Here is a 57,671-nt window from a genome sequence, read left to right as displayed (position 1 = left end):
GTTTTTTGTCTATGCCAATGAAACCATTACGAAAGTGTTAGGAACGAGCTTCCGGATCACCGCTTTTGACGATGAGAAAAAGGTGACGGTGAACGTTCGGACCGGCCGGGTATCTGTCTATAAGCAGAGCCGGATCCAGACTGCCGATCCGGAAACAATGGGATTGGTATTATTGCCCAATCAGAAGGTCACCTTTGACCGGGAGAGTGAGAGTCTTGTAAAAAACCTCATTGAAATACCTGTTCCGATTGTCACGGTACCAGCTAATGAAAAGAAAACTTTTGACGAGGTACCTGTCTCCGAAATTTTCACACAGCTTGAAAAACGCTATGGGATCAGGATCATCTACGACCAGGAGCAGATATCAAAATGCATTGTCTCCATGGCACTGCAAAATGAATCGCTGTACGATAATCTGGATGTGATCTGTAAAACAATCGGGGGAAGCTATAAAGAGGTGGATGCCCAGATTGTCATAGAATCCCAGGGCTGTCAATAGCAAACACCGGCCTGTCGACGGCAACAATTGGAAAGTGGCAGCTTCCGACGGTGATGCAATTGGATAAATCATAAACAAACAAAAAATATTTTAAAACCGAAGGTTAGTTTTAAATAGGGCTCGTACCTATATAATTATCACGCTGACATCGAAATAGCCAATGAAATGCAGTAGGTGCCATCACGCCACATCCCAGCCGGTGCGGACATTGAAGAAGACTGCCCACATCTTTTAATCAAATCAAAACATTAGGATTATGGCTATTTTTATTCTCAGTAAAGTTTTAAAAGCAACGACGATGATGGCAAAACAACTCCTGTTTGCTGTGCTACTGACGGGTTTGAGTTATGCATCACCTACATTGTCACAAGAGCTGCTTAAAGAACGTATATCTATATCCGTTAAGAACGGCACGTTGAAATCCATTTTACGGGATATCGAAAAACAAGTCGATGTATCCTTTTCATATCAGAAAAATGTAATTGCTTCGGAGGAAAAAATTTCAATTGAGGTCAAAAATGAATCGCTGGACGATCTGCTGAACCGAGTGCTTATCCCGAGAAATATTAATTACCAGGTGGTCAAAACAAATCAGGTTGTATTGACGAAAATAGTGGTTAACTCAAAGGACCCCACCGGTGCGCTAAACCTGATGAGCACGCCAGAAATATTGGAAAAGCAAATAGCGGGAAAGGTGACAGATGAAAAAGGAGAAGGGCTGCCCGGGGTAAGCATTGTGGTAAAAGGATCGCAAAAAGGAACTACCACGGAGAGCAACGGTACTTACCGCCTTGCCATTCCGGACGAACAGTCTGTGCTGATATTCTCTTTTGTCGGTTACCTGTCCGAGGAAAAAGTAGTGGGCGACCAGTCCATCATGAATGTGGTTTTGAAAGTGGACAACAAAGCACTGGATGAAGTAGTAGTAACTGCTTTTGGCCAAAAACAGCGTAAAGAAGCAGTGGTAGGAGCAGTGACCACGATACGTCCGTCGGATCTGAAAATACCTGCCAGCAACCTCACCACGGCGATCGCCGGAAGGCTTTCGGGGGTAATAGGCTACCAGCGCAGCGGGGAACCGGGTGTTGACAATGCCACTTTTTTCATTCGGGGCATTACCACTTTTGGTACCAATAATTCGCCGCTGATCCTGGTGGACAATGTGGAACTTACCGTGACGGACCTGGCCCGTTTGCAGCCAGATGACATTGAGAGTTTTTCCATACTCAAAGATGCGAGTGCTACCGCGTTGTACGGTGCCCGAGGTGCCAACGGGGTGGTTTATGTGACCACCAAGCAAGGAAAAGCAGGAAAGGCGAAAATCAATTTCCGTATCGAGAATTCAGTTTCAATGCCGACGCAGAATGTGGAACTGGCGGATCCGATCACGTATATGAAACTGTATAATGAGGCGCAGCTGACGCGTGATCCGCTGGCGCCGATCAAATATTCTCAGAACCAGATCGATAATACGCTCACCGGCGGCAATCCTTACGTTTATCCCGCAACGGATTGGCGGAAGGCGCTTTTTAAAAGATACACCCAGAACAGACGGGGCAACCTGAGCGTGTCGGGTGGGGGAGAAGTTGCGCAGTACTATGTGGCCACTTCATTCAGCAATGACAATGGGATCATGAAGGTGGATAAAATGAATAACTTCAATAACAATGTGAGGCTTAACAATTACTCGGTCCGCTCGAATGTGAATATCAATCTGAGCCCGTCCACTCAGCTGATTGTCAGGTTGTACGGGAATTTCGATGATTATAATGGGCCAATCGACGGGGGTTCCGGGATATACCAGAAGGCACTGAAAACTAGTCCGACTTCTTATCCTGCTTTTTATGCACCTGATAAGGACAATGAGGCAACGGATCACATTCTGTTCGGGAATTTTGACCAGGGACAGTACCTGAACCCTTATGCGGATATGGTCAAAGGCTACAAACAATATTCCCGCTCAAAAATGCTGACACAGCTGGAACTGACCCAAAAGCTGGATTTTCTGACCAAAGGACTTAGCGTGAGGGGACTGGCGAACATTAACCGATATTCCTATTTTGATGTTACCCGGGCTTACAATCCTTATTTTTATCGCGCAGGTTCCTATGACAAGCAAACGGACACATATAGGCTGAACTGGCTCAACCAGCAGACGGGCCAGTTCTTTTCCGAGCCAGCCACTGAGTACCTCAACTATAAGCCAGGCAGTAAAGATCTGGAAACATTTCTCTATCTGCAGGGAACAGCCGATTACACGCGGGTTTTCAAGGAAGTACATTCCCTGAACGCCACCATTGTTACCACTTTACAGCAGAGCCTGAAAAACAATTCCAGCCAGCCAACGCTGCAGCTTTCGCTTCCCAGCCGCAACACCGGTATTTCAGGAAGGCTTTCCTATTCATTTGACAACCGATATTTCGCGGAGTTCAACTTTGGCTATAATGGCTCTGAACGCTTTTATAAGACCAAGCAATTCGGGTTTTTTCCGACCATCGGCGGGGCATGGGTTATTTCCAATGAAAGTTTCTGGAAACCACTCGAAAACGTAGTGAACAAGCTGAAAGTAAGAGGTTCCTTCGGGCTAGTGGGCAATGACGCGATCGGCAGCGCTTCTGATCGGTTCTTTTTCCTTTCCGAGGTTAATCTCAATGACAGTGATCGTGGCTCCTACTTTGGCTTTAATTCCAACATCTACCGCGACGGGGTTTCAATCCGCAGATATGAAAATAAGGAAATCACCTGGGAAACGTCGCATCAAACCAACCTGGGGCTGGAATTCTCTATCATGCAAAAGCTGAACGTGATAGCCGAGATCTACAAGCAAAGACGCTCGAATATCCTGATGACACGGGCGTCCATTCCTACTACCACCGGCCTTTCCGTAACCCCCCAGGCCAATGTGGGGGAGGCCAAATCGAAAGGATTTGACCTGGCCGTAGACTTTAATCAAAATTTCAGCAACGGTGCATGGCTGATCGCCAGAGGTAACCTTACGATGGCACGGGGAATCTACTCGGTTTATGAAGAGCCGGACTATAAAGACCGCTACTTGTCCAATGTGGGACAATCCATTACACAGCCAAGAGGGCTGATAGCCGAGCGGCTTTTTATCGATGAAAATGATGTTAAAAATTCTCCCCGCCAGAATTTCGGCCTCTATGGTGCAGGGGACCTGAAATACAGGGATATCAATCGCGACGGGCAGATCACCAATGCTGACTATGTACCTATCGGACATCCCGAAACACCGGAAATTACCTATGGTTTTGGTCTGTCGGCGGGCCGCAACCAGTTTGATTTCTCCGTGTTTTTTCAGGGTTTGGGAAGGGAATCGTTTTTTATCAACCCGGTGGCAACGGCGCCGTTTGTCAACTACCCGTATGACAACAATGGGAGTACAGCTTTGTATCCTACGAATTTAATCGGTGAAAACGCACTTTTGAAGGCTTTTGCGGATAGCCACTGGTCGGAAGAAAACCAGGATATATATGCTGTCTGGCCTCGTTTATCAACCACGGTCAACAATAACAATTCTCAGAGAAGTACCTGGTACATGCGGGATGGCTCTTTTTTGAGGCTAAAAACACTGGAAGTAGGTTATACCATAAAAGGGAAATTACTCGAAACCCTCAAAATCACCAACCTGCGCGTGTATTTCAGCGGTACCAACCTGCTTACTTTCAGCAAGTTTAAATTATGGGACCCTGAAATGGGTGGAAACGGCCTTGGCTATCCCGTCCAGAAAGTTTTTAACATTGGTTTGAACATGAATTTCTAAGCCTCACAAAATGAAACTAGTATACGCAAAATATTACGTGCCGGCATTATTGCTGATCCTTCTGGCAGGCTGCAAAAAATACCTGGATATTGTTCCGGACAATGTAGCTACCATCGACAATGCGTTCAAGATGAGGGTAGATGCAGAAAAGTATCTTTTCACCTGCTATAACAATTTACCCCTTTTTGGTGCGGAAGCTGCCGATCCGGGCTTTCTGACCGGTGATGAATTCGCCACTGTTTATCCGCCGCAAGGTGACATCAATACTGCTTTTTACCGCATAGCCCGGGGTGAACAGAATATTGTGGCGCCGATTGGCAATTACTGGGACTATAAATTCTTTCAGGCCATCAGGGAATGCAATATTTTCCTGGAAAATGTGGACAAGGTCAGGGATCTGAATGTTCTGGAAAAGAAGCGCTGGGTGGCAGAAGTGAAGTTTCTGAAAGCCTACTACCATTATTACCTGCTGCGCATGTACGGGCCTATTCCCATCATTAAAACAAACCTGCCCATTTCGGCTTCCATTGAAGAGGTGAAAGTCTCCCGCCAGCACGTGGATTCGGTCTTCAATTATACGGTAAGCCTAATAGATGAGGCCATTGTGGATTTGCCGGATGTGCTCCCTATTGAGTTTGCCGAACTCGGCAGGATCACGAAGAGTATCGCGATGTCTGTCAAAGCCGAGGTGCTGGTGACCGCTGCCAGTCCGCTCTATAATGGCAACCCGAACTATGCAAACTTCAAAAACAAGAATGGAGATGCCCTTTTCAGTACCAGCGCCAGTCCCGAGAAATGGCAAAAAGCCAAAGATGCCTGTAAAGCGGCGGTCGATGCCTGTACTGCCAATGGCAATAAATTATATGAATTTGTACCCAGGTCGGTGTCCACAAGGGTTTCGGATTCAACACAACGTTTAATGAGTATCCGCGCCGCGGTGACCGACAAATGGAACTCAGAGTTAATCTGGGGCGCATCCAATTCTACCGGAGGCGGCAGCCGGGGATTTCAGTCCTTGTCCCAGGCCAGGCTCAGTCCCTTCACCGGTACTATTCCTAATGAGAGCATTGGTTCCATGTTGGCCCCGCCTATTCACATTGCCGAAATGTTTTACAGCAACAACGGCGTACCTATCGAAGAGGATAAAAATTACCCTTATGCCAGACGTTTTACGGCTTTACGACAGGCCGTTGCGAGCGAACGTTACTATATCAAAGAGGGCTACACCACTGTACAACTCAATTTCGACAGGGAGCCGCGCTTTTACGCAGATCTGGGTTTTGATGGGGGAATCTGGTTTGGTCAGGGGAAAAATGATGATAATAATACCTGGGTACTCGAAGGAAAACTGGGGCAGACCGGCGGAAGGCAGGGTGCATCGCTGTACTCCGTGACCGGATACTGGCCCAAAAAACTGGCCAACTACAACAATGCCATTAACGATCCGGCACAGCAGTACAGTGTGGAGAATTATCCATTTCCAATCATGAGACTGGCCGACCTGTATTTGTTGTATGCCGAAGCATTGAACGAAACCACCGGACCAGATGCGGAGGTGTACCGCTGGCTGGACATGGTCAGGAAACGGGCAGGGTTGAAAGGAGTCGTCGAATCGTGGACCAAGTATTCCAGCAGGCCATCCAAGGTTGCAACCAAAGAAGGGCTCAGGGAAATTATTCAGCGCGAAAGGCTCATCGAGCTGGTTTTTGAAAGCAAGCGTTTCTGGGACCTGAGAAGATGGAAGGTGGCCGAAAATTATCTCCAGCGGTCTATCAATGGTTGGGATATCACCCAACGGGAAGCCGTCAACTATTACAGGGTGAGGCCCATATTTAGCAGTAGTTTCAGTTTAAAGGATTACTTCTGGCCCATTTCAGAAAACTCTTTGATCGTTAATCCCAATTTGGTCCAAAATCCTGGCTGGTAAACATATACACCAATATGAAAAAGATAAAAATAATATTTACCCTTTTGTGGTTGGTAGGGCTTACGACATTGTTTTCCTGTGCGGACATGGATGATATCCGCAAGCCTTTGGGAACGGATGCCGAAAAGCCGGGCGTAGTGAGCAATATTTCGGTCGTCAATTTTCCGGGAGGCGCTACCATTACCTATTCGCTGCCGAAAGACGAGGACCTGGAATATGTATTGGCGAGTTATGCGATCGACAAGGGCAGCGCGAAATTGAGTGAGGCCAAGGCTTCTCATTTTACCAATAAAATTACGGTTGAAGGATTTTCCGATGCCGGGGATTTCGAGGTTACATTATATGCCATAGACCGCAGCTCCAACAAGTCGGAACCGGTAATCGTGAAAGTCGCTCCGCAGTCGCCCCCCTTGCGGACTGTTTATAAATCATTGCAATTGGGTGTCGATTTTGGCGGGCTCAATGTCGTTTTCAACAATCCTACGGAGGCAAAACTGGCTATCGTGGTCATTACAAAAGACAACAATGGCGACTTTATCCCGGTGGAAACCCTTTACACCCAGGTCAAAAGCGGTTCGTTTGCGGCCCGGGGCTTCGATACGCTGAGCAGGACTTTCGGCGTATACATCCGTGACCGTTGGAACAATTATTCCGATACAACATTTAAGGAGGTGGCGCCACTGTTTGAAAAGGAACTGGACAAGACCAGGTTCCAGGAATACCGGCTGCCAACCGACGAAGAGAGCGGATATGGGTGGAATATGCCTTACATCTGGGATGAAAAACACACTGAGCCGGGTTTCCATACGATTCCGCTTTCTGATAGGGAAATGCCTATTCATTTCACATTTGACCTGGGCGTGACTGCCAAGCTGAGCCGCTTTAAACTCTGGCAAAGAGAGGGTGACTGGTTTTATAAACATGGCAATCCGCGCAAGTGGGCTATGTATGGAAGCGAAAAAGCACCGAATGCGGACGGCAGTTTTACCGGCTGGACCAAGCTTATGGACTGTGAGTCAGTCAAACCTTCCGGCAGTCCTTATGGGGTCAATACGGGTGACGATATCGCCTATATGTCAGCTGGGGAAGAGTTTGTTTTTCCGCTTTCCGCGCCAAGGGTACGCTATATCCGGATGCAGATTTTCCAGAACTGGTCGGATACCAAGTTTGTCCATTTTACAGAAATTTCCTTTTGGGGGGACACTAAATAATTCAAAAACTGAACCATTATGAGCATTAGATATAGACTGGCGGGGTGTTTGTTTTTTTTCGCCGCTTTCGTGGCCTGCACGGATTGGGACGATTTTAAAAAATACCAGGCAGGGGGGGAAATCGTTTATCCGGGAAAGGGGGATACGGTTTTGATCGCATCGGGAAGAGACCGTATGCAGCTGTTATGGGTACTGAGTGCCGACCCGCGTGTTACGAAATATAAATTGTACTGGAACAACAGGGCCGATTCCCTGGAAGCGCCTGTGCCTGCCGATGTGATCGGGGATACCATGAAAGTGATGATAGAGCCGCTTCCTGAGGGTTCCTATAACTTTGAAATGTTTTCTATGGACGCGCTGGGTAACATATCTGTTCCTTTACGGTTCAATGGCAGAACATTTGGGACAAATTATGAAATGGGGCTGCTTAACAGAAGTATTGGTGCCACCTCCTACGACGATAGTCTTAAAATACTGGAAGTACAGTGGAACGAGCCGGATACCGTCAACGTCAGCACGGAGCTGAAATACATCGGGATAGACTCAAAAACAAAGTCCGTTATGGTTGGCCCGGCAGCATCTGCCAGCCATGTGAAAGATTGGAAACCGGGGACAATTCTCAGCTACCGGTCATCATTCAAACCGGACCGAAAAGCAATCGACGTGTTTATCACTACAAAATACGATACGCTTTCGGTTAACCTGAAATAGTTTCGGCACGGGTGCCTCATTTGAAGCCATTTTGCCATTATACTTCAATAAAGTCTCTTAAATAATTGGCTTTCTTGGTGCTGCCGAAGTAAGCTTTCCTTCCAGGGCCAGTTTTTCAAAGGTCTGAAGGTGTTCTACCGACTTTTCAAAACGGATTTATAAAGATTTTCCGTTTATGGCTCATCAGAAGTCTTCAAGGGGAAATTAGCTATGTTCGCGAAAGATTCAATCTAAGGTGGCTAGCCATGATCCAGTGTTTTAAATAGCAGATCGGACAAAAAACCGGCAGTAAAGGTCTTCTGGTCGCCTCCGTTACTGTCGGTAAGCCCTAGGAGATAGTTGCAGAAAAACTGCTGATAATGCGATGTTTCGATTAGCGTACCGCTCAGTGATCTTGGAAATTGGTACGCGGGGTTATATTCGCTGACCACCTCCGTGATTTTTCCACATAGGTCTTTGGGTTCAAGTTTGAAATTGCAATGAGACTATCCGCCGGGCGTGGGGAATATAAGAAGACCAAGCTCAAAATTGAAGAGTCGAAACTGGCCCGGATGCAAAAGCGGGTCGACCTGCAAATGAAGGTAAGGCAATATCATAATCATTTGATTACTCTGAGAGAAAAGGCTTGATAGGTGGATTCAAAGCAAAGACCAGTTGTGGCGTCTATAAGGTAAGTCGGCACGCCCAACGGCGGTTGTTTCTACTGACATTTGAAGTGTGAAATTCTTAAACGGCGCCACAAAGATGTCGGATTTGCATTGACATTTATATATTGGTATATTTGGATATTGTAATATACTAATACGTTAAAATAATGGTAAATGAATAGTCCTTTGCATCTCTATAAAGCTGAATTTTTTAAGACGCTGGGGCATCCGCTTCGGCTGGCCATCCTTGATTCCCTGCGGGACGGACCTTTATCAGTGACAGAATTACAAGCAATGGTTCAAGTTGACCAATCGATCCTTTCACAGCATCTGGCCAAATTAAGGTCGTTTAAGTTTGTGACGGCCAGAAGAGAGAAGACAACAATATTTTATCATGTACACGATACGGATGTGTATATCTTTTTAGACCTGGCAAAAGGCATTTATAGCAGGCAACTGCAGCTCTCGCAAGACATATTAAACCAGCTTAATATCACTGAACCTGCCTGACCAGTTTTAAATGCCAACAAGACAATGCTGCTATAATCAGGGCTGACAATTGAGCACTTCATGGAAAATAACTTTTTTGCGACTGAGTTAAGCACAGCTCCTTTTAATGAACAGCAGACGCTTCACACGTTAAAGCACTTTTTGCCTGCCCAGGCACCGCTTAAAGACTTTATACATCACAATACTTTGCATGCCTTTCAGGATATGAAATTTGAGGACGCGCTTGTTCGTGCTTCAAAAATATTCGGGTATTCCGTCTACCTCACTTTGGACGAATATCGGGCCATATATAGTTCGGGGCGAATTAGTAATGCTATTCTTGAAAAGTCGATAACTGAAAGACATGGGATGTCGGCTGTAGAAGACTGGCGAGAAAAAATGCTGAACAAGCCCTATGATACTTACAACTATCCAAGGATCGGCGCACTGCGTTCAAACTGGAAGAGACAATATCACATTGACCTGGATTCACTTATACATCCAATTTTGTTTCGCATCCTGTGCTGTTACCTTGACCAGGGAATTTCGCTGTGGAAATTCCCTGTCTCTGAAAAAGGTTTTCTCGCATCCCTGCGTGAAATGGAGCAAAATGGGTTTTCAAGTTTTTTCAAAAGTGAGCGGGCTGCACGCCTGCTGATGGAGGAAGACTGTGGAATCACTGATTTGTTAAAAATAGTTGTTGGTGACCCAGGCCTGTTTAAACAATATCTTTTTGACCAGCAGTTTGCGCATCCGGGATGGTCAGGTATGGTGTCAGTAATAGAAGACAGCCCGGAAAGCCTGGTGTATCCAAGGCAGATATCACTTAGGGAGCTCATATTTTTTGAGCTTTTGATGGAAGTTGACGCCCTTGATAACCAGTTCAAAGAGAATTGGCTACCATTGAGTAGAGGTCTGGTAAGAAAGCAGCCTGACCTTTTTGCCGCAGTAGAGCAAACCGAACTGGATCAGGTACTGGCTATCTGGCAGCAAGCATTTGAATGGACATATTATGATCAGGTACTTGCAGGGTTGAAGCAGCAAAAAGAAAAACCAGAAAGCATAAAAACCACATCATTCCAGGCCTTTTTTTGCCTGGACGACCGGGAAGGTTCATTCCGGCGTTATGTAGAGCAACTCGATCCGGATTGCCAGACCTATGGTACCCCTGGCTTTTTTGGCGTTGAATTCTATTTTCAGCCCCATCAAAGTTCACTCTACACCAAACAGTGTCCTGCGCCGAGCAATCCCAAACATTTGATTAAAGAGGTAGGGTATTTTGGACGGCAAGAAAAAGATTTGCATTTTTTTAAGCCTACTAATTCTTTGTTCCGCGGTTGGATTATATCTCAAACACTGGGGTTTTGGGCGGGTTTTCGATTGTTCCTAAATGTATTCAGCCCCTGGTTCAGGATGGCAACGACTACTTCGTTTAGCGAAATAGACAAGACTTCCTGGCTCAGTATCGAAAATATCCCGTCTTTTTCAAAAGAATATGGCTTGCAGGTCGGCTACACGGTCGAAGAGATGGCCAATCGGGTAGAAAGCCTTTTGATAAGCATTGGCCTGATAGATGACTTCGCCTCCATGATCTATGTTATAGGCCATGGTTCGAGCAGTGTTAACAACACGCACTATGCTGCCTATGATTGCGGGGCCTGCTCAGGTAAGCCGGGAGCCGTTAATGCCAGGGTCTTCGCTTTTATGGCCAATCATTGGGGAGTACGTGAATTATTAACATCGAGGGGCATCCTCATTCCGGATCAAACCCAGTTTGTGGCCGCCCTTCACGATACCACCAGGGACGATATTATTTTTTTTAGTGAAGAGTTGCTCTCATTGGCCAACCTGATTAAGCATCGGAAGTACTGGAATATTTTCAGCCAAGCACTCGACCTAAACGCAAAAGAACGGTCACGCCGGTTTGAGCTTATTAATACGAAGGAAAGTGCCCGAAAAGTCCACCGTAAGGTCCGTGCAAGATCTGTGTCGCTATTCGAGACACGTCCTGAGTTAAACCACGCTACAAATGCAATCTGCATTATCGGGCATAGAAACTTGTCAAAGGGTTTATTTCTGGACAGGCGTCTGTTTATGAATTCTTATGATTACAGTCAGGATCCGGAGGGGAAATTTTTGTACCCCATCCTAAATGCTGCTGCGCCGGTTTGCGGGGGGATCAACCTGGAATATTATTTCTCGAGAATGGACAACGAGAAGCTCGGGGCCGGCAGTAAACTCCCACACAATGTAATGGGGCTTTTCGGGGTCGCTAATGGCATTGATGGTGATTTACGACCGGGACTACCCAGTCAAATGATTGAGGTCCATGACCCTGTCCGTCTATTGATGGTCGTTGAACATTTCCCGGAGGTGGTTTTAAAAGTAATTCAGCAAACCGACAAACTGTTTGAATGGTTTGCAAATGGCTGGATCCATTTGGTTGTAATAAACCCACATTCAAAGCAACAATCGCGGTTGGTTAACGGACAGTTTATGGAATATCACCCTTGTGATCAGAGCCTTGAAACAATTTCTGATATCGCCCCGCTTTTGGAATCTGGCCAGGAAAACTTTCCAGTCTATCTTATTTCTTAAAACCAAACGATGCAAGCATATCTTCAATGGTTCCTTTGGCTCCCACTATCAGGTTTTATTACAAGCCTGTTCATACCTCCAAAAAAAGAAAGGCTTATATCGTCTATTGCCTTTTTTACTATTGGGCTACATCTTTTGGGTACATTGGTTTTTACTGCCGTGTGGGGATTGTCAGGTTTTCCAACACTGAGCCTGAAAGATGCAGTGCTTTTCGGATCTGTTGGCTATGAATATTATCTGGATTTTGTATTTGATAAGATAACAGCCGTATATCTTTTGACCGGATCGTTCCTGTCATTACTGGTAGTCAAGTACAGCAGGTACTACCTGCATCGGGAGGAAGGTTTTAAGCGATTCTTTTGCACGGTCCTGTTCTTCTATTTTGGCTATAACACCACCATATTTTCAGGAAACTTCGAGACGCTTTTCATGGGTTGGGAAATCTTGGGCATGTCTTCTTTCCTTTTAATCGCATTTTACAGAAAACGGTACTTACCTGTGAAAAATGCAGTCAAGGTGTTCTCGGTCTACCGAATGGGTGACGTAGGCATCTTGCTGGCGATGTGGATGAGCCACCACTTGTGGCAGGAGAATATCACTTTTGTGAAAATCGCTAATTACGAGCTGGTGCACGCTCAGCTGCAGGCACACGGCCTGACCGGTATTTTTATTTCCCTGATGATTTTGCTTGCCGCTGCCGTCAAGTCGGCACAACTGCCATTCTCCTCCTGGCTACCCAGGGCTATGGAAGGCCCAACGCCGTCTACTGCCATTTTTTATGGCTCCTTGTCTGTCCACATGGGTGTTTTTCTATTACTAAGAACGTTCCCGTTTTGGGGGCACCAGTTTTCTATACGGGTTCTCATTGGATTGTTGGGATTGACAACAAGTTTGATCACTACCGGGATTGCCAGAGTACAGTCGTCGGTAAAAAGCCAGATCGCATATGCTTCCATTTCACAAATCGGGATCATTTTTATGGAGGCGGCGGCTGGTTTTGAAAACCTTGCATTACTGCACTTTGCAGGTAATGCAATCCTGAGGACTTATCAACTTCTGGTCTCGCCCTCTGTGGTAAGCTACCTGATTCGTGAGCAGTTTTATCTTCGGGAAACAGGCAATCCCTTTTTTCAAAAACTGGTGCCAAAGAAAATTGTAACAGCCTTTTATATGCTATGCATGAAAGAATGGAAACTGGATTCACTCATGTACGACTTACTTTGGAACCCAATTAAATTCCTGGGACAAAAACTAAATTTTATCACAGTGAACCGGGTCATTGCTTTTTTCACCCCTATGTATTTGCTGGGGTTGCTGTTGACCTACAATCCCAATCATATTCCGGCCACACTTCGGCCATATCTGCCCGTAACAATATCTCTGATAGGCCTGATCATGGTATTTAAAGCTTTTTCGGAACGAAAAAATGTAAAATTAAGCTGGATCCTGGTGATCATGAATCACTTGTGGGTGGCCCTTGCGATATCATTTAATGAAGACTTTCCGTTTGGCCAAATCCATATTTATTTAAGCGGGATCATAGTTGCCGGAATTTCGGGGTATTTATGCCTTCGAAAGTTAAGAAAAACGGAAAAGCATGTGGGTTTGAGCCAGTTTCACGGCTACATTCAAAAGCATCCCGGTATTGCCGCCACATTTTTTCTTTCATGTCTGGGAATGGCCGGTTTCCCGGTCACGCCCACCTTTATTGGGGAAGACCTGATCTTTACACATATCCATGAAAATCAGGCTATCCTCGCATTTTTTGTTTCAACAGGTTTTGTGCTAAACGGCTTGACGGTTGTCAGGATCTATGCACGTGTTTTTCTTGGCCCTAATGTAAAATCACAGTATGAATTGACCTACAGATCATCATAAAATGTCTGGTATCTGCGTCATTTGAATTTAACGGCCATCGTCAGCATATCGGACTGCATTCCTGTTCCTGCATTCCTGTAAAAGTGCCCATAACGAACCTCTATAGACGCGAAATGCCTGATGCCCATGACGCCACCAGGAGGCGCGAGCCGGATACCAAGGCCGCCAAAATGGCTTTGAAAGGACGATAAATCATAATCGCTGGTGTAGTAGGTGGCATCCGGGCTATGCTGCTTGTAGGCCGCGAAGTATTTCACACCATTCTGACTGTTAAACCTGTAAAACGGGCTTAGAGACAAGAATGGCGTAATTTTGACCGGTGCTTCCAGGGAAACCGTATGAGCAGTCATTCCCCAGTTGTCTGCATAGAAACGATAAAAGCCACGCAGCACGACCCGGTCGCCTACAAAGTAACTTCCCCGAATACCGAGCGGTAATTTAAAACGGGAGCCAGGCAGTTTTTCGACTTTTTCTGATCCGTCTGTGAAGTATGTGCGGTGGAATGGCGTGCTAAGAAGCCCTTCCTGGTAGGTTGGTTCCGTAATAAAAAGCAACTGCAGACTTTTATTGACGACCTGAGAAAGAGCAATGGAGCCGTTATAGGTATTTCGGGGTTTATAATACAGGTTCGATTTATCACCCTCAGCGCCGGAGCTGTACCCGCTTGGTCGCAAATCAGAGGGCAATATCACCGTATAGGTATCCTGGAATGTGTTGGCTTTGAGCGTAATCTCCCGATTGTTGTCTTTAGAGGATTTGGAAAAATTGATTCCAAAACCCAGTGATTTGTAGTCATATTCTGTCGAGTAAGAGAATGTGGCGCCTTTGGTCGTATGGTTGGCATCGTTCTTCATATTCCAGGACAGGCTGGGGTAAATGTGCTTGTCTGTTCGAGAAGCCGAGGAAATGGTAAGCGGATCGATATTGTCCTGGGAAGCAGAAGAATAGAAATCAATATTTACTTCACCTGAAATGGTGTGGACCCGGTTTCGCCTGTCGGTTTTGCTGAGCCGAATCTCCAAGGAATTGGCAAAATCATAGAGTTTCTCGGTGCCAATGCCTCCCGTGATGGCGGAGTTGTTGCCATTTTGGCTATAATAGCCCGAGACAAAGTTGACCTCTTCAATTTTCAGTTTTTTGGGTTGATATCCGGTGGTGTCTGTGGATTGGGCCCGTGCTGATCCAAAAAAGCTTAAAAGCGCAGCTACGGTATATGTGATTTTTTTCATTGAATTCTGATAGTAGTAGGGTTAATTGCAGCCGCAACCGCCGCCGCTTTTGCCTCCGTTTGCTCCGGAAGCGCCTTCCCGGTACAGGTAAAAGCTTTGTTCAAATTTCTCGGATTTTCGGGCCGATAGTTCCATTTCGGAATCGTTGATACGGTTTTTCTGGTATTCCTTTACGGATACGCAAGAGGATAAAGTTGCCACGAAGACACTGATTAACACGACTTTTATTTTGACGTTGGGGTGCATACGTTTTAATGAATATGAATGTTTTTGGAAGAGAACAGCTTGTTTTGGTCATCTATGATGATGCAGGCTATGTCCTTCATCTGATTGATTAAATCGAGGCCGGTTTTGACTCCCAGGACTGTTACTGGTGTTGCCAGCGCATCGGATAGTTCTGCATTGGGGGAGAAAATGGTGACACTTTTGATCCCGGTCACCGGTAGCCCCGTTTTCGGGTTGATGGTGTGCGAATACCGGCGTCCGTCAATGGTTACAAATTTCTCGTAGCTACCCGAGGTCGCAATCGCCATATCGCTGATTTTCAGGTAGGAGAACGGTAAGTTCTTCGAGTCTGGGTCGGCGATACCGACGGTCCATTCTGCATTGCCGGGCTGCCTCCCCCAGGTAGTGAGGTCGCCCGATGCGTTTACTACCCCGGAAACGGCACCGGCCTGGCGCATCACGTTTTTCGCCATTTCTGCCGCATAGCCCTTTCCAATCCCGCCAAAGCCGATCCGCATGCCTTTTTCTTTCAGGAATACGGTGCTATCGGAGGCATTCAAGACAAGATTTTTATAATTGATCAGCCTTACCATCTGCCTGGCCAATGCCGGGGCTGGAAGCGAAGTCATACTCAGATCAAAGTTCCAGAGTGATTTGTCGATCGATCCATACGTGATGTCAAATGCACCCTGTGTCAGCTCCGAGATCCGGATCGAACGCGTGATCAGATCAAAAACCTCACGGTCTACCACAACCGGCTCCAACCCGGCGTGCTGATTGATCCTGTTGGTCTGGCTGTCGTCGCTGAACGTGGTAAACAGTTTCTCAATCCGCCGGATTTCGGTTATTCCCAGATCTATGAACCGCTCTGCTAAATGGGTGTTATCTGCCACTGCGCTTATTTCGAAGTGATTACCCATCAGTCGGACGGAGCGTTTGACAAGTATTTCTTTCATACTACTTACCGGAATGTGAACGTATATCCACGATGAAATCGCTCACAGACGGCTGATAGCCTTCCCATTCTTTCAATACTTTTCCCTTCGGATCAACGAGCACTGTAAGCGGAAAAATGCCCTTTTTGTTGTACTGCTCCGCGAGCTTTTCATTGAGCGCTATCTGATTTTTATCAAGCTGATTTTTCTTTTGTCTTGGAAAGTCAGCCCGCACCAGCACCAGGTTCTCTGCGGCGAAATCTGTGAATTGAGCAGAGCCAAAAACATCTTTTGTAAGCTTTACGCAGGGGCCGCACCAGTCAGAGCCTGAAAAATTCAGCAGGATCATTTTATGAGTGCTTTCGGCTTCCGCCTGGGCCTGTGAAAAATCTAATTTCCAGTTTAATGGCAATGTTGAAAGAATGGTCAATAGGGATGCGATAATCGTTTTCATGTTCTCTTCAATTAATAAATCACAACGGTGTTTCCGTCGGTTGCTGTTTTGTAGATGGTCAGGCCCGCGTTTCCGAAGGTGTTAAGGCCCGAGCCGGTGAGACTAAACCTTGCACCGTGCTCGGTGCAGTAGAATTCTGTTTTATTAAAAATGACTTTGTTCTTCGGCTCATGACTGCACGTCTGAGTGGCTGCCACCAACACGCCCGAGGAGGATTGAGCAGTCACAATACCGCTTTTGATCAGGTAGCCTCCGACTGTAAGCAATGCAGCATTAGCGGAAAGTGTCAGGTCTATTCTGAGCTTAACACCCGTAATGGCATTGAGTGCTTCTGTACTGATGGCAGCGGGAGATTTCAATTTCATCGACACATCGGTAGCGCCACCCAGGGAAGTGGTATCGGTCGCTGGTGTTTCGGAAGTTTGGTCCTGGACGCTTAGTGCTTCGACAAAAGTATCTTCTTCGCGAACACAGGAAGTCAGCAGCGCCACCAGGGCAGGGCCTTTGAATCCTATGGATTTTAAAAAATCAAGACGTGTCATCATCAATTAGTAGGGCGTTGAATTCTCTGATCAGTAATACGAATATGGTCGCCCAGTTGTTGCATTGATTTCGTTGCCTTGAAGTGACTTATATTTCGGTTTAGGTCGCAATATTTTTATTTGTTCTAAATACTGCTTTTGTGCAAAGAGAAAATGTGGCTTGCTTTTTTGATTTGATCCGATTTGACTAACCTATTTTTATATAACTATCTAATAAATAGATAGTTATATAAAAATTGATGGAATCATTAAAGCTGACGAAAGTCATATTTTTCTTTTTATTGTATTGGATGAGTTATATTTTTCAGTTAATTAAATTTTCACTTTTAATCGAAATTTAATCGGTATTCCTACTCGTTTTTCGGTGCAGGTCTCCTTTTCATTTTCAGACTGTCGGCCGGATACTGATTTTTCAATTGCTCCATCTGGGTTTGAGCCCAGCTGATCAACACCTGGCGTTGCGCATCAGTAAGATCGGCCCCCGAATGCAATCCAAGCCAGGTGTAGGAGGGAAGTGGCATTTTTTTCTCCTTCACCTCATCGATGATTTCATCGAATTTGTGATTTTGCACGGCGATCGGCATTCGGGTGAATGTCGAAAAATTCAATTCGCTTTTTCCTTCCTGGACATGGTGGTCGAGCCACCAGGCGGTGGGCTGGATACTGGCATACCAGGGATAATTTGTTTTATTGCTATGGCAGTCGTTACAGGCTACCGTCAGGATTTCATTTACGTCGGCAGGCACAACATATTTGGTGGACATCGCATTGCTCTGATCATCCGAAAGGTTCTGCTCGGGACGGATAAATTGGATGATGACCAGAGTGATTAACAGCGTAAAAAGAATTTTCTTGAACATGATCGGGGTTGTTTAGAGGTTTATGGGAAATGTATATTGGATTAGAAATCTGTGCTTTAGTTTAATAAGCATGCATTGGAATTTTGAAATGGAATCAGTCTTCAGATTTGTTTTTGAGTGACATTAATAACGAATAAGCTCCTTTTACTACCACTTGCCGTCCAGTCAGGTTTTCTTTGGCTGTTATTTCGGTAAACCCGTTCTCGGTAGTTCCCGACTGCACTTCGGTCATCGCATATTGACCTTTTGCCTTTGGTAAAAAAATGTATTCTCTGTTTTCAAAAGAGACAATGGCATCCTCAGGCAAGGTGATTGCATTTCTGGTTTCCAAATCGATCGTTGCATTCATAAAAGTTCCCGGGACCAGCGAAGGTTCATAGCGTTCAAAATGGCAGTGAACTTCCGCAGTACGTTCGGGCGACAGGTTCTTGCCGATCAGGATCACCTCACACCAATATCTCTTTTCAGGCTCGCTGTTGGAGTAGGCCATCAGCTTTTGCCCTATCCTTATGCCGGCCAGATCTTTTTCAAATACTTTGAGCGCCAGATGAATGTCGGAAGGGTTAATGAGCTCAAAGAGCACGTCGGTAGGTGATACGTACTTGCCGATATTTACATTGACCGATGAAACGTATCCATTGATGGGAGAATAAATGTTAATGCTTCTCGAAATTTGCTCGCCGGATAACTTTCCCGGATTAATGCCAATCAAACTAAGCTTCTCTTCAAGGGACCGGATCATTACCTGCTGGCTGCGGTATTCAGCTTCGGCCTGCTGCAAAATCTTGTCGCTGCTGGACTTATTTACATTCAGTTCTTGCTGGCGATTAAAGTCCCTTTCCAGATAGGTAAGCCTTGCTTTGCCGGTCAGGTAATCCTGCTGAAGCTGAATGTATTGCTGGTCTTCCATCACGGCCAGTACTTCTCCTTTTTTTACATGCGTGCCGGGTAGCAAGCGGGTTGTTTTCAGGTACCCGCCCAGGGGCACACTAATGGAAACGATATTCTGTGGCGGAACGTCAATTTTTCCATTCAGTTTCAGTATCGACGAAACGGCACGGGTTTGTGGTGTCCCTAATGCTATGGCCGCATTTTGAATCTGCTCGTTATTAAGGGTAGCCATGTTTTCGGCTCCCGGCTTTGATGTGGCGGGCGCCTCGGATTCTTCCTTGCCGGAGCAGCCCAGTAAGAGGCTGAGCATGCCCCAATAGATCAGGTATTTCAAGTTGTTTTGCATTAGTGTTCCAGGAAATAGTTTAGTTCAATGGCTTTGGAATTCAGGTTCAGTATCGCGTCCAGATACTGGCTGCGGATGCTGACAGCCTGATTGATTAACTGCGCCCATTCCAGATAGTTTATCCCTCCGTTTGTCAGTTGTTCGGTGGCGGACCGGGTTATCAGCGCCGCATTGGTTAGTGCGGTCGTTTCGTAATAGCTGACCGTCGCTGCAAACTTCTGGTACTCGCTGAATGTGCTCTGATACTGGCTCCTTAAAGCTTGCACACCGGCAGCGTAATTTTGGTCTGCAATTTGGCGGCCCACTTTGGAAGAGCTGATCCGCGCTTTCTGCGAACCGGCGAACAATGGTATTCCAACACCTACCTGCCCGGAATGAAACCTTTGGGAAGCATTGTAGGATTTATCGTCCGCGCCGGTTCCCCGCATACTCATGTTATTGTACCCTAATGTCAGCCCGGGTAAAAGTTTGCTTTTTTCGACGTCAATGGTGGCTGTGGCGATCTGTTGTTGCTGTTGTAGCAGCCTGGCTTTGGGATGAGCGGCGATCATTGCAGAATCCTGCATGGCAGGCATGCTGAATTTCAGCTCGGTAGGGGAGGGTTCTGCCGTTGCTGCATTGAGGAGCAGCTGGAATTGCAGCCTGGACAATTCCAGATCGGCTCGCAGCTCTTGCGCCTGAATTTTGATTTGCCCGAGCTGTGTTTGCGCGGATGCTTTTTCAAGAATGTTGGTCTCTCCACTAGTTAATCGTTGCTCGGCTTTTTTGTAAAAATCAGTGTAGAGACTATCAAGTGAGCGGAGCAGCCCCAACTTTTCCTGCTGGTATAAAAAAGTGTAGTAAACCTGGGCGACATTGCGGGTCAGCTCATTTTCCTTTACAGCCGCATAGAGCACACTGCCGGTAAGCTCTTGTTGCAACAGGTTCTTTTGCTTTGAATACACTACTGGCAAGCTGAATGATTGGGAGACATTGATCCGGGTATCTGTATAAAAGCTGTTAATCTGTCCGGCCTCCGCAGTGAAGCTGGTAGATGGAATGAACCTACTTGTTTTCAACAATGCTTTTTGATAATCAACCCGCAGTTTTTCACTTTTCAGCGTCTGGTTGTTGGCGATGGCCAGTTCAATTGCGGTTTTCAAATTGATTTTCTGCTGTGCCAGAGCAGGTATTGAACAAAGCACGAATGGAATCACTACCGCCAGTGACGGTTTTCTCAACCTGAAACCAATGCCATTTTCAAAAAACAAGTAGAGTACAGGCAGCACAAAGAGGGTCAGCAAAGTGGCAACCAACAGCCCTCCGATCACCACCGTGGCCAGCGGCCTTTGAACTTCTGCGCCTGCCCCATTACTGAAAGCCATAGGCAAAAAGCCAAGTGAAGCAACAAAGGCTGTCATCAAAACTGGCCGCAAACGGTGTTGGGTACCTTCCATAATGGCTTTGTGAATGTCAGTTTCGCCATCTTTTCGGATCCGGTTAAACTCTGCAACCAGTACGATCCCATTCAGAACAGCCACACCAAAAAGCGCTATAAACCCGATCCCCGCGCTGATGCTGAACGGCATCCCGCGCAAGGCCAGAAAGAAAATGCCGCCGATAGCAGAGAGCGGGATAGCCGAGTAAATCAGCAGTCCGTCTTTGACGGAATGGAAGGCGAAAAACAGCAGGATGAAAATCAAGATAAGAGAAATGGGGACTGCGATTGTCAGCCTTTGTTTGGCTGCGTTCAGATTTTCAAATGACCCTCCATAGGTCAGGTAGTACCCCGCCGGAAGTTTGAGGCTTTGGTTGACCTTTGCTTGCAACTCATTCACGATGGTCTGCACATCCCTGCCTGCAATGTTGAAGCCTACCACGATCCGTCTTTTGGCGTCTTCCCGCTGTATCTGGTTGGGGCCATTCTGGATTGTTACTTCGGCCAGCTGATATAGCGGGATTTGCATTCCATCCTTTGTTGGGACGAGCAAGTTACGGATGTCGTCCACATTTTTCTTTCGTCCGCCTTCAACCCTGACCACCAGCTCAAAACGCTTTTCGCCCTCAAAAACCATCCCGGTACTTTGTCCCGCCAAAGCCGTATTGACGATTCTGTTAACTGCGCCGATTGTGAGACCATATTGCGCGATGGCACTCCGGTTGTAACGGATCGTGATCTGCGGCAATCCGGAAACGGCTTCGACATATAGGTTGCGCGCGCCATTGACCTCGTTGGCCAATTTTCCCAGCTTTTGTGCGTAATGGGCCAGCGTATCCAGGTCTTCGCCGAAAATCTTACAGACCACATCCTGGCGGGCACCCGTCATCAGCTCATTGAACCGCATTTGCACCGGGTATTGAAAGCCAGCGGTAATGCCCGGCACGGCTCTCAGTGCTTCACTCATTTTTTCAGATAGTTCAGGGAATGTTTTAGCGGATGTCCATTCGTTTTTATCTTTCAGAATTACCATCATGTCGCTGGCTTCCATAGGCATAGGGTCGGTAGGTACCTCGCCGCTACCGATCTTGGTCACCACTTTTTCAACTTCCGGAAAACGGGTTTTCAGAATATGTGCTGCCTTTTGCGTGTTTTGGATGGTCGTGGTCAGGTTGCTGCCCGTGAGCACCCGCGTATCCACGGCAAAATCCCCTTCCTCCAATGCCGGAATAAATTCGCCGCCTAATGTGGTTAATGTGAAAAGTGCGAACCCGAAAAGCCCTAGGGCCGCCATTAAGACGGTTTTCGGGTGAGAGATAACCGGTGCCAACGCTCTTTGGTAGTGGCGTTCCAACACTGCCATCAAACGGTCAGAGAAGTTAGCTTTGGCCGTGACTTTCCTGCTTAAAACCAATGCACTCATCATCGGGACGTAAGTGATTGACAACAGGAACGCTCCCAGTAGAGCAAACGCAACGGTTTGCGCCATAGGCTTAAACATTTTCCCCTCAATGCCTTCCAGCGTAAAAATGGGCAGGTACACGATCAGGATAATGATTTGTCCGAATACCGCGCTGTTCATCATCCGGTCGGCCGACTCGTTTACCTCTTCATCCATTTGCTGCGCGCTGATTGTCGCCAGCCCATTGAATTTTTTGTTATGTCTGATCTGATGCATCACGGCCTCCACAATGATCACCGCGCCGTCGACGATCAACCCGAAATCCAGCGCCCCCAGGCTCATCAGATTTCCGCTGACCCCAAAGGTGTTCATCATGATCACGGCAAAAAGCATGGAGAGCGGGATTACTGAGGCGACCAGCAATCCGGCGCGCAGGTTTCCCAGAAACAGTACGAGCACGAAAATTACAATCAGGGCACCTTCCAGCAGGTTCTTTTCAACGGTATTGATCGCGTTGTTGACCATTTTTGTACGGTCCAGGAACGGTTCTATCACCACGCCTTCTGGCAGCGTTTTCTGGATTTGCGCTACACGTTCCTTTACATTTTTGATAACCTCGCTGCTGTTGGCCCCTTTAAGCATCATGACCACAGCACCGGAAACTTCACCTTTGTCATTGTAGCACATCGCTCCATAGCGGGTTGCAAAGCCTGTTTTTACCTCTGCGACATCGCGAATGAACAATGGCTGGCCGTCACTCAGGTTTTTGACGGCAATGTTATTAATGTCTTCAATGGTTTCGACAAGACCTTCGCTGCGTATGTAAAGTACTGTTGGACCTTTCTCGATGTATGCACCGCCGGTGTTCTGGTTGTTTGCTTCCAGCGCGGCAAATACGTCATTGATCGTAATGCCGTAAGAAAGCAGTTTTTCAGGGTTAATTTCAACGGAGTATTGTTTGAGCTTTCCACCGAAGCTGCTCACTTCGGCCACGCCTTTTACCCCCAGCAGCTGCCGCCTGACTATCCAATCCTGGATCGTGCGCAGCTCGGTATCATTATATCGGTGTTCGTACCCGTCTTTGGGCCTGACCACGTATTGGTAAATTTCGCCAAGGCCAGTACTGATCGGACCCAGCTCCGGGGTACCGATACCCTGCGGGATTTCGGATTGGACTTTCAAAAGCCGCTCGGAAACCTGTTGTCTGGCCCAGTAAAGGTCTGTGGCATCGTCAAAAACAATGGTGACCAGCGATAGTCCGAAACGCGAAAAGCTGCGGATTTCTTTGAGGCCGGATATATTACTGTTGGCCTGCTCAATTGGAAAAGTCACCAGACGCTCAATGTCTGTTGCGCCGAATGAAGGGGCAATGGTAATGACCTGTACCTGGTTATTGGTAATATCAGGGACGGCGTCGATAGGTAGCCGTGTGAGCTCATAGCTTCCGAAGCCTATCAAGCCAATCACAAACAAGCCCACGATGAGCTTGTTGGCTACGGAAAAGCCAATAATTTTATTTAACATGATGTATCCTGATTAATCCGGAATAGATTAGTAGAAATGCACGGCTACCCAGACACTCCGGGGAGTTAGCAAATTGAAATCCAGAAAGAAATTAACAGGATTTTGGCGGTTGCCAGATGTTGGAAAGGAAATAAGAAACCGGTTCGCTGGGCTGGTAGGCGAAGGGCTGCTGCTCAATAAATTCAACCGGATGTGGGTCGAAATGATAGCAGATCGCACCGGCAGGCGGGGCTACCCAAACGCTGGATGTAGTGTGATTTAAACTCGATTTGAACGGCAGTTTTTTGTCCAGGTCATAGTCCGGATTGTCAGCAATTGACTCGGCATAATGCTCTACAAGAAATGAGAAGAAAGTAATATCGTTGTTCCAAGCTTTATGCTCCTGATAGTGCCTGAAAAGCACAGGCAGCTTCGACAATTCGATCAGCTCGGTTGTCGAGATCAGGTAGGTTACCAGCAGTAATATCGATATGGGTTTTTTCAACAAACGGTCTTTTATTTAAAGTTAACTACCTTTCATTGAAATCACCAAATTTTTCGGTTTTTGCCTCTCATATTTTTGCAATATCGAAACCGGCCTTTCACTGGCAGCCACCGCACCTTCATTGAATCCAGTGGCCTCAGTACCATCATGCTGATGTTGAGAAGGACGGTCAATTTGGGCTTCGAACCGACTGTCTCAGCAGTCATTATCGCGAGGACAATACAAATTCAAATGCAGCACCTTTTCCATGCTCGCTGAAAACCCGGATCGAACTTTGGTGTAATTCCAGTATTTTTCTTACGATCGCCAAACCCAGCCCGGCCCCTTTCGCCGAAGCTGCTCGCAGGTCGGCCTGTTTGTAGCGCTCAAATATCTGCTCCTGGTACTCTTTGGCAATGCCTACTCCGGTATCTTCCACTCTAATTCTGACACCATCACTTGCCTCCGACAAGGTTATCGAAATCTGCCCTCCGTTCGGTGTGAATTTGAATGCATTGTCGAGCAGGTTTTGAAAGATCCGCTCGGTCAGGCCAATATCTGCAAAAACGGCAGACAGAACGGCAGGCGCGTCAAGTTTCAAACAAATATTTCGTTGCTCAGCCTTCAGCTGATATGCGCTGAGAATGTCGGAAACCAGTTCTCCGATCGGGAAAAGCTCCTTTTGAGGTTCAACTACATTTGATTCCAGTTTTGAATATTGAAACAGCTGCTCGACCAGTACCGAGAGCTTTTTAGTGCCGTCCAGGACAATGGAAAGGTAACGTTCGGTTTCCGCGGGCGAGAGTGTTTCACGCTTGATGACCAGCGTTTCGGCATAACCCTGCATGATCGAAAGGGGGGTCCGAAGGTCGTGGGATACGTTGGAGATCAGTTCCTGTCGAAAACGGTCGGTGGCAGTGATTTTCTCAAAATTCTCGACAATAACATCCGCCATTTCATTAAATGTGGAAGTTAAAACACCCAGGTTTCCTCTCGCATATCCGCGTATCCGTGCCGAATAATCACCCTCCTTAAATCGCTTTACCACACCTGCAATACTGCAAATACTGTCGGTGATTAGAAAAAAAGTCACTACACCGACGACAAACGCGCCGAGCAAGGCGGCGAAGAAGATATAGGCAGCCAGGCGGAGATTCAGGTCGCCATTGAGCGAGCTGAGGATTTCCTGCTGCTTTTCGCTAGCAAGAACGGCATAGACATAACCTGCGAGCTTCCCGTTTTCGAAGACCGGGGCGGCTGAAAAAATACTAGCCTCGCCCGGATGCTTGGGGTTGTCGCCCAGTGGCCGGGCGTTATCGTCGACAGCCAGCCACTCCTGTACTTTGTCCATATCAACGCTTTTCATTTGAACAGTCGCTTGGGGCACTACGTAGTCGGTGATATTTCCTAGTGTGTCAAGCAGATACACTTCCACGCTCGGGTTGGCCACCATAGTGGAATGGATAATGTCGTGGGTGACGGTTGTATCCGGGCGACCGTTTTTGATCGGTTGTGTAAAAGTGGCCAGGTGGCCGGCAATATCACCATAAAGCTGTTGGTGCGCAGCCATATAGTACGTTTTGGAAAATCGCGAGCCGATCAGTACAAACACAATGGCTAGTACCAGAAGCAGACCGGCGAAAACGGCGCTGATCTTCCAGAACAGCAGGTTACCACGGATGGTTTTTACAGACATATCACAATTCCTCGTTGAAACGGTAGCCAATGCCCCAGGTAGTAAGTATAAAAGTCGGGTTCGACGCGTCGGTTTCTATTTTTCCTCTCAGCCGGTTAATATGTGTGTTGACGGTGTGTTCATATCCTTCAAAATCATATCCCCACACAAGGCTGAGCAGTTGTTTGCGGCTGTAACTCCGGCCCGGATTGGAGGCCAGCAGCACGATCAGCTCAAATTCCCTGGGCGAAAGTTCAATGCGCTCACCCAGCAGCGATACCTTACGTTTGTCGATATCTATTTCCAGACCGGCGATGGCAATCTGTGCCGACTGCGGAGAGCTAAACCTGGCTTTCTCCTCATTGCGCCGGAAGATCACGCGCACACGCGCTATGAATTCCCTTACACTAAAAGGTTTGGTGAGGTAGTCGTCAGCGCCGGTTTCCAGCCCCATTACCTTATCTATTTCCTCCGACCGAGCCGTCAGCATCAGGATCGGTGTCTGCCGGTCGCTCTGCCTGATCTTCCGGCACACCTCCATTCCATTCAGGCCGGGAAGCATGACATCAAGGATAATTAGTTCGAAAGTATCTTCCAAAGCCCTGGAAAGACCATTCTGTCCGTTTTTTTCGGCGCTGATCTTGCAGCCCAAATCGGACAGATGAATGGTCAGCAGCTCAGTGATGGTGCTGTCGTCCTCTATGATCAATACATTTTTTGAATCCATAACCTAGCGGTTTTTTTGCAAAGTATGCAAATAAAAGCGCGCGGAAAGCTGCTGTGATACTTTTGTTATAATTCCGTGACTGCGGCGGGATACTGTCTTTTTTGCTTTGCATTATTCAAACAAACAAAACTGATAAAGACATGATCAAATCATTGCTGAGGCTTTCCATTACAGTTCTAGTTTTCTCTGCCTGCACCAAAGATCACGACCCGCAACCGACAGCCAAAACAATCACGATCGAAAATGTGCTCGAAAGCAGGCCACTGGTCCAGTCGGGTACGTTCCAGGGGACAGGGACCCCGCCTGTGATCTTACCCGGGCAGTCGGTATCGTTCTCTTTCTCAGCCGCGAAGAACCAGCGGCTTACTTTCGCAACCATGTATGGATGGAGTAATGACCTGTTTTTTGCACCAGAAAACCCAGGCATCAGGCTTTATGGGGATGACGGTACGCCTGTTACCGGTGAAGTGTCGGCCCAGATTAAATTGTGGGACAACGGCAGCCGTATAAACGCCGCTCCCGGCGCTGCGTTGAGCCATCCGGGAGCGGCCGAGTCCGTTCCAAAAAATATCAAGGAAGTAACAGGGACCGACGATTATGGGCACAATTTCCTTCCTGCCGCGCAGCTGATGAACGTTTCACTGAAATACGACGGCAATTCGAGGTTCACCGTGACGATCAAAAACGAGTCGGGCGGTACGGCCAATGAAACCCCGTTCAGTCCGGGGGTGTGGGCGATCTCCTACACCGCCGGCACCGACTTTCTTCTGCCTGAGCCGATCTATTCCAGCGGCAAGGCCACAAACGAAGCGCTGACCCGCATCGCGGAAGCAGGGGACAATGTGGCAATGAGCACGACGCTGACCTCGCAGACAGGCATCTTCACACCACTCTCGCCGATCCTGGTGGTGGTCTACAGTGGCAGTGAAAATCCATTTTACAAGCCAGGTGAAAATGACCGCGGCGAGGGATTGAAGGAGCTGGCCCAGAAAGGTAATGCCGATATATTGGCCGCTGCATTGAAAGTCAAAAGCGGGGTCAAGAATGTGTACGTATTGAAAGAACCCACCAGTACCGTGCTCCTTCCCAAAATCGGCGGCAATGCGGGCGGCAAGGTGTCGCAGCAGTTGACACTGGCAGCGGGCGACCGCATTGCACTGGCGACGATGTACGGCTTTTCGAACGACTGGTTCTTTGCGACCGGCGGCAATGATATCGATGCCAATACAAGCGGTGACTTCTCCGGCTCGCTGGCACTCTACGACGATGGAACGGCTATTGATCAGTTCCCGGGAGCGGGCATCACCCAATTCAATCTGGCGGGAACACCCCTGACGGAGAGCAAACCCATTGCTCCGGTTCCAAATCCTAATCCATTCACCACCTTACCCGCTATCGGCAGTATCATCAAGGTGACACTTCAATAGTCTGAATTGGCCCGGCTCTCTGCCTGGGCCAATTTTAGCCTAAATGTTTTATGAAAAAATTAAACAGCCGTACTCTTGTCCGTCTTTATCGTGTCAGGGTACGGTTTGTACGTCTAACATTTTAAGTACAATGTGAATGTTAAAACAAGTGGTCTAAACGTGGCAGCGCCGCTTCGGCTTTGCGATCGTGGTAAAAATTGGCAATTAAGGCTTAGGCTTACCAAAAGAGGGCGTTAATCTGCCCGGAAATTACTGTGCCGGCTATGAAAGTTAAATACGCTATTTTTCGGGAAAGTGCCTTGGATTGGCAAATTTTAGTTTTATTTAGGTAATGGATGTCAAATATTGTCAAACTAGCCTGATTAAACCCTTTTCATGGAGCAGATCGTTAATTCAGTTAATAGTGTCATATGGAGTAATGCGCTCATTGCGCTCTGCCTTGGAACGGGCATTTATTTTTCAGTAGTTACTCGCTTTTTACAAGTCAGGTATTTGAAGGATATGGTTAGCCTGCTATTCGGTAACAAGGGCTCGGAAAAAGGTGTATCATCATTCCAGGCCTTTGCGATTGCGATCTCGGGCAGGGTAGGTACGGGTAATATAGCTGGTGTCGCAACCGCGATTGCCATGGGGGGGCCTGGCGCGGTTTTCTGGATGTGGGCCATTGCATTTTTAGGTGCAGCATCGGCTTACGTTGAAGCGACGCTGGGGCAGATATACAAGCAGGTGAAGGATGGGCAATACCGGGGCGGCCCAGCCTTCTACATTGAGATGGGGTTGGGTGTAAAGTGGTATGCGACCTTATTTGCTGTTGCCACCATAGCGAGCACTGCCCTGTTTTTACCCGGCGTGCAGAGCAATAGCATTGCCATCAGTGCAAAAAGTGCATTTGATATTCCGGTTGAAATCACTGGCGCAGTAATAACAGCCTTGCTCGGACTCATCATTTTTGGGGGTGTCAGGCGCATCGGTAAAGTCGCCGAACTGGTAGTGCCGTTTATGGCAGGGGCATATATTCTGATGGCTCTGGTCATCATTGCCATCAACATCACACAAGTTCCTGCTGTTTTTGGCCTGATCATCCGCTCCGCGTTTGATATGGAACCGGCATTTGCCGGAATTTTTGGGATGGCAGTGTCATGGGGCGTAAAACGGGGCATTTATTCCAACGAAGCTGGACAGGGAACAGCCCCGCATGCGGCGGCGGCGGCGGAAGCAAGCCATCCGGCCAAGCAGGGACTTGTACAGGCATTTTCGGTGTATGTCGATACTTTATTTGTCTGCACGGCTACCGCGTTAATGATCTTATTTACAGGCAAATTCAATGTAGTCAACCCGAATGGCGGGTTCCTTGTAGAGAATGTGAAAGGCATGGCAATTGGGTCGGCCTATACGCAGCAAGCGATTAACGCACATTTTCCCGCGCTGGGAAGTGGATTTATCTCGATAGCCTTACTTTTCTTTGCATTTACAACGATTATGGCCTATTACTACATAGCAGAAACCAATCTGAGCTATCTGATGAAAAAAGTGGACAGCAAGATATTGCTCTGGGCTCTACGTGCATTGATCATGGCAGCTACTTTTTACGGGTCAGTAAAGACTGCCGAGCTTGCGTGGACGATTGGTGACATCGGCGTTGGTCTGATGGCCTGGTTGAACATCGTTGCGATCTTACTTCTGAGAAAACCTGCCCTGGATGCTTTAAAAGATTATGGGCAGCAGAAAAAACAGGGGAAAGACCCGGTTTACCAAGCCGCGAGGCTTGGGGTAAAAAATGCTCCGGAATGGGATTAATTCAGTTTTTGCTCACGGGAATCTCCTTACCGCGACAGGTTTTTCAAAATCATGCGTTATCGATTCCGGCAACATAAAGACATCTCCCTTTCTGTTGCAAAAATAAAGGTGGGATACTGACTTTTTGAGCCCCTTGCCGTCTATAAACAGAGATCCCATGTCGTAGTTATGGTCTGAAAAAGTGACCGGGCGGATAATCCAGCGCGTACTGTCATACCTTGCGGTAAGCCATTGTCGTGCTCCGGTTTGGGGGTCAGTGGGCTGATTGCATTTGCTTTCCAACGATGGTACATGGATAAAACTAAATTTTACCACTGTGTGACAGCCTCTAAATGATGAGCCTTACCCCGCCCAGATCTGAAACCCTATGGGAAAACCTGTCACTGGGCGAGCTGATGAACATAAAGTTGATAGGGATATTCCACTCCTTGCTGAGCTGATTGATTATCTCGGGTCCGAATACGCCATGTACCTGGATATATTCAATCTTGATTTCCGGATAGGCACGGTCTAGGACATCCAGGTCCCTTAAAAAATCTTCTGAAACATGGCCGCCATCCCTCAGGACCGTCACGATTTTTAGTTTTTTAGTGATTTCATTTTCCTGCACATAGATCATCACCTTGTTGAGAATGGAAATATCATCACCCTTTGTGAAATAGACGAATTCCTGTTCAGTGAGTCTTTTTAACGCTCGGGTCAAATGCCATTTGGTTAAGGCCGCCATTCTCCTTATCGATGTAAAAAAACTGTCGACGAATACCAGCATGTATTGCAGCAACTCGTTTCTGTTGAGTAACAAGGAAATCACAATGATGGCCGGTAAGAAGTACTGTAAAAATACGATGAGGTAATCTGCATGAAGCGTTACATTTCCGTAAAGAGCAACCATAACAGCTAGAATTGCCAGCGCAACCGTTGGAATTGAAGCCCGTTCCGGTCTTGGTAGGCGGCTTCTCTTGATTTTAAGCAAGAAGTTTCCGAAACCAAAATAGATCATCACCAGCAAAAACGATATGGTGTAAACGCCAGCCAAAGGACCGAGCTGACCCCTGGTGATAAGTAAAACTGACAGGCATAGAAGGTAAAACAGAATCAGTATCCTGGGGGAGCTTCCCTTTGAATTTTCTTTCAGAAGAAATTGAGGTAATATCCTGTCCAGGGTCATTCTCTTAATCAACCCGTTTACACCCACATAAGACGTCAGCAGTGCGCCGCTCAATACCAACACAGCGTCAATTGATATAAATGTCCTAAGCCAGGGGCCGGCGGTAATACCGCCCATATAGGATAGTAATGCTTCTTGATTCACGGCGACATCGGGTAGAGGCAATACGGCCACCGCAGCCAGGGCCATCATTGGATTGATGACCGACACAGCGACCCACATGTTTCGAAGTGTTTTTCGAAAGACTCCTATTTCCTGTTCTTCAACGAAATTAGCAGAGCTTTCGAAGCCTGATATGCCGAGCATCGCCGTGCTGAACCCCAGGAAGAGTGCGGTGGCAAAACTTCCGTGCGCAGGCATTTTGAAATTCATGGAAGCTACATCCAGTCCATGTTCAGTGACGTACCATATGGCGCTGGCAATGAGGGTAACCATAGCGAAAATATGCAGTATGAAGATAATAATGGCTACAATGGACGATTCGCTGATTCCGGACATAACCAGAAAAAGAAAGACCGTAATCAGTGAGCCCGTCGCGAGTAGCACTGGGACCGACGGCAGGATGCCGTGCAGATAATGCATTGCCTCACTTGCAGAAATGACCGCCGTAGCCATGTAAGACAGTATGGTCAGGCAGGCAGCGATGGAAGCATTGCTTTTGCTGGTTGTATTCAGAAGGACATTGTAAGCTCCACCATTCAGTGGCAAAGCACCAACGACTTCGCCATATATTTTTCTAAACAAAAACAAGACCAGGGCGACCATCAGCAAAGCGAGCCACGCGTACTGTCCTGCATAAATGATAGTCAGGGAGGAGACATACAGGCAAGAAGAGGTAATGTCATTTCCGCAAATTGCCGTTGCGGCCAGCTCATTTAACTTCTTTTGGTGCTGCATACAAATTAGATTTCAAGTCACTTATTACTAAAATCATACCGGCGTATGTATTGACCTAACAACCTGCCTTATCCTCTTATGGCCAAAGTTATTCTGCCATCCGTGTAGTCACAAAGGTTAGAAAGTCAAAAACCTCTTCCTGACTTTTGATATGATTTCTGGCAGCCGAAAGCTCGTCCCCGATCTTGATTGTAAACGAAGTTTCAGGCAAGGCCTCAAACATATCTTCGTCGGTCGTATCATCCCCGATAGCCAGTATGAAATCATAATCAGCACTTTCCACGATACCTTTTGCCGCGGTCCCTTTATTAAAAGCGGTTTTCTTTACTTCTACTACTTTGTTGCCGTCAATGACCTGAAGATGCAGCTCAGGCTGGATATAGTTTTTGAGCTGCCATAATAATTCGCGCGCCCGCCGGTCCGCGTAATCAGCATCATCGGCCATACGATAGTGCCAGGCAAGCGACGTTTCCTTTTCCTCCACGAAGGCACCGGGACATCTTTTGGCATACATATCGAGAATGGGCTGGATGCTTTCCTTCCAGTTTTCTTCATAATTTTCGTTGAGCGTCCATTGGCTGCTTCCTTTTGTTTTGGACAATGCGCCATGCTCGGCGATGATATAGACCGGCAGGTCGCCAAAATTCTGTTCCAGGAAATGGCGGTCCCTACCGCTGATAATGACGACCGTGTTGTGCATGGCAATATCCAGGATCAGCGCTTTTAGTTCTTGGGAAAGTACTGCATTGGCCGGATCGGGTACAATGGGCGCCAGCGTACCGTCATAGTCGAAAAATAGAATCCTATTGCTGCTATTCTGATATGCAACCCTTACGGCATTAATGCCCTCGTTTGTCAGGAAAACCTGTCTTAATCTTTCGTGTTCTAGTTCCAGCATATTCATTTGTGTAAAAAAATCATTAGTCCAGGCAAATACATCATAGTCTTTAATACGCTCGCGCATCGCTGCCATTCGTTTCGTTTGTTCTTCTAAGGGCATTTGGAAGCCGTTCAGGATTGCGTCTGAGATATCCTGAACGTCGAGTGGGTTGATGATCAGCGCCTCACCGAGTTCTGCTGCCGCACCCGCCATTTCACTCAGGATCAGCACACCTTGACAATCTTTGCGACTTGCGACAAATTCCTTGCATACCAGGTTCATTCCATCGCGGATAGGGGTAATCAGTGCCACGTCACTGGCTGTGTACATACCGACCAGTTCGGTGTAGGGCATGGAACGATATTGATAGATGACCGGCTGCCAGCCAATATTGCCATAATCTGAATTGATTCGGCCAACAGTCTGGTCGATTTCCATTTTCATGTTCTGGTAGTGCTCAATCGTATCCCGGGAGGGTACTACCACCATCACCAGCGTTACTTTTCCGTGCCAGTACGGATATTGCTCTAAAAAGCGGGTAAAGCCAAGCAACCGGTGGCGGATGCCCTTCGAATAATCAAGGCGATCGACCGAAAATATGATTTTCTCGCTCAATGAAAGCTTCGCTTGTACCCTGGTCAGGACAACGGCCGGATTATCGTAATCCGCATTGAACTTTTGAAAATCGATGCTGATCGGGAAGGAGTCCACTTTGACAATCCTGCTTCCTGTATTGATATAGTGGAGCCTGTTCCCGTATCCTGTTACTAGTTTGGCAGCTTTAAGGAAATACTCTACATAATCATTGGTATGAAACCCGACCACGTCCGCGCCCAGTATCCCATCCATGAGTGCTTTACGCCACTTTACAGGAAGTAACCGGAATAACTCGTATGATGGAAAGGGAATATGGAAAAAGAAGCCAACCTGGTTTTCAGGGAATTTTGCCCGGATCATCGCCGGTAAGAGCATAAGTTGGTAATCCTGCACCCAAACCACGTCTCCGGGCATTATCACTTGCGCCAGTTTGGCAAAAAAAAGCTCATTGGCCGTCTGATATGCATAAAAATATGCGTCGTTAAATCTGGCCAGGGATGGAAAATAGTGACAGAGCGGCCAGATGAGATTGTTACAAAAGCCCTCGTAGTAATTTTCATGGATCTGGTCGGGGATAAAAACCGGATGGGCCTCAAAAGTTTCGTTTGCAAGGTTATGTCCGTCAAGTTCTTCCCGGGAATTCTGTGAAGAGCCGATCCACTGTATTTTCTGGTCTTCGTCAAAAAAAGCGTCTTTCTGGTTACCTACCAGCGAGAGCACAGCGGAAACCAGACCTCCGGAATTTTGCTGAAATTCGCTTTGACCATTTTCATTAATGATCTTAAATGGCAACCGGTAGGCAACAATAATTAATCTTCTTGGATTCTCTTTTTGTTCTTGAATCATGATATTTGTAATGCAGCATTAATTCAGCTGCGATTTATTTGAGGGACAATGCTAAAAAGGCAGCATTACAGATCCTGCTCCCAGCCTCCGCCAAGAGCACGGTACAGCTCAATGAGGGCAAGGAATTGATTTCTCGTCACTTCGGTAAGGGTAAGCTCGGCATCCAAAACATTGCGCTGAGCAAGGATCACTTCCAGATAGGACGCATAACCGGTCAGGAAAAGGTCCTTTGAAATGGAAACCCCCTGTTGCAACACTTCCACTTCATTTGCTTTGAGTCCCAGGATTTTCCGGGTGTTTTCCAGCCTTTTCAGACTGGTGCTCACTTCTTGAAATCCCGTTAAAATGGTTTTATTATAATTGTAGAGTGCCGCCTGGCTTTCCGCCTCAGCTCTTTTCTGGTTTGCTTTCAAAGCTTTTCTGTTGATCAGCGGGGCGGCAAGGCCAGCTGCGGCGCCATAGGCAATGGAGGCTGGCGAAAACAGCAGATTACTTTTGAATGAATTAAAGCCAAGCAATGCGGTGATGTTCAAGGAAGGTAGAAATGCCAGCTGTGCCGACTGCTGCTCGGAATAAAAGGCCTGTAATTCCAGCTGTGCCTGCCGAACATCCGGCCTCCGTTTCAGCATATTGGCAGGTATTCCCGCACTAATGTGCTGTGGAAAGGTCTGCTCAGTGAGATTAATCCTGGAAATAGTCTGTGGGAAGCGGCCCAGCAGCATGTTCAATCCGTTCTCAACAGCGATGATTTTTTGTTGTGTTTCAACTTCCAGGCCGCGGGTATTGATCAGCTGCGCGAGAAACTGACGGACTGCCAGTTCATTTGCACGCCCTCCTTCTTTTTGTATCTTAATCGTTTCAACTGCCGATTCTTGTAATACGATATTTTTTCGGATGATCGCCAGCTCATTGTCTAATGCCACTAACCGGTAATATTCGCTGGCAACCTGCGCAATTAGCCCCGTAATGATAGCATGTCTTGCCTTATCGGTAGCCAATAAACGGTTGTACGCGGCTTTTTTCCTTGCTTTCAATTTTCCCCAAATATCAATTTCCCACGAACTCCTCAGGCCGACGAAATAATCGGGTAGGAATGGAGCCGGGAGCTTGCGGTCACTGTTGAGGTTTTCAGAGAAATTCGTATCATAATTGCCGACCCCGTCCATGGTATAGTCACCGAATTTTCTACCACCACCCGATATTTCGGCACCAACATTGGGGAATAATGCACCTTGCGCGAATTGAACTCCGGAACGGGCCATCTCGATTCTTTGGGCGGCAATTTTCAAATCAAGGTTGTTTCGTAATGCAGTGTCGATTAACGCGCTCAGTTTGGGATCGGTAAACAGAGACCTCCATTTCAGGCTTGCTATGCCAATAGAATCAGTTTCGTCCTGAAATGCGTTCGGTGCCGTCACAGCAGCATGTTGCACTACCGGCTGCGCAAGCTTGCAGCCGGTAGCCAGCAACAAAAAGGTGATAGAAAGCAGGGTTACAAATTTTTTAAAACGTCTCATTTAGAATATTTTGAAGTAAAGCAGCCATGGGCAAATGCCCAGGCTGCTTTTGTAATAGTTGATTAGTTCAGGCTGATTTCTTCTTGTTCTGTAGTGGGTTGGGCTACCTTTTTCTTTTTCGCAGCTTTGGCAAAAAGTACGTATAGGCCAGGAATGAGCACAACCCCAAAAAAGGTGCCGATCAGCATGCCTCCCGCAGCCGCGGTTCCAATAGAACGGTTACCTATTGCACCGGCCCCGGATGCCATCACCAACGGTATTAGTCCGGCGACGAAAGCGAAAGAAGTCATCAAAATGGGACGTAACCTTTCAGTGGCCCCTTCCAACACCGCGTCAATCACGGTACGGCCTTCTTTTTGACGGATAATCGCATATTCGACGATCAGAATGGCATTTTTTCCCAGTAATCCAATGAGCATTACCAGCGAAACCTGCGCGTAGATGTTGTTTTCCAAACCGAGTAATTTCAAGGCGAGAAATGCGCCGAATATTCCCGTTGGCAGCGAGAGGATCACCGGCAATGGCAGCAAAAAGCTTTCATATTGTGCCGCCAACAGCAGATAAACGAAGACCAAACAGATACCGAAAATGTAGATCGCCTGGTTGCCGGATAAGATTTCCTCGCGGGTCATTCCGGACCAATCGTATGTAAACCCTTTCGGTAGACTTGTGGCCGCAATTCGCTCCACTGCTTTGATCGCGTCGCCGCTACTATAACCCGGGGCAGCATCTCCGTTGATCATGGCGGAAGTGTACATGTTGTACCGGGTCAATAGCTCTGGCCCGTAAACCCGCTCCAAGCGGATAAACGTGGAGAATGGAACCATTTCCCCCCGGCTATTTTTGACGTATAGCTTCAATACGTCTTCCGGGTTCCTGCGGAAACGCGGGTCGGCCTGCACCATCACTTTGTACATTTGGCCAAACCGGATAAAGTTCGAGGCATAGAAGCTCCCGATCAGGGTTTGCAAGGTGCTCATGGCGACATCTACCGATACCCCTTTTTTTGCCGCAATATCTGCGTCGACATGGATCATATATTGTGGAAAGCTGGCGTCAAAGCTGCTGAATGCACTTGCGATTTCGGGAGAGGCCATCAGGTCTTTCACAAACTGGTTGGTGACGCCGGCGGTCTTCTGCAAATCGTCGCTTCCGGTACGGTCCTGTACACGGAGCTCAAATCCGCTGGAATTTCCAAAACCAGGCACCGTAGGCGGCGGGAAAAATTGAATGTCCGCGTCGGTAATATACCTTGTTTTCGCCTGTAATTCAGTGATTATATCCTGAACCGAGGCCTTTCGCTGATCCCAGGGTTTTAAGTTTATCATCGCCATCCCATAGGAGGATCCGGACGATTCGGTAATGAGGCTGTATCCTGACAGGGTCGAAACAGATTCGACGGGTCCCAGGGACTGGGCAACTTTTTGAATTTCATCCAGCACAGCTTCGGTTCTTTCGACTGTGGAAGCCACTGGCGTCGTCACATTTACATTGATAACGCCTTGATCCTCCGTCGGAATAAAGCCGGTCGGCAGAACGGTGTTAATACCATAGGTAGCAATACAGAATGCTAGCAGAAGACCGATAGTGATCATCCTTCTGCTTACAATCACCGAGAGGAGCCGGCGGTATTTATTGGAAACTCCGTCATAACCATAGTTAAATCCTCTGAAGAAGCGATCCAAAAGCGTATTCTTTGCTGGCTGCCCATGAGTGTTTTTCAGCATCAGCGCGCAAAGCGCGGGCGTCAGTGTTAATGCATTGATTCCGGAAATAACAATTGAAATCGCAAGTGTAATGGAGAACTGCCGGTAAAAAATTCCAACTGGACCTGACATAAACGCGACCGGAACAAACACAGCCGACATTACCAGGGTTATGGCTATAATTGCCCCACTCATTTCCTTCATCGATTCGATCGTGGCCTCCTTAGCATCCATATGTTTTTCGGCCATCTTAGCATGTACCGCCTCTACCACCACAATCGCATTATCGACGACAATACCAATGGCCAGTACCAACGCGAAGAGTGTCAAAAGATTAATAGAGAAGCCGAAAAGCTGCATAAAGGCAAAGGTGCCGACCAGCGCAACGGGAACGGCCAACGCCGGTATGACAGTTGAACGGAAATCCTGAAGGAACAGGTAGACGATGATAATTACCAGGATGAACGCCTCAATCAATGTGCGTATAACTTCATGTATGGAGGCATCCAAAAAGCGCGAGACATCATAGGAAACAAAATAGTCCATACCGGGCGGGAAACTTGTAGCTTTGAGCTGAGCAACTTTCGCCTTGATATTTTCAATCACCTCCTGGGCATTGGAGCCAGGACGCTGCTTGATCATAATGGAGGCAGAGGGTTTTCCATTAGATTTGGAGGCAACATCGTAGTCAAGGGTTCCGAACTCTATATCTGCGACATCCTTTAGCTTTAGCATGGAGCCATCAGGATTCGAGCGCAACACGATGTTTTCGTATTGAGCAGGCTCGAACAATTTTCCAGTGTATTTCAAGACGTACTGTAAGACCTGCACTTCCCGTCCGGAGCTCACGCCCGTTTTACCCGGGGCCGCTACTACGTTCTGGTCACGGATCGCTTTGACCACCTCGTCTGCCGATACGCTGTAACTGTTCATGCGGTCTGGTTTCAGCCATATGCGCATTGAATAATCTTTACTGCCCATGATCTGCGCCCGTCCGACACCATCTATTCGTTTGAGTTCTTTCAGGACATTGATATCAGCAAAATTGTAAACGAAATCTTCTGCAACTGACGAATCTGAGCTCATGATATCCAGATACATCAGCATACTGTTAACCTCTTTTTCGGTGGTTACCCCAGCCTTAATCACTTCCTCAGGAAGCTCATCAATAACGGTTTGAACCCGGTTCTGTACATTCACAGCAGCCAGGTCCGGATCGATCCCAACTTTGAACGAAATGGTAATGGTGGTAACCCCGTCATTCCCGGATACAGAGGTCATGTAGGTCATTCCGGGCACACCATTGATGGCCTTTTCCAGCGGAACCGCCACAGCGTCGACACAGACTTCGGAATTGGCTCCGGTATAAGTCGCCGTTACCACTACGGACGGCGGCACGATGTCGGGAAACTGGGAGACAGGCAAGTCGACGACGGCCAGCAACCCGAGTAGCGTAATAAAAATGGAGATAACCAGCGAAAGGACCGGTCTCTCAATAAATTTTTGAAACATGATTTTGAGTTCAGGTTAAAGAAAATCCTATCGCACGGTCAATTTTGAGTTTGCGTCGGGTAGTTTGAGGTGACCGAGGTCCACTGGTTTTGGTTGAATAGTCGCACCGTCCTTCAAACCTTGCAGCCCCTCGCAAATAATCGTTTCCCCCGGCTCCAAACCTGAACTTACGACGTAGTAACCCGCTATTCGGGATTGCGGTATGAAGCTGCGCGTTTTGATTTTGTTGTTCTTGCCAAGGATGTACACAAAATTTTTATCCTGAATTTCAAACGCAGCTTTCTGAGGTATCAAAATTACATTCTCGATGGTGTTGGTTAGACGTATCGTGCCGGTTGAACCATGTTTGAGTAGTTTTTGCGGATTCGCAAATTTCGCTCTGAACGCAATCGAGCCTGTGCTTTCATCGAAAGCGCCCTCCATCGTTTCAATGATCCCCTTTTGTTTGAAAAAGGAGCCGTCTGCAAGTTGCAGCTCTACAATAGCTTTTTCATCGTGATCTTTTCCTCTTGTGTTTATGTATTCGAGATATTCATTTTCAGATACATTAAAATAGGCATATACCGATTTGGTATCCGAAATGGTAGTGAGCAACGTTCCGTCGCTGATCAGGCTGCCCATCCTGTGTGGAATCCGGTCTATTAATCCGTCAAAAGGTGCTTTGATCACGGTTCGGCCGAGCTGTATAGCTGCCTTGGCTTTTTCGGAACGGGCTTCTTCAATTTTGGCGTCCGCAGCGGCTACCTTCGCTTCTGCCACTTCGACTTCAGTTTTAGAAATTACATTTTTCTCTACCAGTAACTTAACCCTTTTTAATTCGAGTTCAGCGCCCTTTGCGTCGGCAATCGCGTTTTGCAGATTGGCTTTTGCTTTTGCCAGCTGGGCTTCATATTCTTCATTGTTGACACTGAAGAGGACCTGGCCTTTTTTTACTTCTTTGCCCTCATCCACGTATACTTTTTCAAGATAACCTCTCACACGCGCATATATCTCTACGTTTCGCACGGCCTGGATATTCGCTACATACTCCCGGTGCATATCTGTGTTGGTGGGATTAAGTTTCAAAACGGGAATGGCGAGCAAATTGTCTTTGGTCTCGCTGATTCGTTCGCCCTTTGAAGTACAGCCAAACGTGATGATAGACAGGGCGGAGAGAGCCGCCCAAATTAGATTTCTCATGAATTCTTGAGTAAGGAATGAAATAAAAGGCTACGGAGAATGGCCGGATCGCCGCAAGTGCAAACCAGCGGCTCAACGGTAACGTATATGCATGTGAGTAATGAATTCCGGTCGATTTCGGAGCTTGGGAAAGCTTACTAAACCACGCAGCACTGACATTACCGGGAAAATAGCAATGAGAAATGCTAAAAAGGGCAAAGACGGTGCAGGAAGCTATAATATCCGGGAAGATGGACAACCCGTTGTTGATGCGGGGGCATGTCAACAATAAATGTGCTGGTCGCTCTCAGTGACGCGAGAGAAATACCGGAAGGGATATAGGCCGAAAATGCCGGGTTAGCATAGCTGGTATGACGATGAAGAAGCAATCTTGTCAGATCCTCTTTCCACTTCGCCTTGTCTACGCGAATAATTGGCCTGCTCTTTTGAACCAGCTTTTTTATCCTTAAAATTTCCAGTTGTGCTTCTGAAGGGGCAGGACGGGGAACGAAGTAGAATCGCTTAAACTTCGGCCTGGTTTTTCCACTTTTGTGTGCAGCGTGCGAAGCGAAAGCAACAAGTTGAAAAATGATCAGGAAGTATATAAGGGCTCTTTTCGTCATGATACTGATTTTATTCAGTCATTGAAAAATCATATTATTAAAATTGGTACAAATATGATTTTAAAGGCGCAGATAAAACGCGCAGAACACAAACATATGGTTTATCGACGAAAATTTCAAGTATTTCCGTGTTAATGAATGTTAATCAAACAATTATTATCGCCCGCCCGGAGCGTATTTCTCGCGGCTCTTCGCAGAGATTCTTGGTTTTATTATAGTCGTTTTTGAAAGGCGCATGTGCTTATGATTTAGATAAATAAAAATCTTCATCAACGCCGAGGTAAGTTTCTGGCGTGAATTTTTTAGCGTTTCAAGTGAAAACTTAAATTCTTACTAAACCCTCGGATTGCTTTTCGATCCAAGTTATCTGGCTTCCTGAATTGCCAAGCTAAAATCCACTTGCTTTCACCGGCCCACTTTAAATCAATTTCACCTATGAAAAGCTTTTCTTTCATTACGCTCTTTTTCTTCTTTCAATACGTTCAAGTTATGGCCCAGAACGAAGGAACAGAAGATTTGGTGATCAGCGGTAAGCTTGAAGGGGCTAATCGAGAACCGGTCCTTTTTGCCAATGTAGGCCTTTATTCCGCTAAGGATTCGTCACTCGTGGGCGGTGCGGTCTCCGATGAAACCGGCAAATTTGAGATAGCGGCCAAACCTGGAAATTATTTCCTCAAAATATCCTATTTAGGCCTCAATGAGAAAATTGTCCCCAGTGTAGTCGTTGATAATCAAGACGTAGATATGGGTACGCTGTCACTTAAACCAGATGCCCGAGAATTAGAGGAACTTGTTGTGAGGGGAGAAAAAAGTCAGATGGAATTGCAGCTCGACAAACGGGTTTTTAATGTCGGAAAGGATTTGAGCAATATCGGTAGTAATGCCTCGGACATTTTGAACAACATGCCATCGGTAACCGTCGACGTGGACGGCAATGTGGCGTTGCGCGGAAGCGGGAACGTCCGGATTTTAATTGATGGTAAACAATCAGGGATGGTCGGGATGAACCCGGCCGAGGCGCTGAGGCAAATTCCGGGCGACCTGATCGAAAGTATCGAGATCATTACCAACCCATCTTCCCGATATGATGCGGAAGGGGAGGTGGGGATACTGAACATTGTGATGAAGAAGAATATAAGGTATGGCTTAAACGGATCCTTTACAGGCACGGCAGGTTATCCTGCAAACTTCGGTGGGTCTTTTAATATTAATTACCGGAAAAAGAAAGTAAACCTCATGGCTAGTTACGGCAACATTTACCGCAACAGGCCGGGAAGCGGTACTTCCAGACAAGTTTACAACAGCGCTGACACCAGCTTTGTATATGAGCAGGATAACAACAGGAACAGAAGCGGCTACTCCAATAGCTTTATGGTCGGGATGGATTATTTTCTAAACAGTCGCAACACATTAACCGGAACACTGTCATATCGAAACTCCCGGAATACGAATAAAACTATGCTGGCATACAGAGACTTTGACTTTAATAACATTCTGACGAGAACGGTGGTCCGTACCGAAACGGAGCAGGAGCCCCGCAACAATCTGGAAGCGGCATTGAACTATAATAAGACCTTTGAGCGAAAAGGGCAGAGCCTTGCATTTTCGGCTAAGTATATTTTAAGCGACGAAACAGAGGCAGCAAAATTCAATGAAAGTGTAAAAGGCGAGGCGGCCAATGTTGTGCAACGGTCATATAATACAGAAGACGAAAAGAATATCCTTTTCCAGCTCGACTATATACATCCTTTCCGGGGAGATGCAAAGCTTGAAACCGGGCTTAAAAGTTCCATCCGCTTGCTTGACAATGACTTCTCGGTGCATCAGCAAGACCAGAATGGCGATTGGATCATTCTGCCGCGATTCGACAACCGACTGGCTTATGACGAAAAAATCCATGCGGCGTATCTAATGGCAAGCAATCAATTCGGAAAGCTTTTTGTGCAGGCGGGATTAAGGGGAGAATACTCTGATATTTTGACCAAACTCAAGAAGACGAACCTGACTAACCACCGAAAGTACTTTAATCTTTTTCCAAGCCTGCATCTGTCCTATAAGCTGCAGGAGGCCCAGACATTGCAGCTGAGTTACAGTTACAGGCTGAGCCGTCCGGGCTTTCGGGACCTTCTTCCTTTCTCTAATTTTAGCGATTCCCGCGTTTTCAGGGCCGGTAACCCTTTGTTGAACCCGGAGTATACCCATTCGTTTGAGGCCGGACATTTGCTGAATATGGAAAAAGGGACTCTGTTGTCCAGCATTTATTATCGTCATCGACTTGGGGTCGTCGAAAATATTACCTCCGTTGATTCGACCGGATTTACCAGGATAACGCCGATTAACTTATCCACCGGGGATTCGTACGGTTTTGAATTTAATCTTACTTATGATCCGTTCGCATGGTGGAAATGGACGGCGAATGCAAACATTTTCCGGGCCGTTAATAAAGGCGTTTATCAGGACAAGGTGCTGAGCAGCGATACCTATTCCTGGACGGGCAGGGTCTCTTCCAAAGTCACGCTTTTTCAAGATGTGGACTTTCAATCATCGATTAATTACAGGGCCCCAAGAAAAACAACGCAGGGGCGGGATCTTGCCCAGTATTCAATCGATCTCGGACTTTCGAGAGATATCCTGAAAGGCAGGGGGACCGTCACTGCTAGCGTCAGGGATTTGCTCAACACGAGGAAGCAACGCCGGATTGTGGAAAGTGCCGGATACTATTCAAAATCGGAATTCCAATGGAGGGCCCGCCAATTCCTGGTTACCTTTTCTTACCGCCTCAACAGGTCCAAAGAAAGGGAGCCGCGCATTGACGAAGATTCCGGGGACGAAGATTAAATTAACCTTTTAACCAGATTCCACAAGGTTCCAATTCTTCAAAATTGACAATTCAACAAGAAAAAGCTGATGGTTATGAAATTTCGGGATGTTAATAGGGAGTATATCAGTGGTTTACTTTTCACTTTGGCCGTTGTTTTAACGCTCAGCACATCATCATGTTCGAGAAAGCTTGTCTTTAAGGAATCTGCCATTGTCCCTGCTGCTCAGGGAAACGTAAAAGTAAAAAAAGACAAAAATGAAAATTATGCAATCGATCTATCGGTCCGGCACCTGTCACCCCCTGAAAGGCTGATCCAATCCAGGGACACGTATGTCTTATGGGCGGACACAGAGAGGAACGGGATCAAAAATCTGGGACAAATAAAAAGTAGACATGGTATTTTTTCGAAGGGATTGAAAAGTGACTTGAAAACGGTTAGCACGTTTGAACCAAGGAACTTCTTCATTACTGCCGAAAGGGCTGCGGACATTCCCTTTCCCGAGGGGCAGGTCGTGTTGACGACAGATTAATCGAGCGTTATTTGGTCACCTTTACATTTCACAGACGGCCCTCGGAGATTCTGGAAAATGCATTCGGTACCATTAACGAATACAAAAAACTAAACATAGAAGAGTATGAAACGCAGTCTCAAAAGTTTTACAGGTTTTTCCCTCGGCGCGACCGATGGTGAAATAGGAAAAGTTGAGGAGCTATATTTTGACGATGACACCTGGACTGTTCGTTACCTGGTCGTAAAAACCGGTGGCTGGCTTTCAGGAAGAAAAGTGCTGATCGCAACTCAGGCCATATTGGCACCAATTTGGGAGGATGAAATATTTCAGACCAACCTATCACTTGATCAGATCAGGGAAAGTCCGGATATTGATACCGACAAACCGGTTTCCCGTCAGGAAGAATCGAAATTGTACAGCCATTTTCCCTGGCATATCTATTGGGGGCCCGGCACAGGTTCTATGGGAGGTCTTATGCCATTATCAGAATCTGTAAAAGCCGCTCTGGCAGAGGAAAGAAAGAACAAAGGACTGCTCCCGGATGAGCATTTGCGTAGTACGGAAAAAGTGAAAGGGTATCATATCCATGCTACTGACGGAGAGCTTGGCCATGTTGTTGATTACATTGTTGACACTGAAAACTGGGAGATTGGTTTTTTGGTAGTCGAAACAGGTAGCTGGTTTTCACATAACAAAATACTGGTGTCCCCGACATGGATTTCGGAAATCAACTGGTCCACGGCCCGGGTGATTGTGAATGTAACGGTCGATACCGTCAAGAGCGGTCCGCCCTATGATCCAAACAACCCTGTGAATGAAGTGTACGAGACTAATCTTCGGGATTATTATGGAAGACTGGTTCGCTGAATAGAAGGGCTCATCATAAATAGCCGATTCATGGGAACTGAAGCATAGTCAATTGTTTTCTTATTTTTGGGTCAGGTATGACATTGCCAATCCCAGACAATTGCCATGAATTCTCCAAATATGCCCCAGTCACCCATAGACCAAATTCTCAAACCAGTCAGCAAGTTCATCCACCAGGAATTTACCGGAGGGATCATTCTCTTTGTTTGTGTTATCATAGCCATTATCTGGGTTAATTCACCCTGGGCGGAATCCTATCATCATCTTTGGGAAACGAGATTGATGGTTGGATTTTCGCGCTACGTTTTCAATCAGCCGTTACATATTTGGATCAATGATGGCCTGATGGCCATTTTCTTTTTTGTGATCGGGCTGGAATTGAAAAGAGAATTTATGGCCGGAGAGCTGTCGAGCCTCAAAAAAGCATCCCTGCCAATGATGGCTGCGCTGGGAGGAATGCTAGTTCCTGCATTTATTTATTTTGTCCTGAATCGCGGATTAGGATCGCAGGGAGGGTGGGGTATACCGATGGCAACGGATATCGCTTTTGCGCTGGCGTTGCTTTCGATGGCAGGCGATCATATTCCTAACTCTGTGAAAGTATTTCTGTCTGCGCTGGCTGTCGCAGACGATCTGGGCGCGGTACTGGTCATTGCGTTTTTTTATACAGCGCATATAGCATTCGCCCCGCTAGCAATCGCCGGAATCTTTCTGGCAGTGCTGATGATCGGGAACCTGATGGGAGTAAGGGGCACGATTTTCTATTTGATTATTGGCATTGCCGTATGGGCGGGTTTTCTTTTCTCAGGTGTGCATGCCACCATTGCAGGCGTTCTGGTAGCATTCACCATGCCAGCCCGGACAAAGATCAATGAGAAGGACTATGTCAGAAACGTCCGGGAATATACAAGCGATTTTGAGAATGCAATCCCGCAAAATGGCTCGCTGACCACCAGTGAGCAGCACCAGACGATCGAAAAAATCAAGAGGATCAGCATGGATGCCGAAACGCCGCTGCAGAAGGTGGAATATTCATTGCATCCCTGGGTTGCTTTTGTCATTATGCCGCTGTTTGCCCTCTCAAACGCAGGAATGGATATTGGATCCGACTTTTTTTCTTCCCTTATTAACCCGGTTAGCGCCGGAGTGGCCGTTGGCCTCTTAGCTGGAAAATTCATCGGCGTGGCTGGTTTTACCTGGATCATGGTGCGTGCAGGATTGTCTGAACTTCCCGATCGGGCCTCCTGGGCGCATATCGTAGGTGTTGCGATGCTGGCCGGGGTAGGGTTTACGATGTCACTTTTTGTTACAGGCCTGGCTTTCGGGCATGGAGAAATGGTCGACCAGTCAAAATATGGTATATTGCTGGCTTCGCTTATTGCGGGGATATCGGGCATCGCCTTCCTGAAAACAATCAAATCCTGATTTTACATGGGCATTAATAATATTCTCAAAAGGTTTGACATCTCTACTGAACGAGAGGGTTATACAGTCATTCACGACATTGTAGAAAGTGGCATTGAATTCCGCGGTACCAACCTTTGGATCCTGATTTTCGCCATTTTTATTGCGTCGGTTGGTCTAAATGTTAACTCTACTGCTGTTATTATTGGCGCGATGCTGGTCTCTCCGCTGATGGGGCCGATTCTGGGTATGGGATACAGCATTGCGACCTACGATTTTGCTTTATTTAAAAAGGCGTTCGTTAACTATCTGTTTGCCGTCATTGCGGGGCTTTTAACCTCAGCAGCCTATTTTTTTGTAACGCCCATTTACCAGGCGCACTCGGAACTGCTTGCCCGCACGCAGCCAAGTATTTATGATGTGATTATTGCCCTGGTGGGTGGCTTGGCAGGTATTGTGGCTATTTCCAGCAAAAATAAGGGCAACGTTATTCCGGGTGTAGCGATCGCAACAGCATTGATGCCTCCTTTGTGTACCGCTGGTTACGGGCTGGCTACCGGTAACTGGGGGTTTCTTTTCGGGGCCATGTATCTTTTAGCGATCAATACTGTTTTTATCGGGAGCGCGACGCTCATCACAGTCCGGTTGCTCCGCTACCCGATCCGTAACAGCGCAGACGAAGATCAGAAAAAAATGGCAAACCGATGGGTTACCTTCATTGTATTGCTAACAACCGTGCCTAGTATTTATTATGGATATCTGCTGGTACAAAAAGAGACCTTTATCCAAAATGCCAATAATTTTATCGCCAATGAAGGCTATATTGAGGGTGACTATCTTCTGAAAAATGAATTAGACCCTTCCAAAAGACAGATCAAGCTGATCTACGGGGGAAAGACAATAGACGACCTACAAAAACAGCGGCTGGCGAAGCGAAAGAGCATCTACGGACTTCATAACGCGACCTTAATTATCCAGCAAGGCTTTTCGATCAGCGATGTAACCAAGGACCTGACGCAGGCCGAACGATACCAGGCAGAGATCAACCGTCTCAAAGCTGAACTAAGCCTGAACATACGAAAGCAGGATAGTATTGTCACAATCAAAAAAGTGGGCAGCCCGCTCTACCGGGAAATAAAGCCGCTTTTTCCTGAGATATCGTATTGTTCGGCTGACAGGCAGATTTTCTATACGGATTCCAGCAAAACAAGACATTACACCGTTGTGGTTTTAGGCAGTAGAAATACCAGAAAGACAACACGTGACATCTCCCGTATCCGTAATTGGTTGAAGGTTCGACTGAAAAGCGATTCTTTAAAACTGTATGTTGAAAAATCGACGTTTTAGGTGGCAAAAACGGTAGTAGGGCTGACCAACGGGGCGTTGCGTTTGCCTGTCCGCCTCATTTTTTGTACCTTGCCGTCACTGTCAGAAGGCTTGCTTCGGCAAATTCGTTCGCTCTGCACAGTTCTTTAATACCAGCTGCATAATCCGCCAAGGCATCTTGCCCTTCATTCCGATCAGCACGAATCTGGTCAACTCAATCTGGATTTTGTGACCCTTAGCCCGCCAATTGGTGGTATGAGTTCTTTGTTTCATGTCAGGTCGCTCAGATCTGCAAAAGTAAAATCATTATGAACAACACTTTCAACACGCTCTTTCTAGGTAACACGCCTATTTCATGGCTGATTGCCATCGCCCTGCTGGCATGTCTTTTCATCTTTATACGTTTTTTTAAATCTATTGTAATCCGCAAGGCAAAGGCGTGGTCTGTGAAAACGACCACCACCTGGGACGATTACATCATTGAAATGATTGAAGGTGCGGTGGTGCCCTTACTTTATGTAGACGGTGTATATTTCGCCTTGACGACGTTAAGCCTGCCAGCAAAAGTGGAGAACATTGCGCACATCGTTTTTCTGATGGCCGTTACGTTTTTTGCGCTCAAGATCATTAGTTCGGCATTTAGAAAATTTGTATTTTCCTTCATTCAGGCCCAGGAAAACAGTGAAGCCAAAGAAAAGCAGGCCAGCGGGCTCATCTTGATGGTTAACATTGTGATCTGGCTGTTTGGGATCATCTTCATGATCGACAACCTGGGTTACAATGTGACTTCGCTCATTGCAGGGCTGGGCATTGGCGGTATCGCGATCGCCCTCGCAGCTCAGACAATCCTGGGAGACCTTTTCAGCTATTTCGTGATCTTTTTTGATCGCCCGTTCGAAATCGGGGACTTTATTGTGATTGATGACAAGTCGGGTGTAGTGGAATACATTGGCATTAAAACAACCCGTATCCGGACACTTGGTGGTGAACAGCTTGTATGCTCTAACACAGACCTGACCGATTCCCGGCTGCACAACTATAAAAGATTGCAGAAAAGAAGGATCGTGTTTAATCTGGGCGTCACATATCAGACTTCGCATGAGCAGCTTTCACAGATACCCGGTATCCTTCGAGGGATCATCCAGTCAAAACCCTATATTACATTTGACCGGGCGCATTTTTCTGGATACGGCGATTTTAGTCTGAATTTTGAGATCGTTTACTATGTCATGGATGCTGACTACACTTTCTATATGGACCAGCAGCAGGCCATTTATCTGGACATATTCCGTGCTTTTGAAGAAAGTGGCATCGACTTCGCCTACCCGACGCAAACATTAATAATGCAACTAGAAAACGCACATATCAAGTAAACGATTATATTTTATTTCGCAGGAATCAACCCACTTCGCCTCCATGGAATTATTTGTGCTCTTTTCAATCCTGATCTCGCTAGCGGCTCTTTTCTCCTATATCAATGTTCGCGTTTTCAAGCTGCCATCCGGGATAAGCCTGATGCTGATGGGGACTGTTGCTGCATTGGGTGTGATTTCGATAGGACATGTTTCGAGCATGTTTACGGCCATGGTCGAAGAGAAACTCCAATTGATTGATTTTTCCGAGTTCCTTCTTGGGATACTACTGAGCTTTCTTCTCTTCGCGGGATCGCTGCATGTAGATCTCACTGATTTGAAAAAGTCGGCAAAGAGTATTGCCAGTTTTGCAGTAATCGGAACTGTCCTTTCCACTTTTCTTGTGGGTTACGGGTTCCATTATCTAACTTCTCTTCTGGATATGCCAGTTCCGATTATCTTCTCTCTTATACTGGGTGCACTGATTTCTCCTACCGACCCGATCGCGGTAATGGGTATATTAAAGAAAGCGGACTTGTCAAAAACTGTGGAGACCAATATCGTCGGCGAGTCACTTTTTAATGACGGGATCGGTGTTGTCATCTTTGCAACTTTGCTTCAGATCGCTTCCGTGGGTATCGAAAATTTTGGTGCTGCCGAAATTAGTCTGTTATTCTTTCGGGAGGCGGTGGGCGGTGTAATTGCCGGAGCGGTAATTGGCTTTGTGGGTTACCGACTGATGAAGTCGATAGATCATTTTCAAACCGAGATTCTCATTTCCCTTGCTATGGTGATGGGAGGATATTCGCTGTGCCACTACCTGCATGTATCCGGGCCATTGGCTATGGTCGTAGCTGGGATTATGACCGGAAACCGTGGCAAAGCGCTGGCTATGAGTGATGTCACACGAGATTATCTGGGGAAATTCTGGGAGGTTACAGACGAAATCCTGAATGCAGTCCTGTTCATGTTGATCGGGTTGGAAATCGTTGTTGTCACTTTCAAGCTAAGCTATGTGGTGATCGGACTGATTACGGCGGTGATGATCGTCGTTGCGCGCTTTGTGTCCCTTTATTTTACGGCAACAGCTTTCAGGTTTATCAAACGGCTCGGTCCGGGAACGTTGAAGATCATGACCTGGGGTGGTTTGCGTGGTGGGATTTCCATTGCGTTGGCTCTATCTCTGCCTTCGAATCCTTATAAAAACATCATTGTGTCTGTCACCTTTGTGATTGTTCTGTTTTCTATCCTCGTACAGGGTTTTACAATAGAGCCGTTGATCAGGAAAATCGCCGGGAAGAAGAATCCGCAGGTTCCCGTTTAACGGTTTTCTCTTTCCATACGATCTAAAATGGCTTTCATCCGGGCAATTTCTTCTTTCTGCGACTTGATGATGCCGTCCGCAAGTTTTCTTACCTCGGGGTCTTTAATGTCTGCCGCCTGGCTGGTCATGATGGCTGAGGAGTGGTGCGGGATCATAGCCTTCATGTATTGCCGGTCACTAATTGGAACCTGATTTCTTAAAAAAGTCAATGCCAGGATGAAAACAATGATGCTGCCGATGTAAATAAAGGTATTGCGTTTCTTGCTGTCATACATCTTTTGCATAAAAAGCAGCATAGTAAGCGCCATAGGCGAAACCATCAGCAGGGTCATATAAAAGCGGGTAAGGCTTAGATAAATGTGGTCGGCGTTATCTACATTGAGGAACATCACCGCATACATGATCACGAATGAAACCGCGAGCATGGTAAAAAATTTAGGATAGTTGTTGTTTTCCATATTGCCGGTATTACGTAAGCCCGCATTTGCAAAACAATGGTGCCAATCCAAACAAGATTTGGAGGAAATTTTACAAGCGTTCCACATTATTGAACAAGTCGAATAATCGGTCCTTCTTGGTTCTCGAGACAGAAATCTGTGTTCCATCTTCCATGACAATAAATCCGCCGTCGTGGCGGAGGAATTTTTTAATGAAACGGGGATTGACAAGATGGGAGTGGTGAACCCGTATGAAACCATTTTCGTGCAGGACTTTTTCCACTTCTTTCAATGTCCGGCATATCAAATGCTTGCTTTTATCCTTGCAAAACAGTCGGGTGTAGTTGCTTTCGCTTTCACATCGAACAATGTACTGTATTTCCAGGAATTCCAGGCCATCGGATGTGGGGAGGGCCACTTTGGTTTTAGGCTTGGTGATGCTGGTCATCAGGTCATGCATCAGGCCGAGTTGGTCTTGGGCAAGGACTTTGTTTTTCTTTTGTTGCCAGCGGTGTAAGGTTTCTTTTAAATCATCTGCATCGACGGGTTTGAGCAAGTAGCTGATGGCACTGTAAGTAAAAGCTTTGATCGCATACTGGTCGTACGCAGTGACAAAAATCACATCAAACAAAAGCTGTTCCAGTCTATTCAAGATCTCAAATCCGCTTATTTCGGGCATTTCAATATCAAGGAAAACAAGGTCTACCCGATGCTTTCTAAGGTATTCGAGGGCGGCGGCACCGTCATTGAATTTTGCGACTACCTTAATTTGCGGTGAAGCTACCTCCAGAAGAAGCTGTAAACTTTCTGTGCAATGGATTTCGTCATCTATTAATACCGAAGAATAGGTCATAAGTTATGTTGATAGGTAAATGTAACCCGAGTTCCAAATGGGATGGGCCCTTCGAAAAGGTCCAGAATGTTTACCTGTATTTTGGGTTGAAAATTAAAGTTAAACAATTCAATTCTTTCACCGGCGATTCTCATTCCAAGACTTTGTTTATCATCCAGCAAGGTACGTTTGCTCGATGCTTTTCGACCTATACCATTGTCTTCAACTATAAATATAAAACCCTCACCATAAGGTCTGACGGTAATTGTCAGTTTTTTTGACTCTCTTGAACTGGGTACCAAGCCATGTTTCACTGCATTTTCAATGTAAGGCTGCAGAAGCATTGGCGGTACCATAATTTCGGATATATCGATTTCTCTGGAAATATCCAGGTTAAATTCGAGGCCCTGGTCGAATCGCAGACTTTCTAATTGAACATAAAGCCTGTTTGTTTCGATTTCGTCGGCCAGGCTAATAACGTGCTCACGGGAGTTCTGGAGAATGTAGCGAAGTAATTTTGAAAACCGGGTCAGATAAGTCGCCGCGCTGTCATAATCTTTTTTCAGAATCTGGTAACGAATAGAATTCAGGCTGTTGAAAATAAAATGCGGGTTCATCTGGCTCCTCAGCAGGCTCATTTCCATTTCCGAAAGTTGGCGCTCAAAAGTCGATTGCAGCTGGATTTGTTTTTGCTCCTCAATCAGCCGGGTTTTTTCAATGACTACTTCAGTCCTTTCTGCGACCATTGCTTCAAGCCGTTCCGTTTCGGATGCCGCCATTTTTTTATTCAGCTCAAGCTGCTCAATATAGGCGTTGGAAGCTTTATCTTTTTCATTTTGAGCCAGCCGTAATTTGTACCCAAGTGCCAGCGCGAAGCAAAGGCTTTCCAGTAAAATACCTGTTTTAAAGGAAACTATTGGGTTAAAGTTTACCTCGCCAAAAAAAAGGTGCCTGCTTTTGGGATCAACTACGACGGCAAAGAGACTACCGGCAAAGAAGAATGAGCTTCCTGCAATAAAGAACCATTTGACGGGGCTTCGGACTTGAAGAATGATCCAGATCAATAAAAGTAATGAAAAGGGGAGAATCGCAATTCGGGAAAAGACGAATGCTTTTTGCTGAAGAGGATAATCGAAGTCATAAAAGTTATAGGTCAATAGCAACATCCCGGCAGAAACCAGCAAGGCAATGAAACATTTTGTCAGCCTGTTTAGCCAGCCGTAACGTTCATTCATGTCCAGCAGCGATTTTCCGAAAGCGACATAAGCTGCAAAGAAAAGGTACTGGACAGGCTCACCCAGCTTATAGGTCAGCGGATAGTTCAAATAGGCAATCCGTGCTATAAAGGAGTAAGGAAGTGTTTTGACAACAATGGAATAAAGCCCGGCTCCTAAAAGGTAAAGTCCGTATAGCAGGAACACCTTTTGGCGCACCTTGATAAAAATAAAGAGAAAGAACAGCATTGCAAATGTGACTGCTCCCAGAAAAAAACCATTGAACTCAATTCTGTCTACGAAATTACGATACCCCTCAACGGAGGTGCGCAAGCTTCGCTCCCGCGTTTGGGCGTATATGTCGGTCATAGAAAAAGGTCTTCCGGTATCACTCCACAGCCGGATATGAAGGCTTAATGCCTGACGACTTTTCAGATAGATGGGCACCAGCCCAGGTTCTTCTGGATAGTGCCAACTGCGAACATCGGTATACGGCCCGGTTCCCAGACTAAAGGTCGTATCAGCATTATTTGCAAACACGATAATACTGTCCGCAGCCCTGAAATCAAGATCAAGGAAGACATCAGAATCCTGTTCATTATAAACTGTTGTTTTCAACCAGATGTAGCCACTTGGTGGAGTGGCTGAAAGACTATCGATTAACCCCCATTTTTCTGAGCGGGAAATCTTCGAAAAATGAGCTGCCGGATTGTTTGTGAAATAGACATTGCCTGTTACCCAGAGCCGTTCACGATCTTTGATCCGGCTTAGGAAAACGGTGTCTTGTGCGAAAATGGCCGCTGAGGGGCAGAGCACGATCAGAAGCAGGATCAGTCGGGATTTCATACACTGGAGGCTTGTCATTTACAAATCTAGTGACGCACAAAACGATAACAGCCTACATTTAGCGGATCGCACGTGCGAATTAGTACACTGCATATATTGACCTGCGACCGGTTCCTGTTATGGGTCAATTAGGTTGATTGCTCTGTCAAACGGGTCAACTGCTCAGTGTGTATTTTATATCATTATCAGGAAGGGAATATTTGAATATTCATCCAATTTCTTTAAATGTTATGAATAAAACTCAAATTTTCCTAGCGCTGTGTTTAGTAGCCGGCCCAGCCAATGCGCAAATTATTGATCCGAAGAGAACAGCTGAACGAAAGGCAACCGACCGGGCCAACAACCGCATTGACCAGTCAATAGATAAGGGATTTGACAAAGTGGAGGAAGGAATCGGCAGTCTTTTCAAAAAGAAAAATAAAAAGGAAAAGCAGGGACAGGAGGAGGTGTCGGAAAGTAAGGAAGATACCCCAAAACAAACTGATTCAGGAGCAGGGAAGGAAACCGCTGCATCGAAAACGGCTGCATCTGCACTTTCCTACTACTCAAAGTTTGATTTTGTTCCAGGTGAGAAGGTGATCGCGGCAGAAGATTTCTCGAATACCAATATTGGTGATTTCCCCGTGGGGTGGAATACTAATTCATCGGCTGAAGTGATAACGCTGGGTGATAGCCCTGTCAAATGGTTGTTTATGAGCAAGGATGGCTTTTTTCAGCCAGAATTTATCAAAGATATGCCGGAAAATTTTACAATTGAATTTGACGTGTTTACCCGCTACCGAAGCTCGAACATTTTAGAATATCAGTTCCAGATCGCGTCTTCCGCAAGTCCTAAAAAAGATTTGTCCGAAGAGTACACCAGTAATTACTTTCAGTTCAAGTGGTTAGCCAGCAACACTTCTACCAGCTTTTATGTGGTTGAAAATGGGGAAGTTGTCAATAAGAATGAAGGCTTTTCGGTAAAAGATTTTGCCTCCGAGGACGTCGAACATTTAGAGCCGGTTAGAGTGAGGATTTCGATCTGGCGACAAAAAAGTAGGCTTAGGATTTACGCCAATCAAAATAAAATTGTCGACATCCCACAGGCTTTCGATTCAAAACTAAAATATAATGTTTTTAAATTCGGGGGCAAATATCTCAACTTCTCCGAAAATGAGAACAGGGATGAGTTTATGGTTTCTGACATTCGCTATGCCATTGGGTCAGCAGATACCAGGAGCAAATTAATTACTGCTGGAAAGTTGATAACCCGAGGGATTTTATTCAACACAAATTCCGATGTTATTCAACCGTCGTCGTATGGAGTGCTGAAAGATATTGCAGGCGTTTTGGCTGAAAATCCGACAGTTAAGATTAAGATTGTGGGGCATACCGACAGCGATGGAGAAAATCAGGCCAATCTTATTTTATCTCAGAAAAGAGCGGCAGCTGTGAAAAGCATGTTGTCGGGAGAGTTTAAAATCGATCCGTCAAGAATGTTGACCGATGGAAAAGGAGAAAACGAGCCATCGGATTCAAACGATACGCCGACTGGCAAGGCGAACAACAGACGGGTCGAGTTCACAAAGTTGTGATCCGATTCATAGTCTAAGGAAGCTTTCCGATATCAATTCAACTAAGGCTAGCTTATTCCATTATTTTTTTGCTAAGCCTGTTGCCATGTGGCGGTACTGTTGAGAATAAAGATCAGCAGGCCCGATCAAAGGATGAAATAATAAAGCGGCTGATCCCGGTTTGAAAAACGCATAAAGCTGTCCTTACCTAATTTTTTCACGGAACTTAAACTTTAAGATCCAAATTTTGGCGGCTTAACCGTGATAATGACTATGAGATGCCCGGGTAGCTTTCATTTGTCATCCCGACAGGATTTCTTCCCCTTGTTGGTGGACGCTTGCAGCGCAAATCACGATTCTACATCGCATACAGGCTAATGTTGAATGACGCAGCCTGTATCGTCGAGGTAAATATTATAGCGGATCCGCTTAAAAAATTGCCGTCGAGTGAAACTCAAATTAGAAAGTACATAGATTTGCTGTGACTATCACGTCGAAAATATGTTAATTTGAGTATCAAAGAAATAGGATGTGAGAAATAGCAGTATTAAAAAATATTACAGTTTTCTAAAGTTCAGGCGCAATTTTACGCGTTACAGCATTGGTAAATTCAGAAGCTACGAAATCGTTATCTTTTGGCTTAAAAGTTTTCTTACCAGAAGCCAGTTTCTGATACTTTCAGGTATTTTGGTGGGAAGCACCGCTGGCTTTGCCGGGGTAATTTTGAAATCGCTGGTTCATTATATCCACTATGTGATCACTGCGAAGGTCCACTTCGAAGACCAGATACTCTTCTACCTCATTTTTCCGTTTTTGGGGATTGTCATCACTACCATCGTTGTGAAATACATTTTTAATGGTCAGGATAAAAAGGGAATTCCCGTGATCCTGCACGAAATTGCTCAAAACGCCAGCAAGGTATCGCCGGTGAAAATGTATTCGCAGATCGTACAGAGCGCAATTACGGTGGGTTTTGGAGGTTCTGCGGGATTAGAAAGCCCCATCGCTGTTACCGGCGCAGCGATCGGTTCCAATTTCGCACAGACTTACAAGCTGGATTACAAGGAGCGGACATTGTTGCTCGCTGCCGGTGCCACAGCTGGCATCGCGGCTGCGTTTAATGCACCTATCGCCGGTGTCATGTTCGCCATAGAGATTTTACTTACCGGAGTTGTCTTTTCAGATTTTATTCCGCTTGTTGTAGCTGCGGTATGCGGAAGTTTGATATCGCGCATACTGCTCAAGGAAGAGGTACTCTTCCTTTTTCGTTCACGCGGGACATTTGACTATCACAATCTCCCTTATTACCTGCTTTTAGGAATTCTTTGTGGTCTTTATGCCAGGTATTTTCTGTTGATAGCAAGATACATAGAAGGATTTTTTCATTCATTAAAAATGTCAAGGGTTCAGAAGGCAATGCTGGGGGGCTCGATACTGTCCTTGCTTTGTGTGCTGTACCCTCCCTTGTTTGGAGAAGGATATGAGACGATCAAATCCTTTACAAACGGAGAAATTCAGAAAGTAATCAGCAATAGCTTTTTCCGATACATCGGATATCGGGAATGGGTTATCATTTTATTTGTCGGTGTAATTTGTCTGCTCAAAGCTTTCGCTACATCCATCACCATTCAGAGTGGCGGCAATGGCGGCAATTTTGCGCCGTCGCTTTTTGCGGGAGGGTCGTTGGGCTACGCATTTGCCCTGCTTTGTATGCGGGCTGGCATGGCAGATGTGCCTATGACGAACCTGATTCTTGTTGGTATGGCGGGGGTAATGAGTGGTGTGCTCTACGCTCCCTTGACTGCTATTTTCCTGATTGCCGAATCCAGTTCCGGATATGATCTTTTTATCCCTCTGATGATAGTTTCGGTCATTGCTTTTTTAATGGCCAAATGGTTTTCTCCAACCTCACCGGAAATGGAAAGGTTTGTCAAGGAAAGGCAGATCTTTACCAGGGAGCATGATAAAAATTTATTATCGTTGCTTCATACGATGGATTTAGTCGACAAGGATACCCAGCTTATCAGCGAAACTGCTTCAATGAATGAGCTCATGGAGGTTTTGAAGAATGGGCACCGAAACCTGATTGCAGTTTTAAACGACAAGTCTGTACTGACTGGAATTATCAATCTCGATGGGATAAGACCAATACTGTTTGGCGGGGAGCTGGATAAATCATTAGAGGTAAAAAGTCTGATGAAACCAGTCGGAAGGGTTGTTTATGAGTCAGATTCAGTTGTCGATGTCGCGAAGAAATTTGACGAAACCGCGTTGTGGAACCTGCCCGTGATTAAAACCAACGGAGAGTTCGCAGGTTTTATCTCCAAATCAAGTGTGCTTGACCGATATAGGAAGCTTTTGCAGGAACACTCAGGCTAGTGCGGTACCGGGCTAAACTTTCCCATTTGCCATGCGTCCTCTGGCTGCCGTTCCATTACCGCTGAACATTATCGTTATTTTAATGTTCCGGTTTGGAGTAAAAATGAACTATAATTATTTTTATTATAAATATTAACCAAGTACTATTGTAAGAAAGTATAAACGGATCATCTGATGTCGTATCTAACCGTCTACGATGAGAGAGAAGTAATCCTTAAAATTGTTGGAGGAGATGAGAGAGCGTT

Annotated in this window: 40 protein-coding genes (2 of these 40 running past the window's edge); 20 read left to right on the top strand and 20 right to left on the bottom strand. The window is 46.4% G+C overall.

Annotation, left to right across the window (positions count from 1 at the left end):
* The 8 genes from ON006_RS13665 to ON006_RS13630 all read left to right on the top strand — a co-directional run.
* On the top strand, positions 1–499 hold the 3' portion of the coding sequence (locus ON006_RS13665) for a FecR family protein (RefSeq protein ID WP_244820351.1). The gene continues 608 nt to the left of window position 1, outside the view; 499 of the gene's 1,107 nt are visible here — the last part of the coding sequence; its start codon lies off the left edge, out of view; the stop codon is at positions 497–499.
* A 256-nt stretch (positions 500–755) separates the two neighbouring features.
* Entirely contained in the window at positions 756–4,280 is a 3,525-nt protein-coding gene (locus ON006_RS13660; RefSeq protein WP_244820350.1) for a SusC/RagA family TonB-linked outer membrane protein, read from the top strand.
* Between the two features lie 10 nt (positions 4,281–4,290).
* Positions 4,291–6,207, top strand: a complete 1,917-nt coding sequence (locus tag ON006_RS13655) for a RagB/SusD family nutrient uptake outer membrane protein (RefSeq protein ID WP_244820349.1) — start codon at positions 4,291–4,293, stop codon at positions 6,205–6,207.
* A gap of 14 nt (positions 6,208–6,221) precedes the next feature.
* The gene (locus ON006_RS13650; protein ID WP_244820348.1) at positions 6,222–7,418 is read left to right on the top strand and encodes a DUF5000 domain-containing lipoprotein; all 1,197 of its coding nucleotides are present in this window, start codon (positions 6,222–6,224) and stop codon (positions 7,416–7,418) included.
* Positions 7,419–7,436: 18 nt separating this feature from the next.
* Entirely contained in the window at positions 7,437–8,129 is a 693-nt protein-coding gene (locus tag ON006_RS13645; RefSeq protein WP_244820347.1) for a DUF4998 domain-containing protein, read from the top strand.
* Positions 8,130–8,950: 821 nt separating this feature from the next.
* Positions 8,951–9,286: an ArsR/SmtB family transcription factor gene (locus tag ON006_RS13640; RefSeq protein ID WP_244820346.1), complete on the top strand. Its 336-nt coding sequence runs from the start codon at positions 8,951–8,953 to the stop codon at positions 9,284–9,286.
* 60 nt (positions 9,287–9,346) lie between these two features.
* The gene (locus ON006_RS13635) at positions 9,347–11,863 is read left to right on the top strand and encodes a YbcC family protein (RefSeq protein ID WP_244820345.1); all 2,517 of its coding nucleotides are present in this window, start codon (positions 9,347–9,349) and stop codon (positions 11,861–11,863) included.
* A gap of 9 nt (positions 11,864–11,872) precedes the next feature.
* Positions 11,873–13,741: a proton-conducting transporter transmembrane domain-containing protein gene (locus ON006_RS13630; RefSeq protein ID WP_244820344.1), complete on the top strand. Its 1,869-nt coding sequence runs from the start codon at positions 11,873–11,875 to the stop codon at positions 13,739–13,741.
* A gap of 17 nt (positions 13,742–13,758) precedes the next feature.
* Here ON006_RS13630 and ON006_RS13625 read toward each other — a convergent pair whose 3' ends face one another.
* The 11 genes from ON006_RS13625 to ON006_RS13575 all read right to left on the bottom strand — a co-directional run bounded on the left by ON006_RS13625 (position 13,759) and on the right by ON006_RS13575 (position 26,431).
* Positions 13,759–14,970, bottom strand: a complete 1,212-nt coding sequence (locus ON006_RS13625; protein ID WP_244820343.1) for a DUF3570 domain-containing protein — start codon at positions 14,968–14,970, stop codon at positions 13,759–13,761.
* A 21-nt stretch (positions 14,971–14,991) separates the two neighbouring features.
* Positions 14,992–15,216 carry a DUF4266 domain-containing protein gene (locus ON006_RS13620; RefSeq protein WP_244820342.1) on the bottom strand — a complete coding sequence of 75 codons (225 nt, stop codon included), beginning with the start codon at positions 15,214–15,216 and terminating at the stop codon, positions 14,992–14,994.
* Positions 15,217–15,221: 5 nt separating this feature from the next.
* Positions 15,222–16,151, bottom strand: a complete 930-nt coding sequence (locus ON006_RS13615; RefSeq protein ID WP_244820341.1) for an FAD:protein FMN transferase — start codon at positions 16,149–16,151, stop codon at positions 15,222–15,224.
* 1 nt (position 16,152) lies between these two features.
* Positions 16,153–16,584, bottom strand: coding sequence for a thioredoxin family protein (locus ON006_RS13610; protein WP_244820340.1), 432 nt, complete (start codon positions 16,582–16,584; stop codon positions 16,153–16,155).
* An 11-nt stretch (positions 16,585–16,595) separates the two neighbouring features.
* The gene (locus ON006_RS13605; RefSeq protein WP_310590193.1) at positions 16,596–17,129 is read right to left on the bottom strand and encodes a Rieske (2Fe-2S) protein; all 534 of its coding nucleotides are present in this window, start codon (positions 17,127–17,129) and stop codon (positions 16,596–16,598) included.
* Between the two features lie 347 nt (positions 17,130–17,476).
* Positions 17,477–17,986, bottom strand: coding sequence for a heme-binding domain-containing protein (locus tag ON006_RS13600; protein WP_244820339.1), 510 nt, complete (start codon positions 17,984–17,986; stop codon positions 17,477–17,479).
* A gap of 94 nt (positions 17,987–18,080) precedes the next feature.
* On the bottom strand, positions 18,081–19,223 hold the full coding sequence (locus tag ON006_RS13595; protein WP_244820338.1) for an efflux RND transporter periplasmic adaptor subunit: 1,143 nt from the start codon (positions 19,221–19,223) through the stop codon (positions 18,081–18,083).
* The gene (locus tag ON006_RS13590) at positions 19,223–23,566 is read right to left on the bottom strand and encodes a CusA/CzcA family heavy metal efflux RND transporter (RefSeq protein WP_244820337.1); all 4,344 of its coding nucleotides are present in this window, start codon (positions 23,564–23,566) and stop codon (positions 19,223–19,225) included. Before ON006_RS13590 ends, ON006_RS13595 begins: the two co-directional genes overlap by 1 nt.
* A 91-nt stretch (positions 23,567–23,657) precedes the next feature.
* A complete protein-coding gene (locus tag ON006_RS13585) occupies positions 23,658–24,050 on the bottom strand; it encodes a hypothetical protein (protein ID WP_244820336.1) in 393 nt (130 codons plus the stop codon).
* A gap of 205 nt (positions 24,051–24,255) precedes the next feature.
* Positions 24,256–25,725, bottom strand: a complete 1,470-nt coding sequence (locus ON006_RS13580; protein ID WP_244820335.1) for a HAMP domain-containing sensor histidine kinase — start codon at positions 25,723–25,725, stop codon at positions 24,256–24,258.
* 1 nt (position 25,726) lies between these two features.
* The gene (locus tag ON006_RS13575) at positions 25,727–26,431 is read right to left on the bottom strand and encodes a response regulator transcription factor (protein WP_244820334.1); all 705 of its coding nucleotides are present in this window, start codon (positions 26,429–26,431) and stop codon (positions 25,727–25,729) included.
* 140 nt (positions 26,432–26,571) lie between these two features.
* Here ON006_RS13575 and ON006_RS13570 point away from each other — a divergent pair, with 140 nt between their 5' ends.
* A complete protein-coding gene (locus ON006_RS13570) occupies positions 26,572–27,858 on the top strand; it encodes a spondin domain-containing protein (RefSeq protein WP_244820333.1) in 1,287 nt (428 codons plus the stop codon).
* A 375-nt stretch (positions 27,859–28,233) separates the two neighbouring features.
* Positions 28,234–29,655 carry an alanine/glycine:cation symporter family protein gene (locus ON006_RS13565; protein ID WP_244820332.1) on the top strand — a complete coding sequence of 474 codons (1,422 nt, stop codon included), beginning with the start codon at positions 28,234–28,236 and terminating at the stop codon, positions 29,653–29,655.
* A 328-nt stretch (positions 29,656–29,983) separates the two neighbouring features.
* On the opposite strand, the gene ON006_RS13560 is transcribed toward ON006_RS13565, so the two are convergent.
* From ON006_RS13560 to ON006_RS13535, 6 genes are all read right to left on the bottom strand, one after another.
* Positions 29,984–31,720 carry an APC family permease gene (locus tag ON006_RS13560; RefSeq protein ID WP_244820331.1) on the bottom strand — a complete coding sequence of 579 codons (1,737 nt, stop codon included), beginning with the start codon at positions 31,718–31,720 and terminating at the stop codon, positions 29,984–29,986.
* An 88-nt stretch (positions 31,721–31,808) separates the two neighbouring features.
* A complete protein-coding gene (locus tag ON006_RS13555) occupies positions 31,809–34,043 on the bottom strand; it encodes a bifunctional alpha,alpha-trehalose-phosphate synthase (UDP-forming)/trehalose-phosphatase (RefSeq protein ID WP_244820330.1) in 2,235 nt (744 codons plus the stop codon).
* Positions 34,044–34,108: 65 nt separating this feature from the next.
* On the bottom strand, positions 34,109–35,560 hold the full coding sequence (locus ON006_RS13550) for an efflux transporter outer membrane subunit (RefSeq protein WP_244820329.1): 1,452 nt from the start codon (positions 35,558–35,560) through the stop codon (positions 34,109–34,111).
* Between the two features lie 62 nt (positions 35,561–35,622).
* On the bottom strand, positions 35,623–38,778 hold the full coding sequence (locus tag ON006_RS13545; RefSeq protein WP_244820328.1) for an efflux RND transporter permease subunit: 3,156 nt from the start codon (positions 38,776–38,778) through the stop codon (positions 35,623–35,625).
* A 27-nt stretch (positions 38,779–38,805) separates the two neighbouring features.
* A complete protein-coding gene (locus tag ON006_RS13540; protein WP_244820327.1) occupies positions 38,806–39,957 on the bottom strand; it encodes an efflux RND transporter periplasmic adaptor subunit in 1,152 nt (383 codons plus the stop codon).
* 185 nt (positions 39,958–40,142) lie between these two features.
* Positions 40,143–40,559, bottom strand: a complete 417-nt coding sequence (locus ON006_RS13535) for a hypothetical protein (protein WP_244820326.1) — start codon at positions 40,557–40,559, stop codon at positions 40,143–40,145.
* Between the two features lie 435 nt (positions 40,560–40,994).
* On the opposite strand from ON006_RS13535, the gene ON006_RS13530 reads away from it, so the two are divergent.
* The 7 genes from ON006_RS13530 (at position 40,995) to ON006_RS13500 (ending at position 50,165) form a co-directional block, all read left to right on the top strand.
* Positions 40,995–43,397 (top strand): TonB-dependent receptor, encoded by a 2,403-nt coding sequence (locus ON006_RS13530; RefSeq protein ID WP_244820325.1) that lies wholly within the window; start codon positions 40,995–40,997, stop codon positions 43,395–43,397.
* Positions 43,398–43,472: 75 nt separating this feature from the next.
* Positions 43,473–43,910, top strand: coding sequence for a hypothetical protein (locus ON006_RS13525; protein WP_244820324.1), 438 nt, complete (start codon positions 43,473–43,475; stop codon positions 43,908–43,910).
* Positions 43,911–44,015: 105 nt separating this feature from the next.
* The gene (locus tag ON006_RS13520) at positions 44,016–44,759 is read left to right on the top strand and encodes a PRC-barrel domain-containing protein (RefSeq protein ID WP_244820323.1); all 744 of its coding nucleotides are present in this window, start codon (positions 44,016–44,018) and stop codon (positions 44,757–44,759) included.
* Positions 44,760–44,879: 120 nt separating this feature from the next.
* Positions 44,880–46,184 carry a Na+/H+ antiporter NhaA gene (nhaA, locus tag ON006_RS13515; RefSeq protein WP_244820322.1) on the top strand — a complete coding sequence of 435 codons (1,305 nt, stop codon included), beginning with the start codon at positions 44,880–44,882 and terminating at the stop codon, positions 46,182–46,184.
* A gap of 6 nt (positions 46,185–46,190) precedes the next feature.
* Positions 46,191–47,510, top strand: a complete 1,320-nt coding sequence (locus ON006_RS13510; protein WP_244820321.1) for a DUF389 domain-containing protein — start codon at positions 46,191–46,193, stop codon at positions 47,508–47,510.
* 287 nt (positions 47,511–47,797) lie between these two features.
* On the top strand, positions 47,798–48,862 hold the full coding sequence (locus ON006_RS13505; RefSeq protein ID WP_244820320.1) for a mechanosensitive ion channel family protein: 1,065 nt from the start codon (positions 47,798–47,800) through the stop codon (positions 48,860–48,862).
* A 43-nt stretch (positions 48,863–48,905) separates the two neighbouring features.
* A complete protein-coding gene (locus ON006_RS13500) occupies positions 48,906–50,165 on the top strand; it encodes a cation:proton antiporter (RefSeq protein WP_244820319.1) in 1,260 nt (419 codons plus the stop codon).
* Here ON006_RS13500 and ON006_RS13495 read toward each other — a convergent pair.
* The 3 genes from ON006_RS13495 to ON006_RS13485 all read right to left on the bottom strand — a co-directional run bounded on the left by ON006_RS13495 (position 50,162) and on the right by ON006_RS13485 (position 53,494).
* The gene (locus ON006_RS13495; RefSeq protein ID WP_244820318.1) at positions 50,162–50,623 is read right to left on the bottom strand and encodes a DUF305 domain-containing protein; all 462 of its coding nucleotides are present in this window, start codon (positions 50,621–50,623) and stop codon (positions 50,162–50,164) included. The two genes, ON006_RS13500 and ON006_RS13495, sit on opposite strands and share 4 nt — an antisense overlap.
* Before the next feature lie 70 nt (positions 50,624–50,693).
* A complete protein-coding gene (locus tag ON006_RS13490) occupies positions 50,694–51,455 on the bottom strand; it encodes a LytR/AlgR family response regulator transcription factor (protein WP_244820317.1) in 762 nt (253 codons plus the stop codon).
* Positions 51,452–53,494 carry a histidine kinase gene (locus ON006_RS13485; protein ID WP_244820316.1) on the bottom strand — a complete coding sequence of 681 codons (2,043 nt, stop codon included), beginning with the start codon at positions 53,492–53,494 and terminating at the stop codon, positions 51,452–51,454. Before ON006_RS13485 ends, ON006_RS13490 begins: the two co-directional genes overlap by 4 nt.
* 230 nt (positions 53,495–53,724) lie before the next feature.
* Here ON006_RS13485 and ON006_RS13480 point away from each other — a divergent pair, with 230 nt between their 5' ends.
* The 3 genes from ON006_RS13480 to ON006_RS13470 all read left to right on the top strand — a co-directional run.
* Complete coding sequence (locus ON006_RS13480) at positions 53,725–55,068, top strand: OmpA family protein (RefSeq protein ID WP_244820315.1); 1,344 nt, start codon at positions 53,725–53,727, stop codon at positions 55,066–55,068.
* Between the two features lie 510 nt (positions 55,069–55,578).
* Positions 55,579–57,426 carry a chloride channel protein gene (locus tag ON006_RS13475; protein WP_244820314.1) on the top strand — a complete coding sequence of 616 codons (1,848 nt, stop codon included), beginning with the start codon at positions 55,579–55,581 and terminating at the stop codon, positions 57,424–57,426.
* 174 nt (positions 57,427–57,600) lie between these two features.
* Positions 57,601–57,671, top strand: the beginning of a protein-coding gene (locus ON006_RS13470; protein WP_244820313.1) for an RNA polymerase sigma factor. It continues 514 nt past the right edge of the window; 71 of the gene's 585 nt are visible here — the first part of the coding sequence; the start codon lies at positions 57,601–57,603; its stop codon lies beyond the right edge, outside the window.

Source organism: Dyadobacter pollutisoli (genome assembly GCF_026625565.1).
GTDB lineage: Bacteria > Bacteroidota > Bacteroidia > Cytophagales > Spirosomataceae > Dyadobacter > Dyadobacter pollutisoli.
This window is presented reverse-complemented; position numbering and strand designations above follow the sequence as displayed.

Bases quoted from the DNA above. Each gene is read 5' to 3' on its own strand.
- ON006_RS13610 (WP_244820340.1), bottom strand. From the start codon at position 16,584: ATGAAAACGATTATCGCATCCCTATTGACCATTCTTTCAACATTGCCA.
- ON006_RS13490 (WP_244820317.1), bottom strand. From the start codon at position 51,455: ATGACCTATTCTTCGGTATTAATAGATGACGAAATCCATTGCACAGAA.
- ON006_RS13570 (WP_244820333.1), top strand. From the start codon at position 26,572: ATGATCAAATCATTGCTGAGGCTTTCCATTACAGTTCTAGTTTTCTCT.
- ON006_RS13520 (WP_244820323.1), top strand. From the start codon at position 44,016: ATGAAACGCAGTCTCAAAAGTTTTACAGGTTTTTCCCTCGGCGCGACC.
- ON006_RS13530 (WP_244820325.1), top strand. From the start codon at position 40,995: ATGAAAAGCTTTTCTTTCATTACGCTCTTTTTCTTCTTTCAATACGTT.
- ON006_RS13565 (WP_244820332.1), top strand. From the start codon at position 28,234: ATGGAGCAGATCGTTAATTCAGTTAATAGTGTCATATGGAGTAATGCG.
- ON006_RS13495 (WP_244820318.1), bottom strand. From the start codon at position 50,623: ATGGAAAACAACAACTATCCTAAATTTTTTACCATGCTCGCGGTTTCA.
- ON006_RS13540 (WP_244820327.1), bottom strand. From the start codon at position 39,957: ATGAGAAATCTAATTTGGGCGGCTCTCTCCGCCCTGTCTATCATCACG.
- ON006_RS13485 (WP_244820316.1), bottom strand. From the start codon at position 53,494: ATGAAATCCCGACTGATCCTGCTTCTGATCGTGCTCTGCCCCTCAGCG.
- nhaA (WP_244820322.1), top strand. From the start codon at position 44,880: ATGCCCCAGTCACCCATAGACCAAATTCTCAAACCAGTCAGCAAGTTC.
- ON006_RS13595 (WP_244820338.1), bottom strand. From the start codon at position 19,223: ATGCAAAACAACTTGAAATACCTGATCTATTGGGGCATGCTCAGCCTC.
- ON006_RS13630 (WP_244820344.1), top strand. From the start codon at position 11,873: ATGCAAGCATATCTTCAATGGTTCCTTTGGCTCCCACTATCAGGTTTT.
- ON006_RS13525 (WP_244820324.1), top strand. From the start codon at position 43,473: ATGAAATTTCGGGATGTTAATAGGGAGTATATCAGTGGTTTACTTTTC.
- ON006_RS13550 (WP_244820329.1), bottom strand. From the start codon at position 35,560: ATGAGACGTTTTAAAAAATTTGTAACCCTGCTTTCTATCACCTTTTTG.
- ON006_RS13575 (WP_244820334.1), bottom strand. From the start codon at position 26,431: ATGGATTCAAAAAATGTATTGATCATAGAGGACGACAGCACCATCACT.
- ON006_RS13605 (WP_310590193.1), bottom strand. From the start codon at position 17,129: ATGATGACACGTCTTGATTTTTTAAAATCCATAGGATTCAAAGGCCCT.
- ON006_RS13580 (WP_244820335.1), bottom strand. From the start codon at position 25,725: ATGTCTGTAAAAACCATCCGTGGTAACCTGCTGTTCTGGAAGATCAGC.
- ON006_RS13480 (WP_244820315.1), top strand. From the start codon at position 53,725: ATGAATAAAACTCAAATTTTCCTAGCGCTGTGTTTAGTAGCCGGCCCA.
- ON006_RS13660 (WP_244820350.1), top strand. From the start codon at position 756: ATGGCTATTTTTATTCTCAGTAAAGTTTTAAAAGCAACGACGATGATG.
- ON006_RS13620 (WP_244820342.1), bottom strand. From the start codon at position 15,216: ATGCACCCCAACGTCAAAATAAAAGTCGTGTTAATCAGTGTCTTCGTG.
- ON006_RS13640 (WP_244820346.1), top strand. From the start codon at position 8,951: ATGAATAGTCCTTTGCATCTCTATAAAGCTGAATTTTTTAAGACGCTG.
- ON006_RS13505 (WP_244820320.1), top strand. From the start codon at position 47,798: ATGAACAACACTTTCAACACGCTCTTTCTAGGTAACACGCCTATTTCA.
- ON006_RS13590 (WP_244820337.1), bottom strand. From the start codon at position 23,566: ATGTTAAATAAAATTATTGGCTTTTCCGTAGCCAACAAGCTCATCGTG.
- ON006_RS13510 (WP_244820321.1), top strand. From the start codon at position 46,191: ATGGGCATTAATAATATTCTCAAAAGGTTTGACATCTCTACTGAACGA.
- ON006_RS13650 (WP_244820348.1), top strand. From the start codon at position 6,222: ATGAAAAAGATAAAAATAATATTTACCCTTTTGTGGTTGGTAGGGCTT.
- ON006_RS13555 (WP_244820330.1), bottom strand. From the start codon at position 34,043: ATGATTCAAGAACAAAAAGAGAATCCAAGAAGATTAATTATTGTTGCC.
- ON006_RS13655 (WP_244820349.1), top strand. From the start codon at position 4,291: ATGAAACTAGTATACGCAAAATATTACGTGCCGGCATTATTGCTGATC.
- ON006_RS13625 (WP_244820343.1), bottom strand. From the start codon at position 14,970: ATGAAAAAAATCACATATACCGTAGCTGCGCTTTTAAGCTTTTTTGGA.
- ON006_RS13645 (WP_244820347.1), top strand. From the start codon at position 7,437: ATGAGCATTAGATATAGACTGGCGGGGTGTTTGTTTTTTTTCGCCGCT.
- ON006_RS13635 (WP_244820345.1), top strand. From the start codon at position 9,347: ATGGAAAATAACTTTTTTGCGACTGAGTTAAGCACAGCTCCTTTTAAT.
- ON006_RS13560 (WP_244820331.1), bottom strand. From the start codon at position 31,720: ATGCAGCACCAAAAGAAGTTAAATGAGCTGGCCGCAACGGCAATTTGC.
- ON006_RS13615 (WP_244820341.1), bottom strand. From the start codon at position 16,151: ATGAAAGAAATACTTGTCAAACGCTCCGTCCGACTGATGGGTAATCAC.
- ON006_RS13545 (WP_244820328.1), bottom strand. From the start codon at position 38,778: ATGTTTCAAAAATTTATTGAGAGACCGGTCCTTTCGCTGGTTATCTCC.
- ON006_RS13600 (WP_244820339.1), bottom strand. From the start codon at position 17,986: ATGTTCAAGAAAATTCTTTTTACGCTGTTAATCACTCTGGTCATCATC.
- ON006_RS13535 (WP_244820326.1), bottom strand. From the start codon at position 40,559: ATGACGAAAAGAGCCCTTATATACTTCCTGATCATTTTTCAACTTGTT.
- ON006_RS13500 (WP_244820319.1), top strand. From the start codon at position 48,906: ATGGAATTATTTGTGCTCTTTTCAATCCTGATCTCGCTAGCGGCTCTT.